Origin of the sequence: Myroides odoratus (assembly GCF_001549985.1) — a bacterium.
GTDB lineage: Bacteria > Bacteroidota > Bacteroidia > Flavobacteriales > Flavobacteriaceae > Flavobacterium > Flavobacterium odoratum_A.
In genome coordinates, this window is record NZ_LROZ01000012.1 from 1 (window position 1) to 57186 (window position 57186).

Annotated in this window: 56 protein-coding genes, 2 tRNA genes and 1 pseudogene (1 of these 59 only partly in view); 29 read left to right on the top strand and 30 right to left on the bottom strand. The window is 38.4% G+C overall.

What is annotated here, in order from left to right:
• From AWV75_RS12355 to AWV75_RS12360, 3 genes and pseudogenes are all read left to right on the top strand, one after another.
• On the top strand, nucleotides 1-745 hold a 745-nt coding region (locus AWV75_RS12355), incomplete at its 5' end, for a DUF7507 domain-containing protein (RefSeq protein ID WP_231738120.1).
• A gap of 57 nt (nucleotides 746-802) precedes the next feature.
• Nucleotides 803-1030: pseudogene (locus AWV75_RS18510) on the top strand (GNAT family N-acetyltransferase); the annotation flags it as partial.
• Nucleotides 1027-1431, top strand: coding sequence for a hypothetical protein (locus AWV75_RS12360; protein ID WP_060874670.1), 405 nt, complete (start codon nucleotides 1027-1029; stop codon nucleotides 1429-1431). The pseudogene AWV75_RS18510 and the gene AWV75_RS12360, both read left to right, overlap by 4 nt.
• 89 nt (nucleotides 1432-1520) lie before the next feature.
• On the opposite strand, the gene AWV75_RS12365 is transcribed toward AWV75_RS12360, so the two are convergent.
• Both AWV75_RS12365 and AWV75_RS12370 read right to left on the bottom strand, forming a co-directional pair.
• Nucleotides 1521-1940 (bottom strand): GNAT family N-acetyltransferase, encoded by a 420-nt coding sequence (locus AWV75_RS12365; protein ID WP_060874671.1) that lies wholly within the window; start codon nucleotides 1938-1940, stop codon nucleotides 1521-1523.
• 45 nt (nucleotides 1941-1985) lie between these two features.
• Nucleotides 1986-2540 (bottom strand): GNAT family N-acetyltransferase, encoded by a 555-nt coding sequence (locus AWV75_RS12370; RefSeq protein ID WP_060874672.1) that lies wholly within the window; start codon nucleotides 2538-2540, stop codon nucleotides 1986-1988.
• Between the two features lie 124 nt (nucleotides 2541-2664).
• Between AWV75_RS12370 and AWV75_RS12375 the strand changes: the two genes are divergently transcribed.
• The 4 genes from AWV75_RS12375 (at nucleotide 2665) to AWV75_RS12390 (ending at nucleotide 9115) form a co-directional block, all read left to right on the top strand.
• Complete coding sequence (locus tag AWV75_RS12375; protein WP_060874673.1) at nucleotides 2665-3552, top strand: helix-turn-helix domain-containing protein; 888 nt, start codon at nucleotides 2665-2667, stop codon at nucleotides 3550-3552.
• A gap of 122 nt (nucleotides 3553-3674) precedes the next feature.
• The gene (locus AWV75_RS12380) at nucleotides 3675-4709 is read left to right on the top strand and encodes an efflux RND transporter periplasmic adaptor subunit (RefSeq protein ID WP_060874674.1); all 1035 of its coding nucleotides are present in this window, start codon (nucleotides 3675-3677) and stop codon (nucleotides 4707-4709) included.
• Nucleotides 4710-4720: 11 nt separating this feature from the next.
• Nucleotides 4721-7807, top strand: coding sequence for an efflux RND transporter permease subunit (locus AWV75_RS12385; protein ID WP_231738122.1), 3087 nt, complete (start codon nucleotides 4721-4723; stop codon nucleotides 7805-7807).
• 24 nt (nucleotides 7808-7831) lie between these two features.
• Nucleotides 7832-9115 carry a TolC family protein gene (locus tag AWV75_RS12390; RefSeq protein WP_060874675.1) on the top strand — a complete coding sequence of 428 codons (1284 nt, stop codon included), beginning with the start codon at nucleotides 7832-7834 and terminating at the stop codon, nucleotides 9113-9115.
• 158 nt (nucleotides 9116-9273) lie between these two features.
• On the opposite strand, the gene AWV75_RS12395 is transcribed toward AWV75_RS12390, so the two are convergent.
• A complete protein-coding gene (locus AWV75_RS12395) occupies nucleotides 9274-9744 on the bottom strand; it encodes a GNAT family N-acetyltransferase (RefSeq protein ID WP_060874676.1) in 471 nt (156 codons plus the stop codon).
• Nucleotides 9745-9909: 165 nt separating this feature from the next.
• On the opposite strand from AWV75_RS12395, the gene AWV75_RS12400 reads away from it, so the two are divergent.
• From AWV75_RS12400 to AWV75_RS12415, 4 genes are all read left to right on the top strand, one after another.
• Nucleotides 9910-10797 carry an AraC family transcriptional regulator gene (locus AWV75_RS12400; RefSeq protein WP_060874677.1) on the top strand — a complete coding sequence of 296 codons (888 nt, stop codon included), beginning with the start codon at nucleotides 9910-9912 and terminating at the stop codon, nucleotides 10795-10797.
• A gap of 87 nt (nucleotides 10798-10884) precedes the next feature.
• Nucleotides 10885-12108: a TCR/Tet family MFS transporter gene (locus tag AWV75_RS12405; RefSeq protein WP_060874678.1), complete on the top strand. Its 1224-nt coding sequence runs from the start codon at nucleotides 10885-10887 to the stop codon at nucleotides 12106-12108.
• A gap of 95 nt (nucleotides 12109-12203) precedes the next feature.
• Nucleotides 12204-12746 carry a GNAT family N-acetyltransferase gene (locus AWV75_RS12410; protein ID WP_231738124.1) on the top strand — a complete coding sequence of 181 codons (543 nt, stop codon included), beginning with the start codon at nucleotides 12204-12206 and terminating at the stop codon, nucleotides 12744-12746.
• 101 nt (nucleotides 12747-12847) lie between these two features.
• A complete protein-coding gene (locus AWV75_RS12415; RefSeq protein ID WP_060874679.1) occupies nucleotides 12848-13438 on the top strand; it encodes a Crp/Fnr family transcriptional regulator in 591 nt (196 codons plus the stop codon).
• A gap of 1031 nt (nucleotides 13439-14469) precedes the next feature.
• Here the strand turns inward: AWV75_RS12415 and AWV75_RS12420 are convergent.
• The 7 genes from AWV75_RS12420 to AWV75_RS12450 form a co-directional block, all read right to left on the bottom strand.
• A complete protein-coding gene (locus tag AWV75_RS12420) occupies nucleotides 14470-15252 on the bottom strand; it encodes an ABC-2 transporter permease (RefSeq protein ID WP_060874680.1) in 783 nt (260 codons plus the stop codon).
• A gap of 1 nt (nucleotide 15253) precedes the next feature.
• The gene (locus AWV75_RS12425; protein ID WP_060874681.1) at nucleotides 15254-15952 is read right to left on the bottom strand and encodes an ABC transporter ATP-binding protein; all 699 of its coding nucleotides are present in this window, start codon (nucleotides 15950-15952) and stop codon (nucleotides 15254-15256) included.
• Nucleotides 15936-17189, bottom strand: coding sequence for a nitrous oxide reductase family maturation protein NosD (locus AWV75_RS12430; RefSeq protein WP_060874682.1), 1254 nt, complete (start codon nucleotides 17187-17189; stop codon nucleotides 15936-15938). The genes AWV75_RS12425 and AWV75_RS12430 overlap by 17 nt, the downstream gene beginning before the upstream one ends.
• A gap of 28 nt (nucleotides 17190-17217) precedes the next feature.
• The gene (locus AWV75_RS12435; protein ID WP_060874683.1) at nucleotides 17218-17655 is read right to left on the bottom strand and encodes a nitrous oxide reductase accessory protein NosL; all 438 of its coding nucleotides are present in this window, start codon (nucleotides 17653-17655) and stop codon (nucleotides 17218-17220) included.
• On the bottom strand, nucleotides 17652-18266 hold the full coding sequence (locus AWV75_RS12440) for a hypothetical protein (protein ID WP_060874684.1): 615 nt from the start codon (nucleotides 18264-18266) through the stop codon (nucleotides 17652-17654). The genes AWV75_RS12435 and AWV75_RS12440 overlap by 4 nt, the downstream gene beginning before the upstream one ends.
• A gap of 79 nt (nucleotides 18267-18345) precedes the next feature.
• Nucleotides 18346-20304: a Sec-dependent nitrous-oxide reductase gene (nosZ, locus tag AWV75_RS12445; protein WP_060874685.1), complete on the bottom strand. Its 1959-nt coding sequence runs from the start codon at nucleotides 20302-20304 to the stop codon at nucleotides 18346-18348.
• A 17-nt stretch (nucleotides 20305-20321) separates the two neighbouring features.
• Nucleotides 20322-20846 (bottom strand): c-type cytochrome, encoded by a 525-nt coding sequence (locus tag AWV75_RS12450; RefSeq protein ID WP_060874686.1) that lies wholly within the window; start codon nucleotides 20844-20846, stop codon nucleotides 20322-20324.
• Between the two features lie 294 nt (nucleotides 20847-21140).
• On the opposite strand from AWV75_RS12450, the gene AWV75_RS12455 reads away from it, so the two are divergent.
• From AWV75_RS12455 to AWV75_RS12475, 5 genes are all read left to right on the top strand, one after another.
• A complete protein-coding gene (locus tag AWV75_RS12455; RefSeq protein ID WP_060874687.1) occupies nucleotides 21141-22310 on the top strand; it encodes a PDZ domain-containing protein in 1170 nt (389 codons plus the stop codon).
• A 256-nt stretch (nucleotides 22311-22566) separates the two neighbouring features.
• A complete protein-coding gene (locus AWV75_RS12460; protein WP_060874688.1) occupies nucleotides 22567-24699 on the top strand; it encodes a cbb3-type cytochrome c oxidase subunit I in 2133 nt (710 codons plus the stop codon).
• A gap of 9 nt (nucleotides 24700-24708) precedes the next feature.
• Nucleotides 24709-25725, top strand: a complete 1017-nt coding sequence (locus tag AWV75_RS12465; protein ID WP_060874689.1) for a cbb3-type cytochrome c oxidase subunit II — start codon at nucleotides 24709-24711, stop codon at nucleotides 25723-25725.
• Nucleotides 25722-26009 (top strand): hypothetical protein, encoded by a 288-nt coding sequence (locus tag AWV75_RS12470; protein ID WP_060874690.1) that lies wholly within the window; start codon nucleotides 25722-25724, stop codon nucleotides 26007-26009. The genes AWV75_RS12465 and AWV75_RS12470 overlap by 4 nt, the downstream gene beginning before the upstream one ends.
• A complete protein-coding gene (locus AWV75_RS12475; RefSeq protein ID WP_060874691.1) occupies nucleotides 25993-26391 on the top strand; it encodes a hypothetical protein in 399 nt (132 codons plus the stop codon). Before AWV75_RS12470 ends, AWV75_RS12475 begins: the two co-directional genes overlap by 17 nt.
• A 340-nt stretch (nucleotides 26392-26731) precedes the next feature.
• Here the strand turns inward: AWV75_RS12475 and AWV75_RS12480 are convergent, their stop codons facing one another.
• Nucleotides 26732-26962, bottom strand: a complete 231-nt coding sequence (locus AWV75_RS12480) for a hypothetical protein (RefSeq protein WP_060874692.1) — start codon at nucleotides 26960-26962, stop codon at nucleotides 26732-26734.
• 816 nt (nucleotides 26963-27778) lie between these two features.
• Here AWV75_RS12480 and AWV75_RS18740 point away from each other — a divergent pair.
• The 3 genes from AWV75_RS18740 (at nucleotide 27779) to AWV75_RS12485 (ending at nucleotide 28897) form a co-directional block, all read left to right on the top strand.
• Nucleotides 27779-27848 (top strand) — tRNA-Ala (locus tag AWV75_RS18740).
• Nucleotides 27849-27959: 111 nt separating this feature from the next.
• Nucleotides 27960-28029, top strand: a tRNA-Ala gene (locus tag AWV75_RS18745).
• Between the two features lie 205 nt (nucleotides 28030-28234).
• A complete protein-coding gene (locus tag AWV75_RS12485) occupies nucleotides 28235-28897 on the top strand; it encodes a phosphatidylserine decarboxylase family protein (protein WP_060874693.1) in 663 nt (220 codons plus the stop codon).
• A gap of 3 nt (nucleotides 28898-28900) precedes the next feature.
• Here the strand turns inward: AWV75_RS12485 and pdxR are convergent, their stop codons facing one another.
• Together pdxR and AWV75_RS12495 are read right to left on the bottom strand one after the other, a co-directional pair.
• Entirely contained in the window at nucleotides 28901-30340 is a 1440-nt protein-coding gene (gene pdxR, locus AWV75_RS12490; protein ID WP_060874694.1) for a MocR-like pyridoxine biosynthesis transcription factor PdxR, read from the bottom strand.
• Nucleotides 30341-30540: 200 nt separating this feature from the next.
• Nucleotides 30541-31296, bottom strand: a complete 756-nt coding sequence (locus AWV75_RS12495; protein ID WP_231738126.1) for a DUF1697 domain-containing protein — start codon at nucleotides 31294-31296, stop codon at nucleotides 30541-30543.
• Here AWV75_RS12495 and AWV75_RS12500 point away from each other — a divergent pair.
• Entirely contained in the window at nucleotides 31274-32179 is a 906-nt protein-coding gene (locus AWV75_RS12500; protein WP_060874696.1) for a DUF6268 family outer membrane beta-barrel protein, read from the top strand. The genes AWV75_RS12495 and AWV75_RS12500 overlap by 23 nt on opposite strands.
• Before the next feature lie 102 nt (nucleotides 32180-32281).
• Here AWV75_RS12500 and AWV75_RS12505 read toward each other — a convergent pair whose 3' ends face one another.
• The 10 genes from AWV75_RS12505 to AWV75_RS12550 all read right to left on the bottom strand — a co-directional run bounded on the left by AWV75_RS12505 (nucleotide 32282) and on the right by AWV75_RS12550 (nucleotide 43593).
• Nucleotides 32282-33022, bottom strand: coding sequence for a LytR/AlgR family response regulator transcription factor (locus AWV75_RS12505; RefSeq protein ID WP_060874697.1), 741 nt, complete (start codon nucleotides 33020-33022; stop codon nucleotides 32282-32284).
• On the bottom strand, nucleotides 33009-33866 hold the full coding sequence (locus AWV75_RS12510; RefSeq protein ID WP_231738128.1) for a sensor histidine kinase: 858 nt from the start codon (nucleotides 33864-33866) through the stop codon (nucleotides 33009-33011). Before AWV75_RS12510 ends, AWV75_RS12505 begins: the two co-directional genes overlap by 14 nt.
• A 371-nt stretch (nucleotides 33867-34237) precedes the next feature.
• Nucleotides 34238-34816: a porin family protein gene (locus AWV75_RS12515; RefSeq protein WP_060874699.1), complete on the bottom strand. Its 579-nt coding sequence runs from the start codon at nucleotides 34814-34816 to the stop codon at nucleotides 34238-34240.
• A 118-nt stretch (nucleotides 34817-34934) separates the two neighbouring features.
• Nucleotides 34935-36458, bottom strand: coding sequence for a phosphoethanolamine--lipid A transferase EptA (gene eptA / locus AWV75_RS12520; protein WP_060874700.1), 1524 nt, complete (start codon nucleotides 36456-36458; stop codon nucleotides 34935-34937).
• On the bottom strand, nucleotides 36445-37272 hold the full coding sequence (locus AWV75_RS12525) for a phosphatase PAP2 family protein (RefSeq protein WP_060874701.1): 828 nt from the start codon (nucleotides 37270-37272) through the stop codon (nucleotides 36445-36447). The genes eptA and AWV75_RS12525 overlap by 14 nt, the downstream gene beginning before the upstream one ends.
• Before the next feature lie 311 nt (nucleotides 37273-37583).
• On the bottom strand, nucleotides 37584-39992 hold the full coding sequence (locus AWV75_RS12530) for an outer membrane beta-barrel family protein (RefSeq protein ID WP_060874767.1): 2409 nt from the start codon (nucleotides 39990-39992) through the stop codon (nucleotides 37584-37586).
• An 87-nt stretch (nucleotides 39993-40079) separates the two neighbouring features.
• A complete protein-coding gene (locus AWV75_RS12535; protein WP_060874702.1) occupies nucleotides 40080-40556 on the bottom strand; it encodes a DUF7000 family protein in 477 nt (158 codons plus the stop codon).
• Nucleotides 40557-40576: 20 nt separating this feature from the next.
• Nucleotides 40577-41689, bottom strand: coding sequence for a serine hydrolase domain-containing protein (locus tag AWV75_RS12540; protein WP_060874703.1), 1113 nt, complete (start codon nucleotides 41687-41689; stop codon nucleotides 40577-40579).
• A gap of 151 nt (nucleotides 41690-41840) precedes the next feature.
• The gene (locus AWV75_RS12545) at nucleotides 41841-42557 is read right to left on the bottom strand and encodes a LytR/AlgR family response regulator transcription factor (RefSeq protein WP_060874704.1); all 717 of its coding nucleotides are present in this window, start codon (nucleotides 42555-42557) and stop codon (nucleotides 41841-41843) included.
• Nucleotides 42550-43593 carry a sensor histidine kinase gene (locus AWV75_RS12550; protein WP_060874705.1) on the bottom strand — a complete coding sequence of 348 codons (1044 nt, stop codon included), beginning with the start codon at nucleotides 43591-43593 and terminating at the stop codon, nucleotides 42550-42552. The genes AWV75_RS12545 and AWV75_RS12550 overlap by 8 nt, the downstream gene beginning before the upstream one ends.
• A 404-nt stretch (nucleotides 43594-43997) precedes the next feature.
• On the opposite strand from AWV75_RS12550, the gene AWV75_RS12555 reads away from it, so the two are divergent.
• Both AWV75_RS12555 and AWV75_RS12560 read left to right on the top strand, forming a co-directional pair.
• On the top strand, nucleotides 43998-44459 hold the full coding sequence (locus tag AWV75_RS12555) for a carboxypeptidase-like regulatory domain-containing protein (protein WP_060874768.1): 462 nt from the start codon (nucleotides 43998-44000) through the stop codon (nucleotides 44457-44459).
• A 186-nt stretch (nucleotides 44460-44645) separates the two neighbouring features.
• Complete coding sequence (locus AWV75_RS12560; protein WP_082711082.1) at nucleotides 44646-45104, top strand: carboxypeptidase-like regulatory domain-containing protein; 459 nt, start codon at nucleotides 44646-44648, stop codon at nucleotides 45102-45104.
• Nucleotides 45105-45241: 137 nt separating this feature from the next.
• On the opposite strand, the gene AWV75_RS12565 is transcribed toward AWV75_RS12560, so the two are convergent.
• The 4 genes from AWV75_RS12565 to AWV75_RS12580 form a co-directional block, all read right to left on the bottom strand.
• Nucleotides 45242-45880, bottom strand: coding sequence for a CatA-like O-acetyltransferase (locus AWV75_RS12565; protein ID WP_060874707.1), 639 nt, complete (start codon nucleotides 45878-45880; stop codon nucleotides 45242-45244).
• A gap of 130 nt (nucleotides 45881-46010) precedes the next feature.
• Complete coding sequence (locus AWV75_RS12570) at nucleotides 46011-46349, bottom strand: DMT family transporter (RefSeq protein WP_060874708.1); 339 nt, start codon at nucleotides 46347-46349, stop codon at nucleotides 46011-46013.
• Between the two features lie 349 nt (nucleotides 46350-46698).
• Nucleotides 46699-47097: a hypothetical protein gene (locus AWV75_RS12575; RefSeq protein WP_060874709.1), complete on the bottom strand. Its 399-nt coding sequence runs from the start codon at nucleotides 47095-47097 to the stop codon at nucleotides 46699-46701.
• Between the two features lie 9 nt (nucleotides 47098-47106).
• Entirely contained in the window at nucleotides 47107-48483 is a 1377-nt protein-coding gene (locus AWV75_RS12580) for an MFS transporter (protein WP_060874710.1), read from the bottom strand.
• Nucleotides 48484-48552: 69 nt separating this feature from the next.
• On the opposite strand from AWV75_RS12580, the gene AWV75_RS12585 reads away from it, so the two are divergent.
• Nucleotides 48553-49425, top strand: a complete 873-nt coding sequence (locus AWV75_RS12585) for an AraC family transcriptional regulator (protein WP_231738130.1) — start codon at nucleotides 48553-48555, stop codon at nucleotides 49423-49425.
• 149 nt (nucleotides 49426-49574) lie between these two features.
• On the opposite strand, the gene AWV75_RS12590 is transcribed toward AWV75_RS12585, so the two are convergent.
• Together AWV75_RS12590 and AWV75_RS12595 are read right to left on the bottom strand one after the other, a co-directional pair.
• A complete protein-coding gene (locus AWV75_RS12590) occupies nucleotides 49575-50105 on the bottom strand; it encodes a VOC family protein (protein ID WP_060874712.1) in 531 nt (176 codons plus the stop codon).
• Complete coding sequence (locus AWV75_RS12595) at nucleotides 50105-50815, bottom strand: DUF981 family protein (protein WP_060874713.1); 711 nt, start codon at nucleotides 50813-50815, stop codon at nucleotides 50105-50107. The genes AWV75_RS12590 and AWV75_RS12595 overlap by 1 nt, the downstream gene beginning before the upstream one ends.
• 283 nt (nucleotides 50816-51098) lie before the next feature.
• Between AWV75_RS12595 and AWV75_RS12600 the strand changes: the two genes are divergently transcribed.
• Complete coding sequence (locus AWV75_RS12600; protein WP_231738132.1) at nucleotides 51099-52376, top strand: adenylosuccinate synthase; 1278 nt, start codon at nucleotides 51099-51101, stop codon at nucleotides 52374-52376.
• A 43-nt stretch (nucleotides 52377-52419) separates the two neighbouring features.
• The gene (locus AWV75_RS12605; RefSeq protein ID WP_060874715.1) at nucleotides 52420-52986 is read left to right on the top strand and encodes a Crp/Fnr family transcriptional regulator; all 567 of its coding nucleotides are present in this window, start codon (nucleotides 52420-52422) and stop codon (nucleotides 52984-52986) included.
• A gap of 16 nt (nucleotides 52987-53002) precedes the next feature.
• Here AWV75_RS12605 and AWV75_RS12610 read toward each other — a convergent pair whose 3' ends face one another.
• Nucleotides 53003-53893, bottom strand: a complete 891-nt coding sequence (locus AWV75_RS12610; protein ID WP_060874716.1) for an AraC family transcriptional regulator — start codon at nucleotides 53891-53893, stop codon at nucleotides 53003-53005.
• A gap of 424 nt (nucleotides 53894-54317) precedes the next feature.
• Between AWV75_RS12610 and AWV75_RS12615 the strand changes: the two genes are divergently transcribed.
• From AWV75_RS12615 to AWV75_RS12630, 4 genes are all read left to right on the top strand, one after another.
• A complete protein-coding gene (locus AWV75_RS12615) occupies nucleotides 54318-55145 on the top strand; it encodes a helix-turn-helix domain-containing protein (protein WP_060874717.1) in 828 nt (275 codons plus the stop codon).
• Nucleotides 55146-55251: 106 nt separating this feature from the next.
• A complete protein-coding gene (locus tag AWV75_RS12620; RefSeq protein WP_060874769.1) occupies nucleotides 55252-56307 on the top strand; it encodes an NAD(P)-dependent alcohol dehydrogenase in 1056 nt (351 codons plus the stop codon).
• Between the two features lie 169 nt (nucleotides 56308-56476).
• Nucleotides 56477-56776 (top strand): ArsR/SmtB family transcription factor, encoded by a 300-nt coding sequence (locus AWV75_RS12625; protein ID WP_060874718.1) that lies wholly within the window; start codon nucleotides 56477-56479, stop codon nucleotides 56774-56776.
• Nucleotides 56777-56861: 85 nt separating this feature from the next.
• Nucleotides 56862-57186 carry the 5' end (the start) of an LLM class oxidoreductase gene (locus AWV75_RS12630; RefSeq protein ID WP_060874719.1) on the top strand. 650 nt of this gene lie beyond the right edge of the window, so the window shows 325 of its 975 coding nt (coding positions 1-325); it begins with the start codon at nucleotides 56862-56864; the stop codon falls past the right edge of the window.

The window sequence follows — 57186 nt, forward strand, 5'->3', positions numbered from 1 at the left end:
GTATGATGCAGTGAATCAATCTTATACCTCTCAGTTAGATTTACCTGTTGCTTGTGAAGTAATTTACACCATCCAGCTTAAAGCAATCAACCCAGTAGTAGGACCTGTTAAAGTAGAAGCAACAATCTTGCGCCCAGATGATATTTATGATCCCGATGCGACGAACCCTAATCCAGCGATTCCGCCTACTGATGCGCATTATGAATGTGAAAATAATGGATTAAGTACACCGTGTAATAATATCAAAAAAAATCAAGAGGTTATTTATACCCTTGCAGGACTTAAGTTAATCAAGCATGGCGTGTTTAGAGATGCAAACAATAATGGAAGTCCTCAAGTTGGAGAGACAATTACCTATACCTTCAAATTAACCAATACAGGAGAAACTAAGTTAACGAATTTAGTGTTGACCGATTTCCTGCTAGGAGGGGTCATTACCGCTGTACCCGAAAAGAGTATGAATGAAGATGATTTCTTGGATGTAAATGAAGTATGGACCTATAACCAAACCTATGTGATTACACAATTGGATCTTGATAATAAAGGAGTTTATAATCAAGCTGAAGTTAAAGGAATAGAAGAGGGAAGTAATCATCCCCTAGAGGAAAAATCTAGACCTGCGGTCTTACTGACTCCGACCGATGTAGGTTATGACCCCAATCGCAAGGAACATACGTTTGTTTCATTGGTTGGTACTAATGTATTGATTACAAATCCGATGATTCGCCAAAGGTTAAAAAAGTAAAATAATAATGAGAAAATACAAGCTATAACATACTACTTCGCATAGGAATATTGGGGTAAGGGCCTTGCAACAGAGGTGGGAATAACTTGTTTGGAGCATGGGGCCAACCAACTGGAGGGTCAGGAAGTTTTTGCTGAGGTAGATTGTGAAAATGAGAGTTCAAATCACATGCTGCATAAACTCGGATTTACCTGTATCGAATCCTTTGAAAAGTCCACTCCTTTCTCAGTTATATCCATTGTCTCTAGCGGTTTAAACTGCTTCCTTTGTCAAAAAAAAGTATGAGTACAATCAATGCAATCGATTTTCCAATTGTGCGTGTATCTATCGCATCAACACAAAAGGAAAAGAACCAAGATCAATATTTTATAGCATATGAAAATTTACTTCAGCGTGGGGAAAAATTTGTTATGATTAATGAGGTAAGTGCTCCAGATGTGGAGGAGACCAAACAGGATAAAGCGCATATGAAGAAGATGAATCTTTGGATGAAACAAAATAGAGTAGCGCTCTCTGAAAACGTTTTAGCGATGATTCAAGTGGAACCCGATGCAATCAAACGTCAAGCGGCAATTGATTTTCAACCTATTTTTCAAAAATATTGGGGACATAGACTGATTGTAGTCGAAACGTATGAAGAAGCTTTAGCTTTAGCTCAAAAAGAAGTAGAACAATTGAACAAATAACAAAAATAGAGAACGTCTAAAACAAACTAAACCGTTATTACCATTTTTTATGTTGCTAAGGGCGAATAATTATTCGCCCTTATTTTTTGTTATAATGTTTTGCGTAAATAGAGTTTGGAGTATCCTAAGGGAAAATCTTTTTCTTCTGCAAATATTTTATAACCAAGGCTTTGGTAAAAACCTGAGGCTTGAAAGGAAAAAGTATTCAAAGAAATATAATGACATCCTCTTTGTCGTGCTATCTTTTCAGCCTTGAGCATTAAATCTCGCCCTAAACCTTTTTTTCTGTAATCTTCAGCTATCACTAAAGATTGTATTTCTAATGTTCCCCATAGCGAACGACCTAGTAATCCTCCGATAATTTGGTTGTTTTCTTCTAAGATAATCTCCAAGGATTCATTGATACAATCTTTAATAGCAGCCGTATGACTTAGATTATAATTAGATAGCATTTGCTTAATTGCTTCTTCATGTGCAAGTTGAGGTGAGGTACTGATTTTTATTTTCATTTGTTTCTTCTATTTATTGTACAAAGTGAAGTTTCTATATGCTATCTATTTGTAGTGGTATTCAGTGGAAAGCAAAGAATAAACAACAGAGTCTTCGTGTTGTCCCTGCTTAAAATAGTGATGTCTCAATTGCCCTTCTCGTGTGAAGTTGAATTTTTCTACTAGTTTGATTGAGGGTTGATTATCGGGACTAATAAAGGCTTCTATGCGTTGGAGTTTTAGTTCATTGAAACCATATGCAATTACATGAGCAAATACTTCAGACATTACACCTTTTCCTTTATAAGCCTCGCTGTATAAACCATAGCCAATTTCTGCACGATCATGTTCGAGATACCAAGTATGAAAACCACAATATCCAATTGGTTGCTCTGTTTGAGTATCTATGATGATAAACACATGAAAAGATTTATTGTGTGTTCTAAAACCAAATATGGCTTTTTTGCGTTCAGCTGCAACGTTCTCTAGGGGTATTCCCATTAAATTCGATATGGCTTCATCACTCGCTGTTTTTAAAAAAGCCTCGTACTTTTCAGCGGTTAGCTGAATCAGAGTATAATGTGGTGTGTGACGTTGTTCAAACATAATAGAGGAATGCATACAAATTATATTTTACGTATATACAAAGATAAGAGATACCGTATAAACGGTTTATCTACTTTTTGGGGTTTCGAGTATAAATTTCAATTAAAGTGTTTATTTTTGAAGCAGTAAGAAGGAAATTATGTTAGATGTAAATCTTAGAGAATTAGGTGTTAGCGTTTTGCATGCGAATCAAGACAATACGCATGCCATTGATGATGTACTCAATTATCTAGATTCACGTATTGATAGCTATTCCATTTGTATTTTACAAAAAGGAACTATTTCCATTGCGTATGATCAAGAAACCCATGATTTCAAGGAGAACTCCGTATTCATTGTAAGTTCATTTATTCCTTTCACAGCCTATCCACAGTACTCTGAACAATTCGAATTACTGATGCTTACGTTTGCATCCAATATGCCGATTCCCTTAGAGTTTAGCAACGAATTTACACAACTAATTACCTATTATTTCGCGAGGAAGTTTTATCCTATCAAGAACTTACCAGAAAACGAATTGGCGCGGATCAAGGAAGTGATTCAGATGATACATACGTACATTCAGCTTGATCCAAGTTATGCTTATCGCCTTGATAGTTTACAAGCGCTATTTAAGGTTTTCTTTTATGAGTTGGTTCGCATGGTTACCAAGTATGCTCAATTGATTGATGAAAAGCCAACAGTAAAGAAAAAACTATTTATGGATTTCTTTTTATTGGTTAAAAAGCACGTGAAGCAAAATAGATCCTTGTCTTTTTACAGCGATCAGCTATTCGTTACTCCCAAATACTTATCTGAAGTAGTCAAGGAGTATTATGGTTCCTCGGCTAAAAAACTGATTGAAGATATTGTTATTCACGAAGCAAAATACTTATTAGCCGATCAGACTGTGCCAATCTATGAAATTGCCACAATGTTGAATTTCAATGACCAATCTATGTTTGGTAAGTATTTTAAAAATGCGGTGAATGTATCTCCTAAAGCATATCGCGAAGAGCTTCAAAAAAGGTTAATTGAACCAATATAAAGTCCTTTATCTCTTGTTTTTTAATTAAAAAACAGAAATTTATACCAAATTAGAGGCAGTTTTCCCCTTCTGGGAACTTCGACTTTGCTTGACCTTTGCTAAAGAATAAATAATCAAGTACTATGCAAAGGAATTTAGTAAGAGGCACTGTTTTAGTTGCCTTATTGTTAACAACAATGAGTTGTGCAAAAAAAGAATCAAATTTTAGTGCCCCACCGACTGCTATACAAGTAAAGAGTCAAGTAGTCAAAAAAGTCAAGATTGCCAATCCCAAATCATATGCTGCTACTTTAGAGCCAGACCAAATGGCAACGGTAGGATTTGCGGTTCCTGGTACAATAACTGGAGTGTATGTCAAAGAAGGACAAACCGTTAGTGCAGGACAAGTATTGGCTAAGTTGGATGATCAAGCTTATGCCAATACCTATCAGATTGCAGCAGCAAGCTATGATCAGGTGGTGGATTTATATCAGCGTTTACACAAGCTTTATGAGAAGGGAAGTTTACCTGAACGTGATTATTTGGATGTAAAGACCAAATTGGCCCAAGCTCAGGCAAATAAAAACATCAATGCTAAACAGTTGAAAGACGCGAGCTTAACGGCTTCTTTTTCCGGTGTTATTACGATGAAAGCGGCAGAAAAAGGCATGGTGATTGCTCCTGGACAACCTGTATTTACCTTGTCCAATTTAGATGTTGTATTTGCCAGAATCAATGTTCCTGAAAGTGAAATTAACCAATTTAAAAAAGGACAGGTGGCGAGTTTATACCTCCCTTCCTTACAAAAGGAATATCAGGGAATCATTGATTTGGTCAATCCACAAGCCGATCCTGTAACGCGTACGTATCGCGTGAAGGTGCGTCTAGACAATCCAAACCATGAAATATTAGGAGGAATGTTAGGGGATGTGTGGGTAGCGGATGAGCTACAAGAACAAATTATCATTCCAGCTAATGCTGTTCAGATTGGGGATCATGGAGTTACCTATGTCTATGTATTAGATGGGAGTTCTACAGGTGTAGTACGCAAGAGAGTTCGTGTGGCAGAGGTTCGCGGATCAAGTGAATTAATCATTCAACAGGGCTTAGAGGCAGGAGAGCGCTTGGTGACAACTTCTAGTGCTAAGTTATATGAAGGTGCGGTAGTTGCACAATAAAAGAAAGGATTATGTCAAAAAAGAGAAAGATAAATATAATAGAAGCTGCGATGAAATATCGTCAAGTGACAATAGCACTCGCAGTCATACTCTTGGGATTGGGAATTTATGCAGTAAAGCATATGTCTAGAGCAGAAAACCCTAATATTGAGATGCCCATCGCCATGGTGGTGTCTTTTTATCCCGGAGCAGATGTGTATCAAACGGAACAGCAAATTACAAAAAAGATTGAGCAATACCTGTTTACGTTTGAGGAGATTGACAAAAAGAAAACAACGTCTGAAACCAAAGCTGGACAAACATTTATCACGGTGCGTTTGCGTACTGAAGTAAAAGATAGAAAGCGCTTCTGGGCAACGTTACAACACGGTATGAATACAGAAGTGATGCCCAATTTACCTCAAGGGAGTATTGGACCGATTGTCAATAGTAGTTTTGGAGATGTAACCGCTTTGATTTTATCTCTTTCTTCACCCACGAAAGAGTATAGCGAACTAGAAGGGTATTTAGATCAGGTAGAAGATGAGCTAAAGACCCTTCCAACAGTGGCAAAGATTAATCGTTCGGGGCTTCAACAACCGCAAATTAGCGTAGAGATTAACAATCAAAAGCTATTGGATTACGGCATTACCACCACTCAAATTGTGTCGGTTTTACAAGCGCAGAATTTAACGATGTATTCAGGGGAAGTAAAAATGCCCAACAATACGATTCCTATTTTTACAACCAGTGAGATTGGAAGTCAACGCGATATCGAAAACCTGATGGTATATACCAATCCCAATGGAGAAGTAGTTCGCCTGCAAGATGTGGCTAAAATTGAGCGTTCTTATACGGATCGCACGTCCTTTATCCGCATGGGAGAAGATAAAGTATTGATGCTCGCTATAGAGATGCAAAGTGGAAATAATATCGTTGAATTTGGCGCATTAATCGATCAAAAATTAGCAGAAATAGGGAAGCGATTACCCCAAGACGTTAAAATAGATACGATTGTGAGTCAACCTGATGCTGTTGATTTGAGTGTTTCTCACTTCATGACAGAGTTTGTTATGGCTATTGGTGCGTGTGTATTAGTTGTCGTGTTATTGTTGCCGTTCCGTGTAGCTGCTGTTGCTTCTATCGCTGCTCCGATTTCATTTATTATTACGTTCGGAATCATGAGCTTGTTTGGTATTGAATTGCATCAAGTATCCTTAGCTGCTTTGGTGATTGTATTGGGTATGGTCATTGATAATGCGATTGTCATTGTGGATAATTACGTCGAAAAACTCGATGAAGGGATTGATCCTTGGGCAGCTGCTTGGCAATCGGCTAGACAGTTAACGGTTCCTGTGCTTTCTGCTACTACGGCTATTATTTGTGCTTTTGCACCAATTCCGTTTTTTATGGATGGAATTGCAAGAGACTTCTTAATGGCTTTGCCTATAACGATTGCCATTGCGCTGATTTCTTCTCTTTTCGTTTCTTTCTTTATTACACCTTTAACGTGTTATGTGTTCATTAAAAAAGGATTACACAGCCCAGAGGAAACAGGAAGTAAAAAGAAGAAAAAGAATCTCTTGGATTACTTACAGCATTATTTTAATAAAGGAATCGCTTGGGCATTTCGACATCCAAAATACACCTATGTGATTGCCATTGGTTCTGTTGTTTTAGCATTGGGAATTGCTTCTCAAGTAGAACAGGAGTTTTATCCGTTGAGTGAAACCAAACAGTTCAATGTGGAATTATGGCTGCCAACGGGAACTTCTTTAGAAGAAACAGATAAAGTAGCCAAAGAAGTAGAAGCTATTTTTCAAAAAGATGAGCGCATAGTGAGTATTGCTAGCTTTATCGGAATGAGTTCTCCGCGTTTTAATGTCACCTATTCGCCAGAAATCCCAAGGGAAAACTATGCGCAGATTTTTATTACGACTCATGATGCAAAAGAAGCGAATCAAGTGGTACAAGAGTATTTACCACAGTTTGACTCCTTTTTAGAAGAGGGATATGTTCGCTTACGTCAACTTAGTTTACAAGAAGGTGCACCTATTTCGATTCGCATTATTGGTGAGGATATCGAAGATCAAAAAAGAGTAGCGGATCAAATTGAACAAATCTTGAAACGCCATAAGGGAACAAATTGGGTGCGTACGAGTTATCAAGAGGATTTGTTTTCGTTGAATATCGTTCCATTAGAAGATAAAGCTGAACGCTATGGGGTATTGAATTCCTCTATTGTACAAACGGTAGGAACGGGAACGAAAGGAGCGCCAGTTACGCGATTTTATGAAGGAGATAAACCCGTGGATGTACAGTTGCGCTTTGTTGAGGAGAACAGAAAGGACTTAGGGGATATTGCACAGATTTATGTGCCTTCTGTTTTTGGCCATGCCGTCCCGTTGAGTGAAGTAGCACAAGTAGTGCCACAATGGACTCCTGGAGTGATTACGCATCGCAATGGACTTCGCACACTAGAAGTAAATAGTGAAACCCAAAAGGGGATAAAGGCGGCCTCTATTATGGCTGATGTAAAAGAGGAAATCGATGCGATTCATCTACCCCATGGAATTAAAATTCAATACGGAGGAGATAGGGAAACATCAGAAGAAAACGGGCCAGCGATGATGAAAGCGTTAGGAGTTAGCTTGGTCTTGATTTTCTTGATTCTGATGATGGAATTCAAAACAATAGGCAAGTCGCTGTTTGTATTGGCCACTTTTCCTTTGAGTTTACTTGGCGCCTTTTTAGGGTTATGGGTAACGGGAAATCCAATGAGTATGACTGCTTTTATGGGAATTATTAGTTTGATTGGAATTGTTGTGCGTAATGGAATTATCATTGTCGATTATGCGGATGAATTAGTTCGCGATCACGGATATAGTCGCCGTGGAGCAGCATTAGCCGCCGCAAAACGACGCATGCGCCCCATCTTCTTAACCTCTGCAGCCGCAGCCGTAGCTGTACTGCCAATGATTATTGGTAAATCCCCCATGTGGGCACCTTTGGGAAGTGTACTTGCCTTTGGATTGATTGTATCTATGGTACTGACCTTGTTTGTTGTACCTGTTTTATACTATCGATTTACCAAGTATGTCCCACAATCCGAACAGTAGCGTTCAACATTAAAAAAGAATATCATGAGAGTAAATCATAACTATATCATATTTCTAGGCTTTCTGTTTACATTAACTTCTTTTGCACAAAATTCTAAAGTACTTGAATTAGCAACGTGTAAGCAGTTAGCCCTAGATAATAATAGAAGAATAACCCAAGCAAAACGACAGGTTGATGCGGCAAATCAAGGAGTGAAAGCCGCTAAATTAAGCGCCTATCCCATGTTCGATGCTTCGTTGTCTGGTGCTTATTTAGGCGATCCTTTAGGGGGAGCAATGAATGGCTTGATACCTGAAAAAATGGCCAATGCGATGGTATCAGCAAGTGTACCCTTATATGCAGGTGGTAAGGTAAGAGATGGCGTAAAAGCAAGTAAATCTCAACAACAGATAGCGAGTCAAACAGTTCAAATGAAAGAAAGAGACGTCTTGTTTGAAACAGAGAAAACCTATTATGAGGTAGTCAAATTACAAGAAAAAGCAAAGCTAGCACAAGAGTATATTACCTTGTTAGAAGCGTTGGAACAAGATGTTAAAAACAGCTATGAAGTGGGACTAACCTACAAGAATGATTTGCTCAAAGTACAAGTGGCGTTAACGAATGCTAGAGCAGGATTAACCAAAGTACAAGATGGACAGTATCTCGTACAATTAGCTTTAAAACAACTCATTGGTTTGGATCAAAGAGAAGAAATAACAATAAACGATCACTTGGAACTGATGGAATACACCGCTTTGATTTCAGAGGAGCAACGAGAAAATTCAATCTTAGCTCGTCCAGAAATACAGATTTTGGAAGAGGTGACTCAGTTGGAAAACCTACAAGCAAAGATGCTTAAATCAGCGTATTATCCAACAGTTGCCTTGAGTATGATTGGCGTTTCTGGTTTTGGAGAAGGAATCAATTTCACCAATGGGAAAGATAACTTGACTTCCTACGTCGGATTAGTTCGTATTGAAATTCCTGTATTTGATTGGGGAAAAAGAGGAGCAAAGGCTAAAGAACAGCGTTTAAAAGCATTAGCGGCAGAAGAGGAATTAGAACAAACAAAAGAGCTCTTGTACTTGGAGGTTCGAAATGCAGAAATAGGAGTGAGTCAAGCGAGGGAAGATCTAAAATCTTCTGAACTAGCCTTGGGGCAAAGTACAGAGAATAGACGTATTGTTCAAGATCGCTTTGAAGCAGGAACCATTGTTAGTAAAGATGTGTTGGAGGCCAATGCTTTATGGCAAGAAGCTTTTAGTCAGGTGATTGAAGCTAAGATTCTCTATTTGATTCAGGTGGCTAATTTGAATCGCATTTTGTAAGAACGAAGGCGTATTTACGCCTTCCATTAAAAAAGAAAAATTATCTTTTTCATGGATATTTTGGTTTGAGAGAAGAGGCATGACCGAGTGGGTCATGCCTTTTTGTATCTAAGTATTTTGCTGCACTTTTTGACAGGATTAGCTGGGATACCAGCGCATTATTCTGCATCCAAACGCATGCGCATGGATTGACTAAAAGGTTGAAAACCTTCTCTTTCATATAAAGCAATAGCTTGTTGATTGCGATGTAATACGCTAAGTTCAAAATAATCCACTTGGTTTTCGAGGCCCCACTCTTTGACGCGTTGGATTAACATTTTGCCATATCCCTTACCACGCGTGTTAGGATGAACTACTAGATCCATCAAATACACACAGCGCTGTGGTACAAATGCATTGTAAGGGGGACTGTTTTGTAGTTGTGCTATGGCAAATCCTTGTATGGCTCCCTCATCTTCAACGACAAATAAAGCAAAATCCTGCTCTCCACGAATGACACTTTCTACAAACGCTTGATCTTGGATGGCTTCTTTCATATAGGCCGGTTCTAATTCTCCCATACCTTTGAATAACAAGGTGTATAAATGTTGAATGGCAGCTAAATCGTTGCTGTGGGCTAGTCTAATCATCAATAAAATCTAAAAAGGTTATCTTTCAAATTTAGGAATTTGATTTGGTATAGCGCTGATTTACATCAACGATTATACAAACTGCATTCATCCAGTAAAAACCAAAGTTAATCAAGTGTTGGTCCTATTATTTGCAGTATTTCTCTTTTTTTCAGAACTTTGATTATGGCTTTATTCATCACATTAGATAATGTTCGAACGCTATATCCTATGGATTCCTCTCCAACCATGGAAGGATTAGTTGTACATCGACAACATCATCAGGCACATCAGTCTTATACGCGACAAAATCGACTGTTTGACGGTTTGCTATTGGGTTTTATGCTCAAGGGTACCATGAAGTTAAACATCCACTTTTCAACTTATGAAATTAAAGCAGGTGATATAGCAGTAATCCCCCCTCAAATCATGTTAGAAACGCTGGCCTTAGATGAAGAGGCAGAGCTAGTAACAATTGGTCTTTCGTTGGATTTTATTATGGAATTTCCTGTATTGCGTGAATGGATCATGAATAACCAAATCCGTTGGCAACCTATAGTTCAACTTAAACCCGAAGAGCAAGAATTACAAGAGGAGTTGTTACAGCTCATCCAACGTTTCTATCACAAAGAACCAAGTACCAATAAAACAGAAATGCTTCGACATTTAATCTTGGTTCTTATTTATATGCTTGTTGAGGTGTATTCTACAATACCCATAGCAAAAAGTGTAGTTAAAAATCGAACTCATGCTATTATTGATGCCTTTTATGCGTTGTTGATGGAGCATGCTATTGAGCAACGACAGGTCGGATTTTATGCAGAACAATTGCATTTAACTCCTCAATACCTCTCTACGTTTTTAAAACAACATACAGGAAAGTCAGTTTCTCAGTGGGTGGATCATCAATTAGTACTTCAAGCGAAAACGCTATTGTCTGCTTCCAATCTGTCTATCAAAGAAATTAGCCATCATTTACACTTTATAGAAAGCAGTGTGTTTAGCCGTTTTTTTAAACGAATGACAGGCATATCTCCATCCACTTTTCGCGAGCAAAGGGGAGTGGCGCCTTAGGATAGAAAGCAATTTAGCTTACAAATTGTAGTGCAAACCCATGATTGAGTCAAATTCTTTTTTTTCATTGCCCTTTACTTTTGGGGGATGAAAAAAACAGAGAAAAAAGCAGCAGTTGGATTTATATTTATTACACTGCTAATTGACATTACAGGATGGGGCATTATCTTACCTGTGGTACCTAAATTAATTGCAGAATTAACCCATAGTACAATCAATGAAGCAGCACAGTATGGAGGATGGCTTGGTTTTGCTTATGCCATGACGCAATTTTTATTTGCCCCTTTAATTGGTAACCTCAGTGATCAATACGGAAGACGACCTATTCTACTAGCCTCTCTTTTTGGATTTGCTTTAGATAATCTCTTGCTCGCTTTTGCACCTTCAATCAGCTGGTTGTTTGTCGGTAGAGTTTTAGCGGGGGTGACAGGAGCGAGTATTTCAACGGCAACCGCTTATATTGCTGATATATCAACGGATGAAAATAGAACGAAGAATTTTGGGGTAATAGGTGCGGCTTTTGGATTAGGCTTTGTTTTAGGGCCTGTATTTGGAGGTATTCTGGGGCATTATGGTGCGCGCATCCCTTTTTATGTTGCAGCTGTTTTGTGTTTGGTGAATGGGATGTATGGGTATTTCATTCTACCAGAAAGTTTAGATCAGCACAAACGACGACCTTTTGAATGGAAGAGAGCAAATCCTATTGTTTCTTTGCGTTTTTTACTTCAACAGCCTAAGATATCCAAGCTCGTGCTTGCCTTAGTTTTGGTGTATATTGGCCTTCATGCGGTACAAAGCAATTGGCATTTTTTTGCCTTTTATCAATTGAATTGGAATGAGCGACTGGTTGGAATCTCATTAGGGGTTCTAGGCTTGTTGTTGGGATTGGTACAAGGGGTCTTGGTCCGTTTGACGGCACCTAAATTAGGAGAACAACGCAGCATCTATATGGGGTTGTTTTTTTATGCCCTTGGCTTGTTGTTATTTGCCTGTACCACCCAAAGTTGGATGATGTTTGTTTTTCTTATTCCCTATGCATTAGGGGGAATTTGTGGTCCTTCTTTGCAAGGAGTTATTAGTAAAAGTGTACTTCCCAATGAACAAGGACAATTGCAAGGTGCTTTGACGAGTTTAGTTAGTGCTACTGCAATTATAGGTCCACCTGTAATGACCAACCTCTTTTATTTTAGTACGAAAGAAGATGCTGTTATTCAATTTCCCGGTGCTCCTTTTCTACTGGGCTCACTTTTAATGTTTACTAGTGGAATAATTATTTATCGCGCATTTAGACAAATGAAACGAGAGACGTAGTTTTTGTGTACATTTGAAGCTTGGTTATTTTTTGGTTTGTTTAAGAAGATAGCCGTAGATGAAAATCCAAAGTAAAATGACAAATAAAAACAACGATGATGGAAGTAAATATTGAAACAGAACGCCTATTGATTCGCCCGTTATTATCCACTGATGTGGAAGGTATGTTTGATTTGGATTCCAATCCGGAAGTCCATCAGTACCTTGGGAATCATCCTGTACAAAGCAAAGAAGAAATAGTGGAGGTACTTGCATTTATTCAACAACAGTATGTAGATAACGGTATTGGACGTTGGGCAATCATAGATAGAGCCACACAAGATTTTATTGGTTGGACGGGATTCAAGTATGTAACAGAAGAGACGAATGGCCATTTGCATTATTACGATTTAGGCTATCGTCTGCGCCAGAAATATTGGGGGAAAGGCCTTGCAACAGAAGCAGCAAGAGCTTGTTTAGCCTATGGATTTAATCAACTTGATTTTCAAGAGGTATTCGCCATGGCAGATTGTGCCAATGACGGTTCCAATGCGATTCTAACCAAGCTTGGATTTACCCGTATGGAAGCATTTGATTTAGACGGAATTCCACATTTTTGGTATCAACTGGATAAAGCATCCTTCGAAGGGAAAAAATAAATAGAAAAGAGCGATAATCTTGGGATTATCGCTCTTTTTTTGTCGTTATCCCTAAAATTAGTCGTAAATTTAGAAGTATTTACATCCAATATTACTTTACTATGATTGATCCAAGTATTTTACTTCAGTATCAGGGTTTTATCAAAGAATTTGACAAGAATGAAACGGTTTTTTCTCAAGGCGAAGAACCGCGATACTATTATCAAATTATAGAGGGAAAAGTCAAAATGAATAATTACAATGAAGATGGGAAGGAATTCATCCAAGGGTTGTTTGCAGATGGGGAAAGTTTCGGAGAACCGCCGCTATTTTGTGCGGTGAATTATCCTGCAAATGCTGTTACTTTACAACCTACCCGTATTCTCCTCATTAGTAAGTGTGACTTTTTTACCTTGCTAGAAAATGAAAAGAAAAGCTGTTTTGCTATCTTACAAGCCCTTTCTTCTCGTTTGTATTATAAGTCGATTATGGCCCCTGAGATTTCTTCTAATGATTCAGAAAAGCGAATACTAACCCTACTCAACTACATCAAAGATCAAAGCAATGCCAACCAAAAGGAATATCAAGTTGATTTGACCAGACAACAAATTGCTGATATGACTGGACTACGCGTGGAAACAGTCATCCGAACCATCAAAGAGATTGAAGTCAAACAACAAATTCGAATCAAAAAAGGGAAGTTGTTTTTTTAGGGAAAGACGAAAAGGGAAAGAAGAAAGGGGAGAATGGGTGACATGCTACAATGAGAGAATTCGTCTCATCATCACACCCTCTATCTCACCTAGTTTTATATTTATTTTGGTGTTCGATGAATCTTTACTGCGTTTCGATTTCACCGCCTCACAAAAAAGCACCTCACAATTTCACACCTCCTCATCGTCACCCCTTCTCATCACCTCACCTCAAAAAAAAACCACAATTTCACACCCAGTATGTCCCCGACGAAGGAGGGGTCGCATCCGTTACTCAACGACTGTATTAGGTGAGCGCGTGATGCGACCCTTCGTTGCCTCAGGGTGATACACTAGGGAGAAGAAGAAAGGGGAAAGAGAGAATTCTTCTTTAATTGATTAAATATCATCATCACACCTTCACACTCTCTATCTCACGTATTTTATATTTGTTTTAGTGTTCGATGAATATATCTCACCTATTTCATATTGGTTTTGGTGTTCGATGAATCTTCACTGCGTTCCGATTTTCACTGCGTTTCGATTTCACCGCCTCACAAAAAAGCACCTCACAATTTCACACCCTCTCACCACCACACCCCCTCATCGTCACACCCCCTCATCGTCACCCCTTCTCATCACCTCACCCCAAAAAAACAACCCACAATTTCACACCCAGTAATCACCCCGACGAAGGAGGGGTCGCATCTGTTACTCAACGACTGTATTAGGTGAGCGCGTGATGCGACCCTTCGTTGCCTCAGGGCGACATACACTAGGGAGAAGAAGAAAGGGGGGAAGAGAGAATTCTTCTTTAATCGATAAATATCATCGCCACACCCTCTATTTCACTTATTTCATATTGGTTTTGGTGTTCGATGAATATATCTCACCTATTTCATATTGGTTTTAGTGTTCGATGAATCTACACTTCGTTCCGATTTTCACTGCTTTTCGATTTCATCGCCACCGCCTCACAAAAAAGCACCTCACCACCTCACCACCACACCTTCTCACCACCACACCTCAAAAACACCTCCAAAAAATCTCCCTTAAAAGTTTTTCTTCTTTCCAGTTACATAAATCAATAGAATAGGAAGTAAGGTCCACAGTGACAAGAGTAGAAAAGAAATAAGACTACCAGCACTACTGCCGAAGAATTTTTTAAATACAGCACCTGTATAGCCCAAGAGAGCAGAAATATCAAGTTTGAGTAGAATGAGAATACGCGATAAGTCGATGGGGTTGAGGATGGTGCCAAGTAAGGAAATATTCTCAAGAGGATAATCGCCAAAAACCAATAAGATACTCAAGAAAATACCATCGTAAATCACAGCTAAAAATAACCATAAGAGGATGGCAAGACCAAATCCTTTGATCTTATTTTCATTTCTCAACCCTAGGTTATAGGCTAGTGCACTAAAGATAAAAGTTAAGAAAGCACCAATACCTAATAGGGAGAGAAACTCAAAGATAATATCTGATTCAAAGAGACCATAGCACATAAATGGAATCCCTAACCCGATTAATAAACTCATCGATAAAGATAAGGCCACACCGAGGTATTGTCCAATAAAGATGGAGGATCGCTTAATGGGGAGTGCTAATAAAAGCTCTGTAAATTCTTTAGAGTCGTAGTAATACATGATTCCAAAAATGGTACTGATGAGCGGAACGAGTACAATAATGATATTCATTAAGGTAATAATGGCTTTGCCAATATCGTGATTCAAAAATAACAAGACGAATCCCAAGAGTAGGTAGAAGCCTAAATAGAAGTAACTCCATCTACTGCGCATTAAGTCGTAACAACTATATTTTAGAATTTTAAGCATATTAATCAATTAAAAGATTAGCAATAGCGTGTTCAAACGTATCTTGTTGGGTAGATTCTTTTAGCTGTTCGATAGTTCCCTTGAAGTATATTTTCCCTTCGAGAATAAAGATAATTTGATCGGATATCTCTTCCACAAAACTCATGATATGAGAAGTAACAAGAATCGTTTTTCCCTTTTGTTTTTCATTGAGAATGAGTTGTTTCAAGGTAATCATCGCTGCAGGATCAAGTCCAGTTGTGGGTTCGTCTAAAATTAAAATAGGATTGTCGAACATAAACGTCAACAAGAGATTTACCTTTTGTTTGGTTCCTCCAGATAGTTTATTGAGTTTCTTGTTCAGAAAAGGAGAGAGCTTAAATAGGTCAATCAACGGTTGATGATCTTTTCCTTTATCCTCTCTTAAATCCTTAATCATCTGAATGAGTTCTAGGACAGTAATGTTATTGGGAAAATTGGCAATTTGAGGTAAATAGTCGATATTCTTTCGATATTCCCATTGATTTGCAATGTTTTGTCCATTAATTTCAATGGTTCCTTGATCAGGATACACCATAGATAAAATACACTTGTTTAGCGTTGTCTTACCACTTCCATTTGGACCTAAAATAGCCAATACCCCTTGGCCAATGGTGAGATCAACCCCTTGAAGAACCTGGTTATCCGCAAATCTCTTATGTAAATTAGTTATCGTTATCATGTTGAATTTGTTTGATGAAAGGTTTGGCATCTACTAGATTATCAGGCGTAAATACAGGAGATACTTTTTCTGAGAAATCAATAATATCCACAAATAGACTACGGAGAAAAATAATCGCTTCAGGTGTCTTGTTGACAATGTAAGAAAAGAGCTTAATTGGACGATAGGGTACATCACCAATACCATCTTTATCTAAATCATACCCGGTGTAATTACTCCAATAATTAGAGTCAAAATTATTCTGGTTGAGTTGCCCTTGATAGAGTAAATCAAAAGAGTTATTTAAAAAATTATTGTGATTTACTATGTTCTGATAATTCGCTCCTCTCGAGTTTAAGGCCCATCCATTGCTGATAAAATCATTGTGGGTGTATTGTATGCGATTCGACCCTTCAATAGTAATAGCCGTAGTGTTATTTTGAAACACATTATAGCTGATTTCAGTGTCGTTGACCTCTTTTAATAGCACTCCATAAGCAGCAGACCCCCAATTGTCACTAAATAAATTATGACTCATCTTCATGGATTTAGAAAACATAATCGCTACACCAGCTCCATTGTTGGTATAAGAACAATTTGTGACTACATCATGGTTGGAAAACATAAAGTGCAACCCATAACGAACATTGTTTTTACTTATGTTGTTGTGTATGGTACAATAATTAGAAAACTCTAAGTAGATCCCATCTCTTACTCTTTCCACATAATTGTTTTTAATTTCGATATTGTTGCAGTACCACAGCTGAATCCCATTACCTGAATTAAATTCACTCTTGGCTTTGCCGTAAATTTTGTTGGATACGACTTTACCCTCTTTTGATTTTTCAAGATAAATGCCAAAGAATAAATCTTTAATGGTATTGTTTTCAATGATAAAGTGCTTACTTTCTCGTACTCGGATGGCTGCATAATCTTTGATGTAACTCGTTCCAACATTGATAATCGTAAAATCTTTAATGGTTACATAATCGGCCTGGATGATAAAGATTTCTCCTTTGTTTTCTCCATCAACAATAGCATTTTTACTCAGTAGTGTGAGCGGTTTCGTAATGCGGATGTCGGTTTCTTTATACGTTCCTGCTTCTACAATGATGAGGTCATAATCTTCAGCCAATGCAATAGCCTTTTGTATGGTATTTACCGTTTTTTGTGGGTGAACGGTAATGGTTTTGGCAATTGTTCCCCATCCTTGTACAAGTAAAATAAGAGCACATGCAATTTTAAGTGTGTTTTTCATAGATGTAAGGGGTTATAGACGCGGTAGATTACGGATGAGACAATTGTTGACGAAGTGTAGCGAATGTATAGTGATCGCCAGTATATTCTTCAATTAGTTTAGTAGCTTGTTCTGGGGTTGTAGTCGCTGATAAAAAGACCCCCATCGGACTCGGAATATTTTTAGAGATGATGAAATTAGCATCCTCAGCTGGGATTAACACTCCAGGTTGGAGTAAATCGGCAACCAAAAGGTGCTGATATGCGGTGAGGGGTTTATTTTGCTGTTCAATATAGTGCAACATACATTCGATGGCATCGAATTTGTAATTTTTGCCTTTGGTGGTTACCAATTGAGCAGCGTGTTTATTATCTACAATTCCCATTTTACAAAAATCACAATTATCCGTGCCATATTCAATGGGTTGTACTTTTACGGTACAAGAAACAAAAAGTACAAGAAGAATAAGATAAGCGAATGGTTTCATATTACTTTTTTTTTAGATTTAGTTCCCAGCACAAAAGCCAGGAAGGTGAGTAACAATCCTAGTCCCATGAGGTAAGCACCGATATGAGGATAAGAATAAGCATCAAAATTTAGTATTTTGCGATGACCAAATAGGGGAGGTTCGTAGGTTAAGGGATTTCCTTGAGCATCAACCATCTTCATGATGGCATGTGGATCTAAATCACTTCCGTAGTCAATTAGCCAAAGGTTAAAATCATACATTCCTGCGATTCCTAAAACAGCCATAAGCAGTAGCCAAGCCAAAAAGAAGGAAGGTTTGACTTTATTGAAGTATCCTCCAATTCCCAAGGCAATACCGAGGATGGCCATGGAGGCCACTACAATTGGGAAAACGGTAAATTCCCACATCTGTTCTGGTTTAGGAATGGTTTTCATTCCAATATAATGATTCAAACCGTCAATGTTTTGAAGGTCAAATTCTCCTACACCCTTAATCCCATCAATATAAATATTCATTCCCAAAGGAATTGGATATTGTGGAGCTCCAAGTTCAATGTTCCAGAGCGGAAAATAGAATAAGGAGAGGAGTAAACTAGCCCCCACTATCATTAAAATAGAGGATTTTTTCATGTTTTTCTTTTTAAAAAGGACAGGGTTTTACGCCTGTCCTTTTGTGAATTAAGATTAAAAAGCGGCTTTGTATAACTTGTTATTCATCATCTAAAGACCAAGAAAGAGGAAGTGTTGAATCTGCAGGAGATACGCGGACATACCCTTGCATTTCTTGGTGTAAAGCCGAACAGAAATCCGTACAATAGAAAGGCCAAACTCCTACTTGTTTGGGTTCCCATACAAAGGTTTCGGTTTTTCCAGGTGTAACTAAGAGTTCCGTTGTATTAGCCCCTAACATGCTGATTCCATGCGGTACGTCAAAATCTTGCTCTAAGTTGGTCACGTGGAAGTAGACTTTATCTCCCACTTTAATTCCCTCTATATTATCCGGTGTAAAGTGACTGCGAATCATCGTCATGTAAATGTGTACTTCTTTTCCGTTTCGCGTTACTTTTGTTTCGGCTGGGGATTTCGCTGCATAGGGATGTTTGTTTTCATCGAGCTTATAAATCTGTCGAGCCTTATCCTTGATCTTGTCCGCTTTAATAGCGGCTGCATAGTGTGGTTCTCCAATCGTTGGGAAGTCAAGTAGTAATTCCATTTTATCGCCAGAAATATCATACAGCTGAGCCGAATGGTTTAAGTCTGGTCCTACAGGTAAATAACGGTCTTTGGTGATTTTATTCATCGCTACCAAGTATTTTCCATCTGGTTTTCTGGAGTTTCCGCCAGGAATCATCAAGTGTCCAACCGAGTAGAAGGTTGGTTTGCGGTCAATAATCTCCCAAGTGCCTAATTTCCATTTTACTACTTCCGAAGAAATGAAGAAGGTCGTATACGCATTTCCTTGCCCATCAAACTCCGTGTGTAAAGGACCTAATCCTGGTTGTTCGACTACACCAGCCAATACATCCTCAAATTTTAAAATAGGTAGCCCATAAGCCTCACCATCAAATTTCTTTTTCTCAATCGCATCCAACATTTTTGTAAAAGAGTGTACTGTTAGATTCGCTGAGAGTTTACCATTTCCGATGATGTATTCACCTGATGGGTCAACATCACATCCATGGGGTGATTTGGGTGTAGGTAATAAATACACCAAATCAGGAAATTCACTCGCATCTAAAATGAGCACTTCTTCCTTCATGGTATGGGTTGCCATATGTGTCGCATTGTCAAATTTATTATGTGCATATTTCACTGGCATCTTTTTTCCTTTTCCTGCTTTGATGTATTCTTCTGCTTTTTTCCAGTTGACTGCTGCAATAAAATCTTTGTCATTTTGTGAAGCATTCACCTCTAATAAACTATGAGCTTCTTCCGTATTATACGTCGTAAAGAAGAACCAACCATGGGATTTACCACGCCCAGGGTGTGATAAGTCATAGTTGAAACCAGGCATCTGAATTTGGAAAGACAAATCCATCTCTCCTGATTTTGGATCTACTTTAATGAAGGATAAGGATCCTTTAAAGTTTCCTTTGTACTCTTTAATTGGCATATCGCGTTGTGGAATAGGCACAGAGAAACGGGTTCCGGCCACTACATATTCGGTATTTTCCGTTACAAAAGAGGAGCTGTGATTTCCCGCACTATTGGGGATTTCAATAATTTCGGCTGTACTAAAATCTTCCAGATCGATACGAGCAATACGAGGGGTGTTATTTCCATTGATGAAAATCCAACGACCATCTAACTCTCCATTGGTTTGCGAAATATCAGGGTGATGGGAGTCATCCCACGGAATAAAACCATGAGAAGTCATCAACATGGGTTTTGTTTCTTCACTATAGCCATAGCCTTTTTCTGGATCTTGTGAGAATACAGGAATTACTTTAAACAGTCTTCCTGAAGGCAAACCATAGACCGATAATTGGCCGCTAAAACCCCCTGAAAAGAAACCATAGTATTCGTCGTATTCTCCAGGTGCTACATATACTTTTTCTGCTGCATTGGAGGATAGCGCTCCTTTGTTATTTTGCTTTGCTTTGTTGCAACTGACGAAGGACAGTCCAGCCAAGCAACTGACTAAAGTGAAAGTTATATACTTTTTCATACTTGATGGTATTAAGGTTACAGGGTTCTAAAATATTCCAATACAGCACGAGCCTCTTCTTCTGTAAGGTTTTGATTCGCCATAGGTGCACCATTGAATTCTTTCAGTAAATCTTGTGCTAGTGCATCGTTTTCAAGCATGTTCTCTGGGTTTAGAATCATATTCATCACCCATTCTGGCGTACGGCGTTCTAGAATACCTTTAGGCGCTGGTCCAATAAATTTTTTATCTGGTTTGTGACAAGCCGTACACATGGTTTTGAATACTTCTTGGCCTTTTGCTGCCATGGCTTGATCAATATCGCCTAACAGTAAAGTTTTAATTGGTCCTTTCCCTTTATTTACTAAGTCAATTCGTTCAGAAGCAGGTGCATTTGCGGCATCTGTGGGTGCTGAACTCGATGGGGTAGGAGTTGTCGTTTCTATTTTTCTTTCATTCGTTGTTACACTTTCTTCTGACATAGGTTTTGCCGATTTATCACCACATGATACGAGTGTTAAACAGCTTGCAAGTAGCATAAATGATAGCGCTTTTGATTTCATTTTGATATAGTTTAGATATTATTTTAACCCAAAGTTACCGCCTTCTTGCAGCTGTATTTTATGATTCAAATCACAATTTGCGAAATAAAGGAGTTTTATGTCCTTTTTTTAATGTAGTTGTCGTTTGCCTGAAGATAGGCGTTTGATTTGTCGGTTTTAGGTGTAGAGTAAACACGGATGTTTGTGTTTATTTTCTTTTATTGTATTTAAATTTATATTTTATGTTAATAAGGATGGATGTTTTTCTAAATTTGTTGCTTAGTTAATTAATTTTAGTAAAAAATGATTTAGGTTATGAGAAAACAATTATTTGTACTGTTTTTTGTGTTGATTCAAATACACGCAACGGCTCAAAAGGGAATATTCAAACGAGGTACAATTAGTCCAAGTGTTTATAAAGAACAACTTAGTTATAACATTGTAGATAAGTTCATTTATGTAACCGTTGAAATAAAGGGAAAGGAATATGTTTTTATGGTGGATACAGGAGCTCCTTCAACGATTAGAAAAGGAGTAGATGTTGAAGCTGTTTTTGTTGAAAGTCAGCCTATTATGGATGCTGTTCAAAATATACAGCAAGTAGAATATGTTGCTGTATCAGCAGTAAAAATAGGGAATTTAACGTTTGAAAATTTTGTGTTTATGCGGGAGGATTTGTCCGTGTTTGACGATTTGGGGATTGATGGCATTATTGGAGGTAATATAACAGCTAAGAGTGTATGGGATTTTGATCTATATCACAATACGATTACGATTTCAAGCCACTTAGACCAACAATTGAAGTCCGCCTCAAATTTTTCTCGTTTAAAAATAAAGAAAACGGATGTCGGAACTCCTATGGTAACCTTGACTTACTTTGATAAGATTAAAGAAAAGGGGATTTTTTTTGATACGGGGTACAATGGATTGTTTTATTTAAGTTCTAGGATGTTTGAAAAGGTAAAACCGTATGTTCCGTCTTATATTACAGGTGAAGGAGTATTGAGTATGAATGCCTTTGGAAGTAGCTCTGGAGAAACTGCACTTTTGCCCTTAACCATGAAAATGGGAAAACAATCGATTCCTACCTTTTTAGCTGATGTGGACGATGATGAGGAAAGTAATTTAGGGGTGGAATGGTTGTCTTACTATCGCGTAATTCTCCAAGGCAATGCACTTTATTTTTCTCCATATGCACAAAGAAAGTTCGAGACGAAATTTAGCGGAAAAGGAATTAAAACGGAGATAGAAAACGGAGAGCTTGTGGTTGTATTTGTTTGGCACAACTCACCAGCACACCAATACGGAATTCAGGTAGGGGACAAAATACAAGCAGTAAATGGACAAGTTGTAGACCAATTACCTTTACTAAAACAAAAAGAATTGAAAAAAGAAATACTGACTTCTCCTGAAATTACACTCGAAATTCATCGACTAAATAAGACCATTGTGCTAAAAGATGAGGTACTCTTAACATGGGAGTAATTTCAAAACATCGACTGTATTTTTACTAAAAATATAGTTTTACTGCCTAAGCGAAGCTTTTTATTTTTTCGATTTGACTAAAAAACTGGTCTAGCTAAGTTTGTTTCATCTGAACTATACTAATGGTTCAGATGTCTTTTACCTTTGACTCAAAATAAGGAAAACCCACTCATTTAATGAGCTGCACGACTCATTCGAGGAGGAATTATTTTACCTATTTAGTAGTCTTTGAAATAAACTGTAATACATACTTAGCATGAAAATTGTCTTTTTTACAGACGGTCTCGCTCCGCTTAGCACTTCTTTTTTTGCACCTGCTATATCGGTTGAAACACCAGCGATGCAGCCGTTGTCTTTTGCGTTTAATGGAAGTAATACCGCGATTTTACTCCTCCTTGTGATGGCTCTAGTGATGGTCGTTGCTTTTGGTTTTTTATATGTTGAAGCAAAACAGCTCGTGCAAACATATCAGGAGAGGAAAGCCATGCAGTTGAACCTAGAAAAGCAACCGCTTGCGTGCTTAAAATCTAATCAGCTACAACAATTACTTGATTTCCTACGAGTAAAAAAACACCTTATTGCGTTGGTTTTGGGGTTCTTTGTTCAAATGCCGCTTTGGGCCCAAACCTCAATGAAGTTAGAGGATCGCCCGCTTTTAAAAGAACCTGGTATTTGGATTATCCTTGTATTGATTGCTATTCCTATTATTTTAGGGGCTTGGATGATGGCGGTTCAGGTGTATCACGTCATTAAAAGTCAACGGCAAAAGGTACAAAAGCAAGAGGTAGATCATTTGGTACATTATTTCGAGCATTTATCGGAAGAAGATCTTGAAGTGTTTATGCAGCGAAAAGAGGCCTTGGATTATACGCTTTCAAATCAAAAATTATCAGGGGAGCAAGAGGCCCTAGATCAGAAAGGACTGATTAGTATTCAGGGAGGTGATGATGTACCTGTTGTAGCGGCAAAGCAGAAAAATGAAAAGAACCTTGATATCGATCCCAAGCATGCTCAAATAATACTGTGGTTTTTGGGTACAGCAAGTTTTTGGCTCCTATTGGGAACGACAGTAGGGGAGTATTTAGGTATTAAGTTTGTCGCGCCAGATATCGATCAAACCAGCTGGTTGAGTTTCGGTCGTTTGCGTCCTGTACATACCAATGCCGTATTTTGGGGTTGGTCTTCTTTGGGCATGATTGGTTTAGGCTACTATATTGTCCCTCGTGTAAGTAATACGGCATTGGCGAGTTACAAATGGGCGTGGTATTCGCTTATTTTGATTAATGCTTCGGTGTTGATTGGTTCCCTTAGTTTAATGGCAGGCATCAACAATGGAGGTGGTGAGTATCGCGAGTACATTTGGCCAATTATGTTGCTCTTTGCATTGGGGTTGTATTTTACCTTGCGCAACTACCTCAAGACGATCGCACAGCGTAAAACAGCAGCAATTTATATTTCAAATTGGTATATTGTCGCTGCCGTTATTTTTATTACGATTGTTGCGTTAGTGGGATATCTTCCCTATTGGCAAGATGGATTGGGTGAAACCATTGTACAAGGCTACTATATGCATCAAGCAGTAGGTATGTGGTTTATGTTATTTACCTTGGGCATCGTCTATTATTTCGTGCCTCAACAGCTCAATAAACCCATTTATTCCTATAGTTTGGGAATCTTAGCCTTTTGGACCCAAATTCTATTTTACACCCTTATTGGCACCCATCACTTTGTGTTTAGTGCGATTCCGTGGTGGTTGCAAACGGTGGCTATTGTGGCCAGCGTAGGGATGGTTATTCCCGTAGTTGCAGGAACAACAAACTTCATCATGACCTTTAGTGGCGCTTGGCATAAGATAAAGGATAGTTATACCGTGCCTTTCTTTGTGGTGGGAATCATCTTTTACTTTACGGGGTCACTGCAAGGAACGGCAGAGTCTTTTCGCTTTACAAACTTATTGTGGCACTTTACGGATTTTACGGTTGCGCATTCGCATTTAACCATGTACGGCATTATTGCCTTTTTACTTTGGGGGGGAATTTACGCATTAGTCCCTCAGATAACGGGAAAAGAAGCCCCACAAATAACCATAGGAGCCCATTTTTGGTTAGCCCTTATTGGGTTGCTCTTTTATTCAATTCCTTTGATGTATGGCGGAACGCTACGCGGAATCTTGTGGATGGGCGATGCGCCTTTTATTGAAAGTGTAAAGCTTATGATGCCGTATTGGTTATGGCGCGCCATTGGTGGAAGCCTGATGTGGATCTCTCATTTGTTTTTCGCTTTTAATTTTTACAGCATGACCCGATCGTTACAGCTTAAGGAGAAGGACATTGCAGATATCGCACTTGCAAGGCTACAAGATCAAATCAAGTCTAGTACAAACGCTTAATTTTTAGTTATGGATATTTTTAACAATCATAAAAAATTATACCTCGTTGCCAGTGTATTATTTGGAGTATTAACGCTGTTTGTTGCCATTCTACCTGCTTTGGACAATCAATCGAGCATTCAACCTCTTCCTGATGCAGTGCCTTTAAGTGAAGCCGCAGTACGCGGTAAAAAAGTATTTATTGCCAATGGATGTGTAGCTTGTCACAGTCAGCAAGTACGAAATGTAGAAATGGATCGCAAATGGGGAAGTAGACCATCTATGGCTGCAGATTATGCTGGAAATAAGCGAATCGATGCCTGGATCAATACTGCTACCTTGATGGGAACAGAACGCACAGGTCCCGATTTAACAGATATAGGCACGCGACAACCTAGTAGTGATTGGCATCTCGTACATCTTTTTAATCCGCGTATTGTAGTCAAAGAATCTATTATGCCTGCGTATCCTTTTTTGTTCCAATACAAGCACAATCCTGCTGATACTGATGTTGTCGTTAGCATACCAGAAGGTTATATAAAACAAGGAAAAGGACAAGTGGTTGCGCGTCAGGAGGCTTTAGATTTAGTAGCGTATTTGCGTGAATTGAAACAAGCCAAATTACCAGAAGCAGCTGTAGCACCAGAATTCCTGTATCCCTTAAAGGAAAAAACGACGCTTCAAGCAGAAGGAGGAACAGGGGATACAGGCGTAGACGGGAAGAACCTCTACGCAACGAATTGTGCTTCTTGTCATCAGAGTAATGGAGAAGGATTAGCAGGTGCTTTTCCACCGTTGAAGAACAGTCCCATTGTCCTAGCAGATAACGTGCAACTCTTTGTGGATATTATTATGAACGGATATGATGCTAGAGGAGAATATGGAGTCATGCCAGCAGTGGGAACAAACCTCAACTGGACCGCAAACGAGGTAACAGCTATTGTCAATTATGAGCGAAATAATTGGGGCAATCAAGCACCTTTGGTCACCGTAGAGGAAGTAAAAGAAATTATGGATTACATTAACGAAATGAAAGCAAAGCAATGAAAGTAAAACAAAATATTATCGTTGGATTACTCAGTTTCTTCACTACAAGCACGCTGATGGCTTGTCCCGTTTGTGAACGCAATCAACCCAAGGTATTAAAGGGTATTGTACATGGTGCTGGTCCCGATAGCCAATGGGATTATTTCATCATTACAGCTGTTGCAGTAATCGTAGTTTTGACGTTGTTTTTTTCAGTTAAATGGCTGATTAAACCAGGAGAAAGGAATGATAATCACATTAAAAGAACTGTTTTAAATGGGCTGAATCATGGAACAAAAAAGTAAAGTTTACCTCTTCCTCGATGAGGAACCTCAACCTATCGCGGTTTTAGAAACGCCAATTACCTTTGCATTAGATACGCATAAGTTGATTGATGGGGATCATCTTCTGACCCTTGTCAGTAAAGATTATACCGGAAAAGAAGGAATTCGCAAGATTCCCTTCACCGTTAGAAATGGACCTGCTATAGCCGTGGAAGGCATTAAAGAAGATGCTGTCGTTGATGGTATTGTCGATATTATGGTCAATGCCTATGGAAAAGGAGATCCCAAAACGTTTTTGGTGACGGGCAGTGAAACACCGCAAAGTATTCCGTATTGGGTGTGGATTACCATAATTGTCGTTGTCGCTTGGGGCATTTATTATATGGTGCGGTATTTTGGATAAGAGGTTAAGGGTATGGGTTGCATGAAACTGTCCACCGTCCACCGTCCACTGTTCACCGTTCACCGTTCACCATTCCCTGACTCTTGTTCGGGTTTCGTTTGGGTCACCTTCGGTAAAATGGGCTTTAACCCACGTAAACCCAAGGATGACCCGAACAACTACAGAACAAACCCCTAGGGGTGTTTTTGTTCAGTTTTGATAATCAGCTTGTTGTATTTTTTAAAATAACCAAAAAAGGCATAAGAAAGGAAAAAAAGGAGTAAAAGAGGAAACTTTACGGGATACGTATTGCCGAAATAAAAAAAACGCTAGGAGTGGTACTCTTAGCGTTTTTTGTGTTCTACTTTAAATCAGCAATAGAAGCTCCAAAGTTGATGTGTAACACATGGCCATTTGGTAAAACTAAAGCGGGAACCGATTGTACTCCAAGGCGTTCTGCTTCTAATACCTTTTCTTGCTCTTCTCCTAAGTGAATAATTTCAATAGGGTGATCAGCAATTAAGTGTAATAAATCCTGCTCTGCGCTCACGCAAACGGGACAACCTGCGTGATAAAAAACTACTTTTTTCATTTTACATCGTGTTAAATGGATTATGCAATATTGTACAGTAAAAGTAGTACCCTTTGAAGGGATTGTAGTGGTACAGTATTGAAATTGGAAGACTGGTCCAGGGGGGATTTGTAAGGTGTTTTTGGGTGAGGTGGTGAGGTGCTTTTTTGGGGTGAGATGGTGAGGCGGTGAGAGGGTGTGAAGATGATATTTATCGATTAAAGAAGGAATTCTGTTTTAATTGAAAATTTACCTCTCTCCCTTTTCCCATTTCTTCTCTCCAATTGATTTGTGAGGTTCTCTCACCGTCTCACCTCCTCATCGCCTCGTAATCTACGCTCTGTATGTCACCTCGACGAAGGAGGGGTCGCATCCGTTACTCATTAGTGCTTTGTTTTTTGTGAGAGGCTTTTTTGTGAGGTGGTGAGATAGTGCCCTCGTAATCTACGTTCTGTCTGTCACCCCGACGAAGGAGAGGTCGCATCCCGCGCTTCTCTTCTCTTGTTGTGAGTAACAAGCCTTGATTGACAGATGCGATGCTTCCTTCGTTAGCATGACATACGGAGTGTTGACGTGCTGTATGGATTAACTGTAAAGCGCAGTAGTAGTATTCCATGCTGTCCTTCATTTTTAGGACAAATCACAACCCGTCCCTGGACCACCTATAAAATCATAATTCTGTATCATTTTAGTCCTCCAGAGAGGCTGTATGTTTGTATCAGCAAAGAGATTGGTAGGCAGTTTACGGTTGACAGTTGACAGTTAACTGTGCACCGTACACCGTCAACCGTAAACTGTACACTGTACACCATCAACTGTACACCGTACACCAAAAATGGTTCCGTGGCTGAGTGGTAGGCCTGGTTACGCAATAACCAGTAGGTTGGTTCGAATCCAACCGGAACCTCAAGTTAGTTTACGGTGTACGGTTAACTGTTAACTGTTAACTGTTAACCGTACACCGTAAACTGTACACCGTAAACTGTACACCGTAAACTGTACACCGTACACCAAAAATGGTTCCGTGGCTGAGTGGTAGGCCTGGTTACGCAATAACCAGTAGGTTGGTTCGAATCCAACCGGAACCTCAAGTTAGTTGACGGTTTATGGTTAACAGTTAACAGTTAACTGTAAACCGTAAACTGTACACCGTCAACCATTAACTGTGCACCGTCAACGATCATCTTTAGTTTTTTACATCCTTCATGTCATCTGCTGTTTTGTTTCAACTCGCTGTCATTTCGGTTGACTGCAGCAGGTACTTGGAGGGACACACTTTTAAATATCAATTTCATGAAATTACACCGAGAAGGAAAAGGTCCTATTACTTTTGCTAGTTGCCTATTTTTATTGTGCAATGGCTTAGCGTTTGTTTTACTGAGTACAAGGTTGTGGTATGTACAAGGGTTTATTTTACTCTTAACGTCTGTTTTATTGGGTTTGGTACTTTTCTTCTTTCGAATTCCGAAACGAGTATTGATTCAAGGTGATTCCTGTATTCAAGCGCCTTGTGATGGTACTGTAGTGGTGATTGAAGAAGTAGAACCCGATGAGTATTTCAGTGAAAAGCGCTTGCAAATTTCCGTTTTTATGAGTGTGCTTAATGTACATGTCAATTTAAACCCCATTGAAGGAGAAGTCGTGTATAGTTGTTACCATAAAGGAAAAAACTTGGTGGCTTGGCATCCAAAATCCTCTACTGAAAATGAACGTCATAGTGTTGTTTACAAGCATGCAAATGGCAAAGAAGTGCTAGCAAAACAAATTGCGGGTGCTTTGGCTAATCGCATTGTTAACTATTTGCGTTTGGGTGAACGAGCAATGCAAACGCAAGAGATGGGGTTTATTAAGTTTGGTTCACGGGTGGATCTACTCTTGCCTTTGGATTGTACGGTAAAGGTACAATTGGGGGAGAAAGTACAGGGAGGAATCACAACCTTAGCACAATGGAAATAGAACTTACGGTTCGAATTCTTGCAGGCATTCACTGATTAGGCGAACTCCTTTTTCAAGTTCTTGAGTAGAAAGCGTACCAAAACTTAAGCGCAATCCATCCGCCGTAGTGAGAGGAGCATAGTAGCCATTCGGATTGACTAATTGAACGCCTTTTGCTGCCAAACGCTGAATGAATAAGGGATAATCAATAGGATAGAGGGGTTTAATCCAAAAGGCTAATCCACCATCTGGAATGGTAAACGTTACCCGATTGGCCAAATATTGTTGAATGAGCTGACGCGTAAAGTCTCTTTTCTCTTTGTATAAACTGGTCGCTTTTTTAATATGTTTTTTGATCATGCCGTCTTCAATTAGTTGAAGTACGGCTTGTTCCATGATACGATCTCCTTGAATATCAATGATCTTCCTCAATTGTGTGATCTTATCAATCAAGCTGTTGTGACTTGTCACTAAGAAACCGACGCGAAGTGCTGGAGCAACAACCTTGCTTAAGGTGCCAATGTAAACGTAATTTTCAAGTTCGGGATAGCTACACAGAGGCAATACAGGTCTGTAGGTATAGTGAAACTCATTGTCATAATCATCTTCAATAACTGTGATATTGTATTGATTGGCCAATTGAATAATCTCAAGGCGTCGTTGTAAACTCAGCGTTACGGTTGTTGGAAATTGGTGATGCGGAGTGAGATAAATGGCTTTAATCGCTGGATTTTGTTGCAGTTTTTCTCTTAGGGTTGTTACGCAAATACCTTCTGCATCAACAGGAATGGGAACTAATGTAGCCCCTGCATGTTCAAAGGCTTGCCAAGCCGATTGATAGCCAGGATTTTCCACTACAATGGCGTCTCCTTTTTGAAGTAAACATTGTGCAATTAAGTAAATAGCCATCTGACCACCACGGGTGATACATACACAATCTTCTTTTACCTGCATGCCTCGTTGATGGTTGAGCATATGAGCAATGTGTTGAATGAATCTCGGATCACCTAACGCATTGCCATACCCCATCATTTGCCATTTTGCATTTCTATTGAAAATCTGTCTATAGGCGCGTGCTAATTCTTTGACAGGTACAATCTTACTGTCAGGATAACCATTGTCAAAAACAAGAGGCGCAGGATGCTGTAGTTCAGAAGCCGAGAGGGGAACTGAAGGAGTTTTACTTTTTACAGGTCTAGATTGTGGTATTGTTTGAGCAATATAGATGCCCTTGCGTTCTACAGATATCAACCATTCTTCATCCAATAATACACTAAGTGCTTTGACAATCGTATTGCGGTTGACATTCAACATTTCTGCTAAGGTGCGTGTGCTTGGTAGAATATTTCCTTTTTGAAGCCTGCCTTGTTGGATTGCATCAATAATAGCATCTGCTATTTGCAAATAGATGGGTTTGTCAGCCGTTTGATCCAAGCGAATTTCTAATTTCCAAAGCCTTTTCATATGGACTATGTAATAGTGTTGATTAAACAAGAGTAAGTAGACCAAATATAAACAATATAACGGTAGGGACCAATGCTTATTTCGTCTTTATCACTGTTGGCGTAACTACATATAGAGGAATGTATATCGGTTGTATACAACAAGCTAAAGAAGAGTGAAAAAGGAAGAGAATGCTGGATGAAAAATACGGGTATTACAGTTCAGTTCAGTGTTGCTGCTAGTTTAAGTAATGTCAAACAGGTTTTATAATTGCGAGTAGTAGCCACGATACCTAGTTTTTGTTCCAGTAAAGCATTGGTAATTTTGGTTTTACCATACCCATTTGCAGCCACAAAATAGGCTGCTGAATCCGTAAGGACTAGATGTTCTTCGGGTGCTTTTTTACTTAATAAGGTGGTTAATTCTAGCTCTGCTGCGGGTTTGGCATTAAAAAAGGTAATGTATAGCTGTGCTTGTTCCTCTGGATGCTTAAAAGGACAGTGGTCAAGGATGGTTTGAAAGGTAACAAGCGGCAGCGTAATAACAGCAACAATTAACCCCAATTGTTCTGTTATGGCCTGTTCTATACGGGAGGTGATTTGATCCGCATCGGTTTCTTCCGATTGAAAAATGACATTGCCACTTTGAATATAGGTTTGTACTTGGGTAAATCCTAAATGGTGGAGGAGTTGTTTTAAAACCTCCATGGTAATTTTGTTCTTACCGCTTACATTAATAGCGCGAAGTAAAGCAATATAGGTCGTCATAAGGTTGGGATTGAACACTTGATTACACAAAGATAGTAGATTCCTCTTATTTTGGTGTCTAGCGGAGGCTCTTTGTTGGAGTAGCTTGTGTTTGTAACGATACCATTCATCAAATAAAATAAACCAATGGTCAAAGAGATTCGTTCTGTTGGAGGATTTGGAATTGATTTGCACAAAAATCAAAGAAATGAAGATACGTTTAGTTGCCATTTGTTGTGTGTTCCTTTTGGGGATGTTAACAATGCAGTCACAAGAAAAAATGATTGGAGAATTTAAGGTTGATTATGTGCCTTTTTCCAACTATGTACGCCCGATAGACAGTGTGAAAACACCTGCGAAAACAGATTTTAGAAGAGCAGAAGTATACCTTGAAATCCCCTTATCTATGGAGATAGATAAGCGTGGAAAACCGCGTACTTGGTCTATTGTTGCACAAGGAGCCTATGCTAAAATGCAGCATAAATTATATGAGGAAGAGCTGTTTCCGACCGAATTATTAAATGCACAAATTGGAGTCAAACACTTTCGTTCTATTAGTGATTCTTGGTCCCTTTTAGTGATGGGAACCGTTGGTTTATATACGGATATGGAAGTGATTAATAGTCAGGCTATTTTGGGACAGGGAGGTGTGTTTTTCATCAAGCATTTCAATAAGAAAGTAGCCCTAGGAGTAGGGCCTGTTTTGACGAATAGCTTTGGTGTACCTATGGTTTTACCAGGGATTTATTTTAATTGGGAAACGTATGGTGATTTCTATGTACGCGTCGCTTTCCCTCAAGGAGCAGAAGTAGGTTATAAGGCTACTTCCATTTTGGATGTAAAGCTAGCTGTTGACTTACAAGGGATGACTGCTGTGATTAAACAAGACGACAAAAATATGCTATTGGGGTTTCAACAGATTGTTGCAGGTTTACGACCTGAATTTAAGTTTAATGACAATCTAACTTTATCTTTAACAGCAGGTAGTTCACTTGTTCGTTCATTTTCGTATAATGAGCGCAAGATTAAAAATATTTTTAAAGAGAAAAAAGAAGCCGATCCAAGATTCACGACGACGTTTTACGGTGCCGTTAAATTAAAGTGGGCCCTCTAGGAACGAGTGAAATTCGCCTTAACCTTCGTCTTCTAAGAAGACAAGGGGCGTACAGGTGATAGCGTAAATAAAAAAAGAGACGATGCAACATCGTCTCTTTTTTTATTTACTCAATAACTTTTTATAGATGATTTCATTTAAGAGGGCTTCTTTACGCAAACGTGCGATGGGTAAAGAAGTACCTTGAATGAGAACTTTATTTCCGGAAATAGAACTCATGTGGTTGATGTTAATTAAATACGATTTGTGTATGCGAAAAAAGTGTTCTTTGGGTAATAAATCCTCTAATGCAACTATAGTTTGATGGATGATATAACTTTTTTGAGGGGTGTGAATGCGGACGTAATTCTGCATACCCTCGATGTAGAGGATGGTCTCCCATTGAATTTTGACAAAGCTATCCTCATACTTGATGTACATGGAACCATCAGAGGAGCTTAGTTCTGTTTTCTGTTGATGTTTTAGTTCATACCACTCTTTAGCTTTCAAGGCAGCTTGATAAAAGCGTTTGAAGGCGATGGGTTTTAGTAGGTAATCTACAATCTGTAAGCGATAGCCTTCTAAAGCATGTTCGGAATAGGCCGTTGTAAAAATAACCATGGGGGGGTGACTAATGGCTTCTAAGAAATCAATACCAGATAAATAAGGCATATTGATATCGAGAAAGAGCAAATCAAATTTATCTTGACTCATTAATTCTTGGGCTTCTAATGCAGACCCACAAGAAGCCGTTGCAGTTAAAAAGTCTACTTGAGCAATAAAATCCACAATGGCTCTTCTCGCTAGTGGTTCATCATCAATGACGAGGCATTTCAGCTGGAGTGTATTTTTATCTGTTGTCATGGTTTAAATCAATTTGGAGCACTAAAGTAAAGGTATCTTCTTTTTCTTCTAATTGAAACGTATGGGCATCAGGATATTGTATTTTCAATCGTTCCGTTATATTGAGAATTCCAATACCACCTTGCTGTTTTTCTCGTTTGTACTTGTCATTATAAGAATTTTCAATGGCTAAGGTTAGTTTTCCCTGTTCTTCTTTGCAGTCTATATGAACATACCCTTGTTGATGGGGTAATCGAGAGACGTGTTTGAAAGCGTTTTCTACTAGGGGAACCAGTAGTAAAGGAGCAATTTGCAATTGTTTCGTTTCTATTTTCCAAACACATTGAACGCTTAATTCCTCTTGCCATCGGATTTCTTCAATGGCTACTAAATCTTGTAGATATTGAATTTCTTGATGTAAGAAAACATGCTGTTGGTTGCATTCATAGAGTTGATAGCGCAGAATATCGGAGAATTTAAGCAGTACGGTTGATGCTAATTCTACGTTGTTTTGCATGAGGATGTGAATGTGATTGAGGATGTTGAACATCAAATGCGGGTTGATTTGATCCTGTAGTATTTTAATTTGAGCCTCTAAGTGTTCTTGTTTTAATTTGGCGTTGACTTGTTCAATTTTATGGTGCTCTTCATAGAAGCGTATTCCACAGGTAGTGGTTACAATCGCCATGGCAGAAGGAAGGGAACTAAATAATTTATGGATAAAAAATTGTTGCCAGGTCGTGGCATCTGCATCACGAAGTACAGCTGTATCGTTAATGTAGTATGGAAAGAAAGTAAAGAGAATGGAAACAAGTGCATCCAATAAAAGAACACCCAAAAAGAAAAGCAAGATAAAGCGTTTCATTTTTCCCTCTTTTAAGGCCTTAGGCAATGCAATATCACTTAAATAATGGGCGACGGTGATAAAGCAAAACATAACGGTAAAGCAATGTAAAAGCCAAAAAAAAGGACGGTTATTGATATGTATATAGGGCCATACCGAAAGAGCAAGGATAGACCAAAATAAAATAAAAAAGAGACGTTTGTGCTTGGATATATTGATCGTTGGATGCATGAATCAGTTAAATTTGAACTACAAAGGTAAATAAATGACAATCATTTCATTGTGGCTATTTTTTTTTGACGATTGGTCGTTGTTATTTGACTACTGGTATACTAAAGTCAGGAATATAAAAAAAGCACAGGAAAATTTGATGACCTGTGCTTGGTGATAGGTTATAAGAAGTAATAACTAAGTCCTACTTGAACGTGGTTGGATTTGGAATTAAAATCTTTCGCTAGGTTGTTTAAACTGCGTGCATAAACCAAATCAAAACTGAAATTACCCAAACTAATTCCAGCACCTACCTGTGCTTTGATATTGTTTTTATTCCAACGGCCATCGATTGCTTCTATATTGTCGCGGAAACTCAGTTTATCATCAATCACTTGGCTGTATACTCCACCCGCCATGACGTGTATTTTCATTGCTTTTAAGTGGAGCAAATCATAACCGACTGCAAGGGGCAAGTCAATACTTTTCCATTTCGCTTGTTTAATTGCAGCATTATCTAAGGTAGATTTGGATTCGCTGTATAGAAGGTCTGCTTGAAAGAACAGTCGATCAAGGTGATATCTTGTGGTCAATCCTCCAGAAAACCCCAAGGCATTTGATGTACTTAAATTACTTAGATTTCCCTTAATATTACTGTGGTTGGTATTCACTTTTATTCCAATTTGAATCGGACTTTGTGCTTGAACGGTTGTACTGCCAATGGCCAATAAAAGGCCTAAACTAAAAATTGTTGCTTTCATGTTAAAAATTTAAATTCGTGAGGCAAATAACTTTCGGTTTAGGCAGTTGAGCAATTATCTTTGACCAAAGGAAATGATGCTTTGACTAGCAGTAGTTCCGCTTAGGGCAATGGAGTGGTTAAGGAGTGAAAATATTGAGTTCTTCGTTGTAAATGGGACTTTCAACACTCAAAAAGTGAAGCACACTGTGAAAAACATGGTGTTGAGATAGCATGCGATTCGGTTTGAGGTTTTGGTTCTTGTCAGACACCCAGACGAGGAACGGGATTTCATACTGTTCTTTAGGGGCAAAACTCATGGGTAAGCCGTGCATATACACCTTATTTTCTCCTAGTGATTCTCCGTGATCCGAAACAAACAGTAACGTACTTTTAAACTCTTGTAGCGTTTTGAGGTCTTCAATAATTCGATGCAAGAGATAATCGGTATAGACAATCGTATTATCATAGGCATTGATGAGTTCTTCCTGGGAACAGTTGGCGAGCTCTACACTTTGGCAAACGGGACTGAAGTGTTCAAATGCTGGTGGATATTTTGTATTGTATGTTGGGCCATGACTAGTACTTGTATGTAATACAACGAGTATTTTGCTTTTTGTACTAGCTAGAATATCTTCTTTGAGGTTGGTCAGGAGTATTTCATCATAACCACAGTTTTCTGCTGCGCAATTTTGGCGTAATATTTCCTTAGTTTGATAGTTTGCAATGTGTACTGGAGGTTCTCCCCAATTGGTCGTTTTCCAAATGACATCAACCTGATTGCGGTATAAATAATTGGGTAAGATCTCATATAAATCGCTGGTCTCTTTGTGTTCCAAAATACTCTTTACCCCAGCAGTTGTATAGGTGGCGGAGGACTGTGCATCGAAGTGATAGAGTTGTTTAGTTTGGGAAAGGAGCGGATTGGTGTTTTTTGTATAACCATAGAGGGAGAAATTCTGTTTTCTTGCTGATTCCCCTATCACTAATACGACAATGGATTTTTCTGTGTTGGCAATGGTCGCATCGGGTAATTGAATTTCTTTTTTATTCTTTTGGGCTTGATGAACATAGAATAGTGCTGTATTAACGGTATAAGACCAAGGCATAGCTAAGCCTCCCAATTGCTTGGAGTGCTTGTCAATCCACAGTAAGCTAGTAGCATTCATCAATACTAAGAGAATGAGAGCTAGGAGTGAAGCTCCGCTGGTAAGGAGAAAGGTTTTTAGCCGGTCTTGAACTAGCTTTACTTGATAGACCAGTATACTAGGCAGTATGCCTAAAAACAGAAAATAGCCCACTAATTTAATGGAGAAAAAGCTACTGGATTCTTCATAATTTGTATTCAATATATTGCCAATCATACTTTCGTCTATAATGACACCATACGTATGGATAAAGTATAAGGCTAGCGCATTAAGCGCAAAGAATAAACTCAAGAGTCCTTTTCCTAACCAATGAGCAAGAGAAAGGAAGAGGTAAAAGGCGAAAAAATTAGCCAGGATCATGAGTAGAAATAGGCTGCATAGTAAGGTAAGTCGGTGAATTCCTTTGGATTCAATCTGTTGAAATACAAATTGAAAAAAGGGAAGATGGTATAGCCCCGTATTGACTATACTCATCCAAAAGGCGAATGTTCGCGTTTGATATTTATTTTTGAACATAGCGTTGTGTCATTTTATAGAGAGAAAATAGTAAGCTGAGTAACGCACAATAATAAATAAATAAGTTTTCACTTTGTATGCGAAAGAGCAAAATAATACAGCAGATAAGGAAAATACCTAGGAATACGGGATAATATTTTTTGTGGTAAATCCAAGGCCATAAAGCATAGCGTTGACTGATATAGGTTCCCAATACCCCTGAAGTATATCCTACTATACATCCAACTAGTACATCCAAGGGATAATGAGCACCTACGGCAACACGTGTAAAGGCAAAAAGCAATCCCAATACAATCATTACAATAAAGTAGGGGATTTTATACTTTTTATTTTGTGGACTCAGTGCAAATAGTAAAACCGTCAATACAGTAAATACCGTTATTGCATGTCCTGAGGGAAAGCTCGTCGATCCTGATAATTTTTCTCCAATAATGTTGAATGTTGTGTAATCAAAGGCTTTTGCAGGTCTTGGAATTGCAAATATCTCCTTGGCTAATACAGCAAAGATAAAGGAAATCAGCGAACTCGTCAGGAGCGCTTCCCATAGCTTAGGCGTGTACAAAATAAATAGAGTTAAAAAAGACAACAAGATCAAGGCATCTCCAAATTGGGTGAGGTTAGCCAAAGTTTCGGGCGCTTGTTGTACATAGTGATTGATGAAGTAAAACCAATCTTTTTGAATAAAAATATAGCCGTGGACCGATAGACAATCAAGACTATAGAGCACAAGTGCAATTTTTAACAAGAGTGCCAAAGGCAGTAAAAAAAAGACAACTGTAGGTTTTGAATAATGGGTATGAATCAACTTGTTCATGTATAGAAATTAACTAGTTTGCAAAAGGGAAGTAAAAAGGAAAGAGGTCAATCGCTATTGTGGGAGTTGTATCTTCCTTTTCTCGGTGCAAAATAGTTGTGCTTGAGTGTCTTATCAAAAAATAAGGATGAACATAAACGGAATTGTGATGTACTGCATTGGACCATAGATAAACAGCAAGTGAAGGACATAAAAAAAGGAACCCCTAGGGGCTCCTTTTTGACCAATGCGTCTACATTAAGCATTATGGATGAAGAGATCTCGTAAAAAATTCGACTGCATTGGTCGTGTTTAAACATAGTTATTAATAGTTACTTTATAACCTTTATAGCAGGATGCGCTTTATTGAGTATTGGATCTTCTTCTTTTTTGTCTTCTTTTTTGTTTGTACCACCAAAGTTGTACGTGATTCCCAACTTGAATACTCTCATATCATTTTTAAAGATAAAACGCGTTTGTTGATCGGGATGTTCTAGAATGGATGTTCTAAAACCACCGGTTTTGAATAAATCACTTACAGCAAAAGTGGCTGTAAATTGATCGTGCCACAATTTTTTGCTTACCCCCACATTGACTTCTCCTAATGAACGATAGCTGAAGTTGGAATCAATTCCTCCATTTTGATACCATGCCGTCACTTCCAAACTGAAATTCGCAGGTAATTTAAAATTGTTGTACGTAAATACACCAAGGCTATTCTTGTTCATACTGATGCTACTATTGTCAAACTTAGTATTGTAAAAATAAACACCATGGTAATTTTCCCAACCATTGAATCCTGGAATTGGCAAGGATAAGGACGCTTGCCATTCGCTTCTACTTTTTCCGTTGACACTAGTAAAGTACGCGTTGTTTACACTTTCATTAAAATAGCTGTACAACATGGGATCCGTGATGCGGCTATACCCTAAAGTCAGATCAATAAAACCTAGAAACTGCTGAGTAAGTTCGATATTATTCGAAAACTCAGGTTGTAATTTGGGATTACCCCAAGTTTTGGTGGTGTTATTGAGGTAGCGCACCGCAGGATTCAACTTATCAAATTCAGGTCTTTCTATTCTTCGTGCATAAGAAGCCATAATGGCGTAGTTTTCACTTGCCGTATAGGTAATTTGTACCGTTGGAAATAGAGAGAAATAATCTTGTTTAACTAAGTTTTTATGCTGTAAGGTATCGCCTTTGATATGGGTGTATTCTCCGCGTAAACCTGCTATAATCGCCCATTTACCCTGTGTTAAATCAATAGATCCATAAAAGGCATGTACCCCTGTTTTATATTCAAATTTACTTCGATTCAGTTGATTGACCTCTTCGCCTTGTAACAGCAAGGTGTGTAGACGTTCATCCGTTTGTAAGCTTGCATAATTGCTCTTGATACCCAATTCAATTTTAGCACTAGATTGTTCTTCATCCCATAGGGTTTTTTGATAATCGGATTTAAAATTAAACTCTTTGCGATCGGTGGGATACACGTTGTGTTGCTTTGTCGTCCAAGGATTTTCTGGTATAAAAGGAGCTGTTTTATCGACAATAAAATCGGTGACATCTGATTTGACGTATACTAGACCCGCTGAGGTTGTCCAACTTTCTTTTTCTGCTAATTTAAGCGTATACTGAACATCTGTTTTAAACGTTGTCAATTTACTTTTGCTGTCATTTTTTTGCGCCGCTTGTTGAGGGGAAAGTTCCTTTGTACCTGTTGTTGTATGCGTTTGAACTGTACTTGGTGTGTCATTGTAGTCCAAAGACGTAGTGAAACGCAAGACATGACCTTGTTCAAAGTTTCTCGCGATATCGAGCTTCACCAGGTGGGATTTGCTGTTTAAAAAGGTACGTTGAGACTGATTTGACCAGTCTTGATTTAAGGCTGCTAAATCTTTTTTCTCATAATTCTCTCTCCAGCGATCTGGAGCATAGCTATAGGAATACATTAAATTATAATTCCAATGGTCATTGCCATAACCGAGGTTCAAGGCATGATCAGTACTAACTTTATGGCTAACTCCTACTGTTGAATTGACGGAACCATAAAAACCTTGTACCAATTTCTTTTTTGAAATAATATTAATAACACCACCTGTACCTGATGCATCAATATTCGCAGGTGGAATATTCATGATTTCAATCGATTGAAGGGTAGAACCTGGTGTGCCTTTGAGGATGGTTTTCAATTGCTCCGTTGTGAGCTGTGTTGGTTGCCCATCCATTAATACCGTAACACCTGATTTGCCTTTGATTTTAAGCTCTCCACTTTGACTCATCGTAACGCCGGGTAGTGATTTTAATACATCATAAGCAGATTGTGTTTGCGCTAAATTACTTTGCTCTATATTTAATGTTGCTTTACCTGGGGTAACCTTCAACGCTTTTCGATGGCTGGTAATAAGCACTTCATCCAGGATGTTTTCATCACTAGTAAGCGTAATCGTTAATGGGGTATGCGAAGCGGGTAACGTCAGTTGTTGTTCTACCGTTTGATAACCAATAAAACTGACGAGTAGTTTATAATTGCCCTTGTTTTGGTTTAGCGCAAAGCTAAAGCTTCCATTTTCTTCACTCATCGTGACGTATTCCTCTTTGGGATTATCGATCGCTTGTAAGAGTAAAGTAGCCCATCCAACAGGCTGATTTTGCGTGTCTTTTACTGTGCCTTTAAGTTGCGTTTGGGCACAGAGGAATCCGCTCAAGAGTAGGAATACTAAGAGTATACTTTTTTTCATTTCCGTAAAATTAAAATTGAGTTGTACCGTACCTCTTTTTTGTGGCAAACCATTGAGGTACAGTATAGGACTAAAAAGTGCTGAAAATTAAAGCAAAGGATTAATTTCCGCTATGGTTTGCAGAGCCTTGGTCCGAATAGCCAAGAGCATCTCCTCCGTCTGATCGAAGTTAAGCTCATCCAATAGTACTACTTCTAAAATAGCATACTGAGGCATGGTGGTACGATCGGCATTCCATTTGCTTTTTTTCAAGGTCTTCCAATAGTCTTGTTGCACTTTAGCATTTTGTCCCATTAACCAAAGTTCGATTTGCAAGGTAGCGTGATTGAGTACAATGCCATATCTCAACTTCTTTTCTCTTAGTTCTCGATCAAAAAAAGGAAAATAGCTGTAATCGAGATAACCCGGTGAAATATTCCCTACATTGAATTCCGCTTTGTGATGAAAAGCAAAATCAGCTTTGGCTTGCATCAAAAAGCGCAAGAGCATATGATAGGCTTGGACTATTTTCTTGTTTTGAATTTCTTTTTGGTAATGCTGTAATAGGGTAGGTGTAGATTTCATGGCTTTTTTTTAAATTGGGGTTATTCTAGTACAGCTTGAGCGAGTTGATAGCTGATTGCTACAGCATCGATGTTGGCACTATTACTCAGGACAACTAAGGTTAATTTTTTACTTGGAATGCGAATTAAATTACAATTGTAACTCATCCATCCTCCGGAATGTTCTAAGGCATCTAGGCCTTGTATTTTGCTTAATCCAATGCCAAAGGCATAAGGGGTATACTGGATGATGTCTTTTCCATCAGGAGTAGTCGAAGGGAAAGCCGTGGCAAACTTTTTGACAAGTGCTAATCCACCCACTTTACCTGAGGACATATTTTCTCCCCAAAGGACTAAATCGCCAACGGTGCTATGTACTTGACCATCTCCAGTATGGGTCCAAAATACTTCGTCAGGTTGATTCATTTCATTATAAGACAAAACATGCTGACGCTCAATGGGGTATTGATCCACAATGAAGGTGTGAGTCATCCCTAAAGGAGCAAAAATATACTGCTGACTAAAGTCTTTGAGTGGCATACCACTGACGCGTTCTATAATCTGCGCCAATAAGAAATACCCTGTATTGCTGTAATCTTGTTGCGTTCCTACTTCAAACTCCGTGTGGGTTAGCTCAGTTAAATGTTGTAATGTCTCTGCGCTACTTAACGGGTATTGTCCATCAAGTCCTTTGTTATACGCTATTTCCATATAGTCGGATAACCCACTAGAATGACTGATGAGGTGCGCCAGGGTGATGGGCTTTACATAGTCACCCAATTCAGGCATATAGGTGTATAGCGATTGATCCAATGCTAACTTCCCTTGTTGTTCCAACAACAGGATGCCAAAAGCCGTAAATTGCTTGGAGATTGATGCAATATTGAACACATCACCCACTTGTAGAGGTCGAGCAGGATCCAATGCGGCCAAACCAATAGCCCCAGTATACGTTGCACCTTGATCATAGTGTACTTGATACGTAAAACCAGGTTTGTCTGCTTTGCCATTTTGTTGGGCAATTCTTTCCAACTTCGTTGTCATTTGTTCTTCTTTTTTTGTGGGTGTATCGGCTTTGTCCGAACAGCTAAGTAGCCCTAGGCTTCCTAGTGTACCTATACTTACCAAAGTAAGATGTAATAGTTTCTTTTTCATGCTTTATTGATGTGAAAGGAGTTTGCGTTTCAATCTAGGAAGCAAATATCTCCTTGCCTTTTCTTTTCATCAAAAAAAAAGGATGAACGAAGCTGTTTTTGTGACCAAATGCCTTCAGCACCATCTTTTTAGGGGGATGTAAACGTTGTGTTTACTCTTCTAATTTATCGAGTAATTCTCTTTTATAGGTTGATCCTATCGGTAGAATAATTCCTCTTTCTAGTTCTACCTGACCTCCTGAGATTTTTTTAATTTGATTTAAAGCAACAATATGCGATTTGTGAATGCGCATAAAGTGATTGCGGTCTAATTTCTTTTCTATTTCAGTGGTGGTAATTGGGCTGAGGTACTGTTTTTCATTGGTAAATACTTTGACGTAATTTCCCCAGCTTTGAAGATGGGTGATATCGCTGTAGTGTAGCTTCAGTGTATCACCATCTACGCGAAGTAAAATATACGAGGTTTCTTGTTCTTTTGGCATTGCTTCTGCAGCCTCACTGATGGGTTTATAGCGGGAAAACACATTGTCTATAGCAGCCATAAAGCGTGCCAAATCAAAAGGTTTAACCAAATAATCCACGACGCGATATTCATAGCTTTCTAATGCATATTCTTTATAAGCCGTAGTGAGTACAACAAGTGGTGGATTTTGAAGGGCTTTGAGCATTTCTAATCCTGTGATACCCGGCATGTTGATATCCAAGAAGATGAGATCAACTGGATTTTCATACATGTATTCCATGGCTTCGATAGGATTGTAGAACGACTTTTGTAAGTCGAGTTGTTTTAATTTTTGAATGTAATGCCGGAGGACTAAGTGTGCGCCTTCTTCGTCATCAATGATCAAGCATTTGAGTGTTTTATGCATAGGTGTGTTCATTTAAATGTATAATTAAGTAAGTGGTATAGGTGTCTTGATCTTGTGTTGTTTCTAATGTAAAACGATTGGGGTATAGTAATTCGAGGCGTTGGCGGATATTGGTTAATCCGATGCCCGTCGAATTGTTCTGAAGCTGTTGATCTCCTAATGAATTGGCAATTTTTAGGTGAATGACTTGTTTTTCTAGGGTCACGGCTAAGGATACAAACCAAGGGTGTTGAATGGTTAAACTGTGTTTGAATGCGTTCTCGACTAAAGTAATGAGCAGTAGCGGAGCAATCACATAGTGTGGCGCTAAAGCATCAGGATCTTCAATGGTGTAGCTAATGACACAACGTTGTCCTACGCGCTCTTTTTCTAGTGCAATATAATTGCTGATAAAGGCCAATTCTTCTTCCAGGGTAACGGTATCTTTTTTAGAATTTTCCAATTGATACCGCATCAAGTTTGAAAGTTGGAGAATGAGATCTGGCGTACGCGTAGGATCCGTTAAGCTAACCCCATAGAGGTTATTGAACATATTAAAAAAAAAGTGGGGGTTCAGTTGGGCATGTAAATATTTGATTTGGATTTCACTCAACATCAATTGTGCTTCATTGCGTTTTTGAACTTCTTGAGAATAAGTACGAACTAACAGAATGGATAAAATAGCTGCCGTACTAATTATACAAAGAACCAGATGTGAGACGTAATGATCTAGGAGTGTATCTTCATCCATTTGATAGTAGATGGGATCAATCCACCAATAATCTGCTGCAAGCAATATACCTGCTCCTAGTAGCGTAAAAATAACGGCTGCTATTCCATAGAGGAGGTATTTTTTGTTGAGAAATAAGGAAAAAAGAAAGTAGCGATGAAAAATCGCTTGTCCATAGACAATGGAGAAGAATAAGAGAGTTTTGATGAAATCTGCTTGTGAAATGGACTTCATTAATTCTGGCAGCATGATCAGCGCAAATAAAGCGCAGAAGTAAATCACTTCCTCTACGAAAGGTTGGGTATACCATTTTTGCGTTTTCTCCATCCGATACTGCTTTTAAGGACAAACATAGTTGTATTGTTCTTTAAGTTACAAAAAAATATGACGAACGCGTTTCATCATGGGGAAAATATAAGTTTGTATGTGCAGTTTGTAAGGAGATGGGCTTTTTTGTGCTTTGTGAAGATGGTGAGGAAGGTGAGAAGGTGAAATCGGAACGCAGTGTAGATTCATCGAATACCAAAACAAATATAAACCCATGAGATAGATGGTGAGAAGGTGAGGTTTGTTTTTTGTGATAATCTTTCAAAAAACAAAAAGACAAAAAGACAAAAAAGCAAAACACAGTGGTACCTATTATTGTTTAGATAGAAATTAAATAGTTATACAACAGTAGAACGATTGATTTATTTACTACATTAGTTTTATTCACCCAACGAATGAAAGAGATGAGAAAAATTTTACTTTATTGTTTCGTACTGCTATGCAGTTTGAACGCCTTAGCAGGTAAACGCGTAATTAAAGGACTGGTGTTAGGACAGGATGGTTATCCTTTACCTGGAACTTCTATCGTGGAAAAAGGAACAAAAAATAGCGTAAGCACAGATTTGGACGGAAAATTTGAAATAAGAGTGAAAAATAAAAAGGACAATTATCTTGTGGTTTCTTTTAAAGAATGCGAAACGAAAGAAGTTAAACTCGATAAAAAAGAGGAATTTTATACCCTTACTTTAGTAGATAGCGCTCCTTCAGGAGAATTGATTATTAATACAGAATATATTAGTAATCAACGAAGAAAGGGAGGGTATCCAGATATTAAAATTTCAGAAGAAGTTTTGGCTAGAGAGCGTAGGAGGATTGAAGAGACAGCGACTGAAGTACCTGTAGATGGTAAGAATAAAAAAAAATAAAAGAAAGAACAAACGGCACTAAAAAGCTTAGAACAAAATCAACGTTAAAACAAAATTTAGATTTTTGTATGAAAAATCAAGAGTAAATGATAATGTGTTTTGCATCAACTTGTAGAAAAAAGGAAAGTTTTTGAACGAGCTAATCTTTTATTACAGCAGTAAGGGTGTACCTAAAACAAAGAAGAGATGACAAAAATTTTAGCTTACTGTTTTATATTGCTATGCAGTATGCATGTCTTAGCAGGAACACGGGTGATTAAGGGTATTGTTATTGCTAAAGGGGATGGACTTCCAGTTTCAGGGGCATTTGTCTTAGAGAAAGGAACAGAAAATGGAGTAACGGCCAATATTGATGGAGAATTTGAAATTAAGGTAACTGATAAAGAGGATGTTATTTTGGAGTTTTCTTTTCAAAGCATGGGAATTAGACAAGTTACCATACTGAGAAATCAAGATTTTTATGAAATATCTTTAGAAGACGTACTTTCTCTAGAGGTTACTGTTGATTATACACCTGATTATCCACAAAGAAAGCGGATTGGATGTGGTGGTGATTTACTACCTCGAGGCACACTGTTAGTTGATGGAGTACCTGATGTTAGTCGTACGTCAGAAGTACCTATCAAGATGAAGAAGAAGAGATAGATGATGCGCTGAACGTATTGAAGATTTGGATTCACAATTTGTAAAAGACAATTTTTTTGCTTTTTTGTGAAGTCGTTCTTTGTGCGCTTTGCTCTTTACGAGAAAGCAAATAACAACCAACAAAAAAGCAAAAAAAACTATCCCTCAATTCCATCGCACAATTCCTGTAAACTGTGTAACAATTGAGCCACATGTAAACCATCACAAGTAGCGTGGTGTACTTGAATGGAGATTGGTAGTAGGGTTTTATTTCCTTCAACGGTGTATTTTCCCAACGTAAAAATAGGAGCGAAGTAGTCACCAAATCCTGGCACATTGAGGTTAAAACCATCAAAACTCACCCAGGGAATCATGGAAATATGAAAGATATTCTCAATCCCTTGTTGTGGGGATAGGGCATAATTATCTTTATATAGCTCGTGTACGCGATCATATTCTGCTAAAAAAGCAGGTAAATCTGCCGTGTACATCGAACATAGTTCAGAAAAGGTTTCCGTTTCTGGGTGCATAATGGTATAGGCAGGGTGGATGATATCCCATTGGATAAGTTCACCATCTTTCATAGCAAATTTAAAAGCAGCATGTTTATTCACCGCTTTTGCAAGTAAATAGATGATGGTGGGATAAAATTTATAGTCATTCGCTTTGATGAAAGGAAGGATCTTACTGATATCAATCTTTGTAGTTAAACTAAATCCGCAGCGCAATTGATCTTTAAAATGGTAGAAATGCTCTTTTCTGTTCCATGTTTCTATGTCGAATTTTTTGTAACTCATCTTGAAATAAAAATTTTAATAAAGAAAACAAAAGTACAAGGATTATTTGATTTTAGAAGATGTTCGCCCAAAACGAGAAAGTTGAAAGAAAGCAGAAATGATAAATAAAGGATGAATTGTTAGTGCCGATTTACGGTAGACTACCAGCTTCAGCTTTTCCTAGTTCAAGAGCTAATACCCCTGCGATAATCAGTACAAGTCCGAAAAGCTGGAGGAGTGTGAGGGTTTCTTTAAAAACAACTACGCCAATAAGAGCGAGTATGGTAATACCCAGTGCAGCCCAAATACCATAAGCGATTCCAATAGACATCCCCTGTTTGAGTGAAAGAGACAGTAAATAATACGCTCCTACAACGCCTAAAACAGCAAGAATTGAAGGAATTAACTTGGTAAAGCCATTGGATTGCCTAGTAGCTAAAGCACCGATAACTTCAGCTAAAATAGCAGCGATAAGGAAAATGTATTTCATGTGTTTTGAATTTGAGGTAAAGGTATTTCGATGCTTTTAAATTTGGAATAAGACACAAATTAATCCTATGGACAATTTTATCCACTAGTACAAAAGCAATTGCTTTGCGGTTTTCTTCTTAATTTTGTTTGGATTTTTTCCCTTTGGATTAGGTATAGAAATAAAATACCACAGCATTTGGATTATGGGGTAACCGTAACATTGAAAGTAATGGCGGTAAATAGACATGAAAGCATACAAATGGAGTAAGGGTTGGTATCAGGTTACTGCTTGGAATAGGATATAATCAAATCTTCTAGTTTAGAAGATAAATAAAAAAGCGCTAAGTAAGATTAGCGCTTTTTATGTATTAGATCCATTCTTCAACCAAGTGATACCACATGGCTTGTCCATTTTCATAGCGAAAAACAGCAGAAGCTTGTCTCGTATTTTGGTTCTCGTCAGTATATTGGATTTCAGTATAAGAAACAAGAACATGATGGGAGGTTGCTTGTGCTTCGATGTTTTTTACCTCTACTTTGCGCTGGGGAAATTGTCCATACACTTGCTGTAGCCATTGCGTTAGCATGAGAAAGTCAACGGTATGACCATCGCCATTGATTAATTGGAAGGCGGGATCAAAGGTATTTGTTATTGCCTCATATAGGGCTTGTTGGTCTGTGGCTGTGCCATTGAACCACATTTCGATGTGGTGACAAAAATCTTGAACTTGCTTTTTGCCTAGTTCGATAAGTGCTGTTGTATGCATAAGATTGATTTAAATATTCTTGTTTTTTTTATTGACTAGGTAGAAACCGATACCTAGGAGTTGTACGGTTCCAATTGTAGCTAAAGCGGAGGAAAAAGCGACTGGAAACCCTTGGGTTTCGCTTATGCTAAAAAATAAGGTGCCGAGAATCGCCCCCCCTAATACACTGCCCACTTGAATAATGGTACTGATGATACCCGAAGCTTGTCCTGCTTGCTCTACGGTAATGGGGCGAATGCTTTCTTTCATCATGACGGGCATAATGAGACCATGACCTAATCCCGCACTAAAGAATAAACCATGTGCTAGGAGGTTAGGGGTAGGGAAGTTGTAGAATAGTAGGCCAAGGGATACGAAGGAAACACATAATAGAGCTAAAGCAAATGGAATCCAAAAAGCAGCACTTCGTTCTACTTTAGCAAATAGAATTGGCCCTAGAAAGAATCCAATACCATAGGGAATAATGGCCAATCCAGTAGCTAAAACAGACCATTGTAGATGTGTCTGTAAATAGTAAGGATAACAAATGAAGAGACCTGCTGTAAAGTTGTAGAATAAGATAATGGGCAGATGAAGGACAAAGGATTTATTTTTAAACAACTGCAAAGATATTACCACATTTTGATGCTGTCTTTCTCTGTTTCTTTCGTAGTAGATGAAACAAGTTAGCAAGGCAAAACTCAAGCCAATAAGTCCCCAGATCCACCAAGCCCAATGAAATGTTCTCCCGTAAATAAGAGGGGTTATGAAGCAAAGTAGGGTACTGATAATCAGTAAAACACCGCCATAATCCAACCGTTGTTTTTGCAGAGGTTCAGCGGGCATATTGGTGTAGATCCCAAATAGACAAAGGGCAGCAACAGGAACATTGACGAAGAAGATAATTTCCCAAGTCAGACCTCCGATTTGAAGCTCTAATAAAACTCCGCCTACTAATTGTCCCATAATCGCTGCCAATCCAAATACAGCGCCAAAAAAACCTAAGGCTTTGGCACGTTCTTCTTCTTCAAAGAGTATTTTAATCGAAGCCAGTACTTGTGGCGCTAATAAAGAAGCACCAATACCTTGTAAAAAGCGAGCAAAGATGAGGAATTGAATCGTAGGCGATAAACCACAGGCAATGGACGAGAAGAGAAAAATCCACAAGCCCAGCGTAAAAATGTTTTTCCGACCGTATATATCTCCTAATTTTCCACTGCAAACCACCAAAGCCGCATAGGTTAGCCCATAAATAGCAATAACCATTTGCAGCTGATTGTCTGTTGCTTGAAAAGAGGTTTTAATTGCTGGTAAAGCCATGTTGACAATGAAGTAGTCCAAAGGGGATAAAAAAGCACCCACGACGAGGTAACGCAAGATGGTCCACCTATTTTTATATTCGTTCATTCTATTATTTTTTATTTCTTTGCAAAGAAAACACGCTCGATACAAAATAAATTGTATCTAAAAAGGTTTTTGTTGGTTTTAGCCATGCCATTAAATCGAATAGATCCCATCCATATTGAACAAGTAGAATGTATTGCTGATGCCTATACGATACAGTCTAAAGCAGAATTAGCCTTGGTTTATGTGTTAGAAGGAGTTGGAATCACCCATTTTGACGATCAAGCGATTCCCTTTCAGCAGGGCAAACTTTTTTTGATCCCCTTTGATGTAAACTACAGTTTTCACAGTGTGAAGCGCAGTCGCTTTTTAGTTGTTGCATGTCCACAAAGTTTTATTACGCAAATTCGCTTAGAAGCTGATCGGATTGAAACCTGTGATAACTTGACGAAGTTGAGCTATATTACCCATAATTATCACGCTAAAGCAGGTTGTGTATTTCGCATAGCAGAAGATGGTGTATTGGCAGAACACCTGTTGTATGCGATGGAGAGGGAGGCTAAAAATCCCATTCAAGATTACCTAATTATTCGCCAAGCGATGGGCATTTTGCTCAATCTTGTGGCGCGTAATTTAATCCAAAGTGATTACAATTCTACAGCAGAAAAACAAAAAGTACGCGATGTGATGAAGGTGATTACCTACATCCAACAACATATTGCCAATCGGGATAAATTGTCCATTGCATTCTTAGCACAGGAGTTTGGTATGGCCAAGAGTTATATTGGTGCGTATTTTAAAAAACAAGTGGGACTATCCCTGCAAGATTATATTTTGGATTACAAATTGAAGTTGGCTGAAATCCGATTAAAATACAGTACAATGCGATTAAAGGAAATTGCCTTTGAGTTAGATTTTAACGATGAGAGTCACTTTTCAAAATTATTCAAGAAATACAAGGGAATGACCCCTTCTCAGTATCGAATTTTACACAAGAAGCAATGAGTTGAAAGAATGTGCTTGTTGGATACAAAACGAAACGGGTGACCTTTTTGGGGCCACCCGCTGAGTCCTTTTACAATAAGGTATTTACTGTTAGTGCTAGAGCGACTTGTTAGTGCCCGTATTTTTATATCATTTAATTTGATGGGTGTTTACCCTAAATTATGGCGTTCATAGGAGTGGGTATAAATTTCAATCATATTGCCAAAAGGATCTTTAACATAGACCATCTTATACGGTTTTTTTCCTGGATCTAATTCAATAATCTCGCACATACGCTGTCCGCCATATTGCTCTATTCGAGCTACTAAATCTTCAATGTTAGGGTCTTGGACACAAAAGTGAAATATTCCCGTACTAAATGGCGTATTAACTGATGTTGGATGGGTATTTGTTTCAAATTCGAAAATTTCACATCCTATGCCATCCGCAGCACTCAGGTGAGCAAAGCGAAATTTTTTCCACCCTTCACCATATAGGAGTTTACCTATAGTAGTAAGTCTACTTTCTCGATCGTCTTCATAGACGTCAATAGGTCCAGCAATGTGATACCATCCCATAACATTTAGATAGAAATCCAGTGCTTCTTCTAAATTGGGAACAGTTAGTCCAACATGAGAAAAATTCACAGGATAGATTTGTTTTTTTACAGCGATTGCTGATTTTTTATTTAATGTCTTCATTATTCCATTGTATTAACAATTAAACCAATATGAGTAAAGTAGTTCAATGCACCAAATAATAACCAAGTCCATCCTACAACAACCAATAGAAAATAACCCAATTTTGCAACCGGATTGAAATAATTCCCCTGGGTGAATTTTTCTAAAATAGACGGAGCAATACAAGATGCAACACCAATTCCTGCATAAACTAAAGAAATACAGATCGCTTCAAACATCGGGTAATTTGCAAACATACCCGAAATAGGTTCTTCTTTTGGAGCGGCAAACAATTGATAAATAACACCAGCAAAAGCAATTCCAATCATTCCAAGTCCTATACCGATCAAGAGGTATTTAAAATGCCTAAAATTTGCTGCAATTATTTGCATTCTTTCGTTATTTTCAATTAGTTCTTTTTCGTGTTTCCAGAAATAAAAGGCCACGGGCAATAACAATGCACCTAACACTAAACTAGGTTCTCCAAAAACTATATTGTCAAAGGGAAAATACTTGGCTAAAGGCCATGTAACGGTCATATGCAATCCTGTTGTCAGTAAGATAAGCGATAGCGCAAATAGATTCATTGCCCATCCCTTGGGGTTTACTTTGGTATTGTGAATCAAATTTTTACTTATAGTTGCTAAAGAAAGTAAAGCTGCTCCACTAGCTACAGCCATAACGGTATTGTAGGTAGGCATTTGCTGCCAATCAATAATTAATTTATCCATAACTACTCTATTTTTAGAATATTACAATATACTAAAAATAAGCGAGATAACCCAAATTCCCATGCTCTGTAAACAGCCGAATCCCTAGATAATCATGATAAAATGCTACGCACACCTTAGTATTATTTTTTACTATAGAAGAAGATCAATCCTACGCATTGAATATCCGTTTTTAAATGAACTGATTTGCCGTAGCAACCCTTTTTTGTCATATGACAATTGCCTTTGAAAGGAGGCGGTCTACTTTTGTTGTTTAATTCTTTAACGTTTGAACAACATGAGTATGGATATTTTAGTAGGACTCCAATGGGGAGATGAAGGAAAAGGCAAGTTTATCGATCACATTTGCAATCAATACGACATCATAGCTCGCTTTAATGGGGGAGCGAATGCGGGGCACAGTATTTACTACAACGAACAAAAAGTGACGTTGAAATTGCTTCCATCGGGTGTGTTTTATCCCAATACGATGAATGTAATTGGCACTGGAGTAGTGGTCAATCCAATCCAATTGAAACAAGAAGTTGAGCAGTTGATGGCATTGGATGCTACATTAGCTTTACCACAACGCTTGTTGCTTTCTGCTAAAGCCCATTTGGTACTACCTACTTATGCTTATTTTGATCAGTTTTATGAATCGCATCCAGATTATCGAACGATTGGTACAACAAAGAATGGAATTGCTCCTGCGTATGCTGCGAAAATACTCCGCCAAAATTTGCGTGTGGGTGATGTTTATAGCACGCGATTTTCAAGTGAATTACAGGCGATACTTCAACGACAATACCGAGAATTGGAACAGTTGCAGTGCGATTTACCTCCTTTAAATGAAATGGAAGCGGCCTTTTTAGATGGAGTTGCATTTTTGAAAACGCTACTTGTTACGGATACAGAACTATACGTCAATCAAGCGTTACATGAAGGAAAAAAAGTATTAGCCGAAGGAGCCCAGGCTACTATGCTGGATATTGATCATGGTACATATCCGTATGTGACCTCTTCGAGTACAGTTGCTGGAGGTGCTTGTACTGGATTGGGTGTGTCTCCTAAGAAGGTAGGTGCAATTTTTGGGGTAACGAAAGCGTATACAACTCGTGTAGGGGAAGGGATTTTTCCGACAGAACTAGCAGGAGCAGAAGCAGAACAGCTCCGTCTGAAAGGGGGGGAGTTTGGCTCTAATACCAAACGACCAAGACGAGTAGGGTGGTTGGATTTACCTGCCTTAAAGTATGCTTGTATGGTGAATGGTGTTACTCAACTTATTGTAACAAAAGGGGATATCCTCAGTGATAGGGAAGAAGTTCCTATTTGTACACATTATGAAGTGGAAGGAAAAAGACAGGCTTATTTTAGTGCAAATCAAGAAGAAAAAACAAGTCAAGCTGTGTACCAATTATTCCAAGGTTGGACAGGTGATTTCACTCAAATTAAAGCGGAAAGTCAAGTGCCTTCGGCGTATCGAGCGTATCTTAATTTTATTGCTCAAGCTGTAGGTGTACCCGTAACCTATCTTTCAACAGGGCCAAAAAGAGAAGAAATTATCGAGTTGAAAGCAAACTAAAAAGAGGATTCATTAACTTTATAGCAACGGGAAATATACACCTATGGAAGAGCTACTACTCTATATCGAGAAATTTGCTACACTTACAGCAGCGGAACGCGAACGGATACAAGCTGTATTCACGTTTAAATGCGTGGCGAAAGGAGAGTATTTTGTAGAAAGTGGTAAGAATAGCCATGCGATTGCCTTTGTAGAATCAGGGGTATTCCGTTCGTTATACTACAATAAAAAAGGGGACGATTTTACGCGTTATTTCATTTATGAAGGGCGTTTTGTGGGAGATTTGCACAATTTCTTTATTCAGGCGCCCGCCAATGATTATGTTGAAGCGTTAACGGATGCTTGTGTTTGGAGTATTGATTATGCGGATTTTTGCCAGCTAGAAAAGGAAATCTCGGTTTGGCCTTTATTGATGGCCAAGCTACATGCCTTTGCAACCGAGAGTAAATTAAAGACAGCCAATATGATGTTGAATTTAGAAGCAAAAGAACGCTATTTGCTTTTTTTAGCTCATTATCCGGGTTTGGTCAATCGAGTGCCTCTGAGTATGTTAGCTTCCTATTTGGGAATCACATCTTCCTCGTTAAGTCGAATTAGACGCAGTGTTTAGCTCGATTTACGGGCAGTTAAATGAGTCGGTAATCCCGTTGTATTCTATATTTTTCTGGTGAAATTCCAGTATTTCTTTTAAAATAACGACAAAATAAACTGGTATCGGTAAAATGCAGCTCGTGACTAATTTCTTTGATGGAGAGATTGGTTGTGTTTAATAAGGTTTTCGCCTGGATCATGACAAAAAAAGTAACCCATTCCAAAATGGATTTACCTGTTTCTGCTTTGAGTAATGTGGTTAGATATTGAGGAGTGAGATGCAGTTGTTCTGCATAAAATTTAGCACTTCGATGTAAGGTAGCTTGCTGAAATACCAGCTGATAAAACTCGTGTATAATTGCAGAGGATCGACTGATTGGTTTGGGATTGGATTGATTCATTGGGGCGTACGCTTCCAGCACAAAGGAAATAAGAGCAAGCGTAAGATAATGCAGGGTTTCGGTTGTTTTTGAAACATTATTTTTTACATATACACTTTGCAACAAATGAAGCAACTCTGTAAAAACAGAGGTGTCTTCATCATTTAATTGAATTAAGGGATGATTGCGTAGGGTATTGTTGTGAATCAACTGGAGGAGCATTGGAAAATTACTTAGAAAATCCAAAGAAAGTCCAATCGTTGTCATGGTTGAATCTGTACTTGCAGCTAAGGGTTCAATAATCACATGAGGTAAAATAATGGCAATATCTCCTTTGTTGATGCGATAAGACGCTGTTTGAATGCGAATGTCCATATGACCTTGTGTCATAAAACTCAAAATAAGACCATCAAATTGTTGGCGATAATCTACGTCCTCATCCATCACTTGATAGACCTGATTCACGATGATCATCCCTTGCACGTGTTGCGGGTGATTCGCTTCATATAGTTGGTATAAATCATCGAGAGTAAAGGCAAGAGACATAACAGCTGTATCGTTTAAGGATTAGGGCGTGCAATATATTACAAAATGAATGAATTGTTCAAAAAATGGAAAATGAAAATGACGAAACTACTTGTAATTTTGTTGAACTGAATAAAGCGATGGATGAGTGATCCACATTCGTTTTTAATCAGAATGAGAATCGGAAACAAATTATTGTAAATAAAAACACTTTTCAAGTTTTTCCTGGGGACTAATTTAGAAGTCAAGCTGAAAAAGAGTATGTAAAACATACTCTTTTTTTTTTTAGAAACTGGGGATGGGAATTGAGTCGTGTTGAACGCTCTTTTACTTTTCTAGTGTTTTTGTGGCAAAATGAGCTTTTGAGAAAATAAAAATGAACCGCAGGGTAAGATAAACCCTTTACTTTTTCGTATATTTAGACGTACAAAAAAAGTGAGGAAGCATGCAGCAGAATACCCTAAAAACATTAAACTATGCCGGAATCTTTCTCTCCTGTTATACCGATTATAGCGAGAAATGCATTCATGCAACGCCCGAACATGTTTTGGTCTATGTGTATTCAGGAGAGCAGATTATTGAAGATAGAAACAAAAAAACGCGAGTAAAGGCGGGTCAATGTGTGTTTATCCGACGCAATCATCAGTTAGTTATGCATAAAAACAGCGCTAGAAATGAGCATTATAAAGGAATCTCTTTAACCTTTAATCGCCATGTCTTACGCGAGTTTTACAGTACATTGGATAAAACGCAATTGCCTAAAAAAGTATCGGTTTCAGATAAAAATGTCTTTGCTATTGAGCAACGCCCGGATATTACCAGTTTATTTGAATCGCTCACGCCTTATTTTGATCAAAATATACAACCCAGTAAGGAAGTGATCCACCTGAAGTTATTAGAGGGAATTTATGCACTACTCAATAATGCAACGGTATTTTATCCGCTGCTTTTTGATTTTACAGAACCGTGGAAAATAGATATTCTCGATTTCTTACAGGAACATTATAAGGATGATTTGACCATTGAGCAAATGGCAACTTATACGGGACGAAGTTTAGCAACCTTTAAAAGGGATTTTAAAAAGGTAAGTACGCTTACTCCCCAGAAATGGATCATTAAAAAGCGTTTGGAAACGGCCTATATCAAGCTCAAAGAAGAACGAGCCAAAGTGCAGGATGTCTATTGGGAAGTAGGGTTTAAGAATCCCTCCCATTTTTCTACCGCTTTCAAAAAACAATATGGAATTCCTCCTTCTGAAATTGGAGTGAATTGAGCCGTAGGGCAATGAAATTTGAACCGTAGAGCAACGGAAGTATGCAACGTAGATGGTACTTTTACCTCAAAATAAAACCAATAAAATCGAATTAAAAAAAGTGAAAATGGAAACAAAAAATGTAAAAGCATATGGAACGGAAGCGCCAGATGCGGCTTTAAAACAAATGGAGATTAATCGTAGAGCTGTGACAGAAAAAGATGTAGCGATCGATATTTTATACTGTGGTGTATGTCATTCGGATTTGCATACGGCTCGCAATGAGTGGGGGGGAACCCAATATCCGAATGTACCTGGACACGAAATCGTGGGACGTGTAACGCAAGTTGGAAGTGGGGTAACCAAATTTAAAGTTGGGGATTTAGTGGGAGTAGGTTGTATGGTTGATAGTTGTCGTACGTGTGAGAGCTGTAAAGAAGGATTGGAACAATATTGTGAAAATGGAAACATTGGAACCTATAACAGCCCTGATGTACACTTGAATCAACAAACGTTTGGAGGATATTCTGAAGCAGTAGTAGTGGATGAAGACTTTGTTTTACGCGTGCCTGAAAATTTAGATTTAGCGGCAGCTGCTCCTTTACTTTGTGCTGGAATTACCACTTTTTCGCCTTTGCGTCATGCTAATGTAGGACCAGGACAACGTGTAGGAATTGTTGGGATTGGTGGTTTAGGTCATATGGCAGTAAAAATTGCCAAAGCAATGGGGGCTGAAGTTGTTGTGATTACAACTTCGCTTTCTAAAGTAGAGGATGCAAAACGCCTTGGTGCAGATGATGTTATCTTATCTACCGATCAAGAGCAAATGAAAGCCAATGCTCATACGTTGCACTTTATCTTGGATTGTGTTTCTGCTCAACATGATATCAATGCGTATATTAACTTGTTAAAACGCGATGGAAAATTGACGTTGGTAGGTGCACCAGAACATCCACTTCCTGTATCTGCATTCAGCTTGATTCTCAACCGAATTAGTTTCTCTGGGTCTTTGATCGGTGGAATTGCGCAAACGCAAGAGATGTTAGATTTTTGTGGTAAACACAACATCACGTCAGATATTGAAATGATTCAAATGCAAGACATCAACCAAGCGTATGAACGCTTGCTGAAAGGAGATGTGAAATATCGATTTGTAATTGATATGGCTTCTTTAAAAAATTAAATAAAAACAGAAAGACCTCCAAAAGGAGGTCTTTTTTTTATGGATTAGGTATTTGATATTCAGGAAGTAGTAGAGGTTGGTTCGCTTGTTTAAAACAAAATAAATATTTTATCTATACTATGTTGTGATTTTTTACTTTCTTTGTATCGTAAATTCTCGATATATAGAAATGACCGAACTCTTTAAAGCTTTATCGAATGAACATCGCGTTCAAATATTGAAATGGCTCAAATCACCTCATGATTTTTTTGAATTAGAAGACATCGAACCTGAAGTGCATGAATTTGGGGTGTGTATGAGTGTCATACAAAAGAAAGTGGGACTCTCTCAATCTACGACATCCGCCTACTTAACTTCTCTAGTTACTATCGGATTGCTAGTATCGGTCCGTAATGGTCAATGGACGTATTACAAGCGCAATGAAGAGAAGATAACCGAATTGGCGCATTATATTCAACATACGTTGTAAGGCATTTGCTGGATTGTGTAATCCAACGGTTCTATTAGTTTGTTCTATAATATCTATAATTCTCGATATCTAAATATCTATAAATATGAATGCTTCTTTTACTACACATTCGGTTTTTAATCGGGTGTTTTGCCCAGGGAAATTGACCTTGGGTATTTTCTTACCGTTACGGGTTTATGAATCCGCTACGGAGCCTTTGCATCAACATCTGAAGTATATCCAACAAATTGACCGCAGCGGGTTTGACGCCCTGTGGGTAAGGGATATCCCCGTTTATGACCCGAATTTCAGGGATGTAGGGCAGGTATACGATGCATTGACCTATTTGGCTTATATCGCAGGGCAAACGGAGCAGGTAGCTTTAGGGACCGCGAGTATTGTGTTGCCTTTACAGCATCCTATTGCTTTGG

Excerpts from the sequence above, each read along its gene's own strand:
- AWV75_RS12510 (WP_231738128.1), bottom strand. The coding sequence starts at position 33,866 with ATGAAACGCTTTATCTTGCTTTTCTTTTTGGGTGTTCTTTTATTGGAT.
- AWV75_RS12430 (WP_060874682.1), bottom strand. The coding sequence starts at position 17,189 with ATGAAAAACACACTTAAAATTGCATGTGCTCTTATTTTACTTGTACAA.
- AWV75_RS12435 (WP_060874683.1), bottom strand. The coding sequence starts at position 17,655 with ATGAAACCATTCGCTTATCTTATTCTTCTTGTACTTTTTGTTTCTTGT.
- AWV75_RS12515 (WP_060874699.1), bottom strand. The coding sequence starts at position 34,816 with ATGAAAGCAACAATTTTTAGTTTAGGCCTTTTATTGGCCATTGGCAGT.
- AWV75_RS12535 (WP_060874702.1), bottom strand. The coding sequence starts at position 40,556 with ATGAAATCTACACCTACCCTATTACAGCATTACCAAAAAGAAATTCAA.
- AWV75_RS12450 (WP_060874686.1), bottom strand. The coding sequence starts at position 20,846 with ATGAAATCAAAAGCGCTATCATTTATGCTACTTGCAAGCTGTTTAACA.
- AWV75_RS12530 (WP_060874767.1), bottom strand. The coding sequence starts at position 39,992 with ATGAAAAAAAGTATACTCTTAGTATTCCTACTCTTGAGCGGATTCCTC.
- nosZ (WP_060874685.1), bottom strand. The coding sequence starts at position 20,304 with ATGAAAAAGTATATAACTTTCACTTTAGTCAGTTGCTTGGCTGGACTG.
- AWV75_RS12605 (WP_060874715.1), top strand. The coding sequence starts at position 52,420 with ATGGAAGAGCTACTACTCTATATCGAGAAATTTGCTACACTTACAGCA.
- AWV75_RS12370 (WP_060874672.1), bottom strand. The coding sequence starts at position 2,540 with ATGCATTCCTCTATTATGTTTGAACAACGTCACACACCACATTATACT.
- AWV75_RS12500 (WP_060874696.1), top strand. The coding sequence starts at position 31,274 with ATGAAGATACGTTTAGTTGCCATTTGTTGTGTGTTCCTTTTGGGGATG.
- AWV75_RS12405 (WP_060874678.1), top strand. The coding sequence starts at position 10,885 with ATGAAAAAAACAGAGAAAAAAGCAGCAGTTGGATTTATATTTATTACA.
- AWV75_RS12390 (WP_060874675.1), top strand. The coding sequence starts at position 7,832 with ATGAGAGTAAATCATAACTATATCATATTTCTAGGCTTTCTGTTTACA.
- AWV75_RS12465 (WP_060874689.1), top strand. The coding sequence starts at position 24,709 with ATGGATATTTTTAACAATCATAAAAAATTATACCTCGTTGCCAGTGTA.
- AWV75_RS12595 (WP_060874713.1), bottom strand. The coding sequence starts at position 50,815 with ATGGATAAATTAATTATTGATTGGCAGCAAATGCCTACCTACAATACC.
- AWV75_RS12555 (WP_060874768.1), top strand. The coding sequence starts at position 43,998 with ATGAGAAAAATTTTACTTTATTGTTTCGTACTGCTATGCAGTTTGAAC.
- AWV75_RS12525 (WP_060874701.1), bottom strand. The coding sequence starts at position 37,272 with ATGAACAAGTTGATTCATACCCATTATTCAAAACCTACAGTTGTCTTT.
- AWV75_RS12600 (WP_231738132.1), top strand. The coding sequence starts at position 51,099 with ATGGATATTTTAGTAGGACTCCAATGGGGAGATGAAGGAAAAGGCAAG.
- AWV75_RS12365 (WP_060874671.1), bottom strand. The coding sequence starts at position 1,940 with ATGAAAATAAAAATCAGTACCTCACCTCAACTTGCACATGAAGAAGCA.
- AWV75_RS12620 (WP_060874769.1), top strand. The coding sequence starts at position 55,252 with ATGGAAACAAAAAATGTAAAAGCATATGGAACGGAAGCGCCAGATGCG.
- AWV75_RS12560 (WP_082711082.1), top strand. The coding sequence starts at position 44,646 with ATGACAAAAATTTTAGCTTACTGTTTTATATTGCTATGCAGTATGCAT.
- AWV75_RS12360 (WP_060874670.1), top strand. The coding sequence starts at position 1,027 with ATGAGTACAATCAATGCAATCGATTTTCCAATTGTGCGTGTATCTATC.
- AWV75_RS12410 (WP_231738124.1), top strand. The coding sequence starts at position 12,204 with ATGATGGAAGTAAATATTGAAACAGAACGCCTATTGATTCGCCCGTTA.
- AWV75_RS12395 (WP_060874676.1), bottom strand. The coding sequence starts at position 9,744 with ATGATTAGACTAGCCCACAGCAACGATTTAGCTGCCATTCAACATTTA.
- pdxR (WP_060874694.1), bottom strand. The coding sequence starts at position 30,340 with ATGAAAAGGCTTTGGAAATTAGAAATTCGCTTGGATCAAACGGCTGAC.
- eptA (WP_060874700.1), bottom strand. The coding sequence starts at position 36,458 with ATGTTCAAAAATAAATATCAAACGCGAACATTCGCCTTTTGGATGAGT.
- AWV75_RS12415 (WP_060874679.1), top strand. The coding sequence starts at position 12,848 with ATGATTGATCCAAGTATTTTACTTCAGTATCAGGGTTTTATCAAAGAA.
- AWV75_RS12440 (WP_060874684.1), bottom strand. The coding sequence starts at position 18,266 with ATGAAAAAATCCTCTATTTTAATGATAGTGGGGGCTAGTTTACTCCTC.
- AWV75_RS12455 (WP_060874687.1), top strand. The coding sequence starts at position 21,141 with ATGAGAAAACAATTATTTGTACTGTTTTTTGTGTTGATTCAAATACAC.
- AWV75_RS12575 (WP_060874709.1), bottom strand. The coding sequence starts at position 47,097 with ATGCATACAACAGCACTTATCGAACTAGGCAAAAAGCAAGTTCAAGAT.
- AWV75_RS12615 (WP_060874717.1), top strand. The coding sequence starts at position 54,318 with ATGCAGCAGAATACCCTAAAAACATTAAACTATGCCGGAATCTTTCTC.
- AWV75_RS12565 (WP_060874707.1), bottom strand. The coding sequence starts at position 45,880 with ATGAGTTACAAAAAATTCGACATAGAAACATGGAACAGAAAAGAGCAT.
- AWV75_RS12460 (WP_060874688.1), top strand. The coding sequence starts at position 22,567 with ATGAAAATTGTCTTTTTTACAGACGGTCTCGCTCCGCTTAGCACTTCT.
- AWV75_RS12425 (WP_060874681.1), bottom strand. The coding sequence starts at position 15,952 with ATGATAACGATAACTAATTTACATAAGAGATTTGCGGATAACCAGGTT.
- AWV75_RS12495 (WP_231738126.1), bottom strand. The coding sequence starts at position 31,296 with ATGGCAACTAAACGTATCTTCATTTCTTTGATTTTTGTGCAAATCAAT.
- AWV75_RS12375 (WP_060874673.1), top strand. The coding sequence starts at position 2,665 with ATGTTAGATGTAAATCTTAGAGAATTAGGTGTTAGCGTTTTGCATGCG.
- AWV75_RS12480 (WP_060874692.1), bottom strand. The coding sequence starts at position 26,962 with ATGAAAAAAGTAGTTTTTTATCACGCAGGTTGTCCCGTTTGCGTGAGC.
- AWV75_RS12540 (WP_060874703.1), bottom strand. The coding sequence starts at position 41,689 with ATGAAAAAGAAACTATTACATCTTACTTTGGTAAGTATAGGTACACTA.
- AWV75_RS12570 (WP_060874708.1), bottom strand. The coding sequence starts at position 46,349 with ATGAAATACATTTTCCTTATCGCTGCTATTTTAGCTGAAGTTATCGGT.
- AWV75_RS12505 (WP_060874697.1), bottom strand. The coding sequence starts at position 33,022 with ATGACAACAGATAAAAATACACTCCAGCTGAAATGCCTCGTCATTGAT.
- AWV75_RS12380 (WP_060874674.1), top strand. The coding sequence starts at position 3,675 with ATGCAAAGGAATTTAGTAAGAGGCACTGTTTTAGTTGCCTTATTGTTA.
- AWV75_RS12625 (WP_060874718.1), top strand. The coding sequence starts at position 56,477 with ATGACCGAACTCTTTAAAGCTTTATCGAATGAACATCGCGTTCAAATA.
- AWV75_RS12385 (WP_231738122.1), top strand. The coding sequence starts at position 4,721 with ATGTCAAAAAAGAGAAAGATAAATATAATAGAAGCTGCGATGAAATAT.
- AWV75_RS12580 (WP_060874710.1), bottom strand. The coding sequence starts at position 48,483 with ATGAACGAATATAAAAATAGGTGGACCATCTTGCGTTACCTCGTCGTG.
- AWV75_RS12610 (WP_060874716.1), bottom strand. The coding sequence starts at position 53,893 with ATGTCTCTTGCCTTTACTCTCGATGATTTATACCAACTATATGAAGCG.
- AWV75_RS12400 (WP_060874677.1), top strand. The coding sequence starts at position 9,910 with ATGGCTTTATTCATCACATTAGATAATGTTCGAACGCTATATCCTATG.
- AWV75_RS12420 (WP_060874680.1), bottom strand. The coding sequence starts at position 15,252 with ATGCTTAAAATTCTAAAATATAGTTGTTACGACTTAATGCGCAGTAGA.
- AWV75_RS12550 (WP_060874705.1), bottom strand. The coding sequence starts at position 43,593 with ATGGAGAAAACGCAAAAATGGTATACCCAACCTTTCGTAGAGGAAGTG.
- AWV75_RS12475 (WP_060874691.1), top strand. The coding sequence starts at position 25,993 with ATGGAACAAAAAAGTAAAGTTTACCTCTTCCTCGATGAGGAACCTCAA.
- AWV75_RS12485 (WP_060874693.1), top strand. The coding sequence starts at position 28,235 with ATGAAATTACACCGAGAAGGAAAAGGTCCTATTACTTTTGCTAGTTGC.
- AWV75_RS12590 (WP_060874712.1), bottom strand. The coding sequence starts at position 50,105 with ATGAAGACATTAAATAAAAAATCAGCAATCGCTGTAAAAAAACAAATC.
- AWV75_RS12545 (WP_060874704.1), bottom strand. The coding sequence starts at position 42,557 with ATGCATAAAACACTCAAATGCTTGATCATTGATGACGAAGAAGGCGCA.
- AWV75_RS12470 (WP_060874690.1), top strand. The coding sequence starts at position 25,722 with ATGAAAGTAAAACAAAATATTATCGTTGGATTACTCAGTTTCTTCACT.